Annotated in this window: 40 protein-coding genes, 1 tRNA gene and 4 pseudogenes; 18 read left to right on the top strand and 27 right to left on the bottom strand. The window is 53.6% G+C overall.

Going from position 1 to position 47,687, the window contains the following annotated elements; translation table 11 throughout:
* Window positions 1-79 precede the first annotated feature (79 nt).
* The 4 genes from nrdD to treR form a co-directional block, all read right to left on the bottom strand.
* Window positions 80-2,218: an anaerobic ribonucleoside-triphosphate reductase gene (nrdD, locus tag L6R44_RS12435; RefSeq protein ID WP_032643862.1), complete on the bottom strand. Its 2,139-nt coding sequence runs from the start codon at window positions 2,216-2,218 to the stop codon at window positions 80-82.
* A 375-nt stretch (window positions 2,219-2,593) separates the two neighbouring features.
* Window positions 2,594-4,237 (bottom strand): alpha,alpha-phosphotrehalase, encoded by a 1,644-nt coding sequence (treC, locus tag L6R44_RS12430; RefSeq protein ID WP_237424405.1) that lies wholly within the window; start codon window positions 4,235-4,237, stop codon window positions 2,594-2,596.
* A gap of 52 nt (window positions 4,238-4,289) precedes the next feature.
* Window positions 4,290-5,708: a PTS trehalose transporter subunit IIBC gene (gene treB / locus L6R44_RS12425; protein ID WP_237424406.1), complete on the bottom strand. Its 1,419-nt coding sequence runs from the start codon at window positions 5,706-5,708 to the stop codon at window positions 4,290-4,292.
* A gap of 129 nt (window positions 5,709-5,837) precedes the next feature.
* Window positions 5,838-6,785 carry a trehalose operon repressor TreR gene (treR, locus tag L6R44_RS12420; protein WP_237424404.1) on the bottom strand — a complete coding sequence of 316 codons (948 nt, stop codon included), beginning with the start codon at window positions 6,783-6,785 and terminating at the stop codon, window positions 5,838-5,840.
* 391 nt (window positions 6,786-7,176) lie between these two features.
* On the opposite strand from treR, the gene mgtA reads away from it, so the two are divergent.
* Both mgtA and L6R44_RS12410 read left to right on the top strand, forming a co-directional pair.
* Window positions 7,177-9,885 (top strand): magnesium-translocating P-type ATPase, encoded by a 2,709-nt coding sequence (mgtA, locus tag L6R44_RS12415; protein ID WP_237424403.1) that lies wholly within the window; start codon window positions 7,177-7,179, stop codon window positions 9,883-9,885.
* 167 nt (window positions 9,886-10,052) lie between these two features.
* Window positions 10,053-12,437 (top strand): beta-N-acetylhexosaminidase, encoded by a 2,385-nt coding sequence (locus tag L6R44_RS12410; RefSeq protein ID WP_237424402.1) that lies wholly within the window; start codon window positions 10,053-10,055, stop codon window positions 12,435-12,437.
* Between the two features lie 88 nt (window positions 12,438-12,525).
* Here L6R44_RS12410 and gbpA read toward each other — a convergent pair whose 3' ends face one another.
* The 5 genes from gbpA to L6R44_RS12385 all read right to left on the bottom strand — a co-directional run bounded on the left by gbpA (window position 12,526) and on the right by L6R44_RS12385 (window position 16,116).
* Window positions 12,526-13,977: an N-acetylglucosamine-binding protein GbpA gene (gene gbpA, locus L6R44_RS12405; RefSeq protein WP_237424401.1), complete on the bottom strand. Its 1,452-nt coding sequence runs from the start codon at window positions 13,975-13,977 to the stop codon at window positions 12,526-12,528.
* Window positions 13,978-14,110: 133 nt separating this feature from the next.
* Complete coding sequence (gene ridA, locus L6R44_RS12400) at window positions 14,111-14,497, bottom strand: 2-iminobutanoate/2-iminopropanoate deaminase (RefSeq protein WP_003863373.1); 387 nt, start codon at window positions 14,495-14,497, stop codon at window positions 14,111-14,113.
* 73 nt (window positions 14,498-14,570) lie between these two features.
* Window positions 14,571-15,032: an aspartate carbamoyltransferase regulatory subunit gene (gene pyrI / locus L6R44_RS12395; protein ID WP_032643868.1), complete on the bottom strand. Its 462-nt coding sequence runs from the start codon at window positions 15,030-15,032 to the stop codon at window positions 14,571-14,573.
* Between the two features lie 12 nt (window positions 15,033-15,044).
* Window positions 15,045-15,977 (bottom strand): aspartate carbamoyltransferase, encoded by a 933-nt coding sequence (pyrB, locus tag L6R44_RS12390; protein WP_237424400.1) that lies wholly within the window; start codon window positions 15,975-15,977, stop codon window positions 15,045-15,047.
* Window positions 15,978-16,011: 34 nt separating this feature from the next.
* A complete protein-coding gene (locus tag L6R44_RS12385; protein WP_022646880.1) occupies window positions 16,012-16,116 on the bottom strand; it encodes a pyrBI operon leader peptide in 105 nt (34 codons plus the stop codon).
* On the opposite strand from L6R44_RS12385, the pseudogene L6R44_RS12380 reads away from it, so the two are divergent.
* A pseudogene (locus L6R44_RS12380) lies at window positions 16,096-16,213 on the top strand (hypothetical protein). The gene L6R44_RS12385 and the pseudogene L6R44_RS12380 overlap by 21 nt on opposite strands.
* A gap of 3 nt (window positions 16,214-16,216) precedes the next feature.
* Here the strand turns inward: L6R44_RS12380 and L6R44_RS12375 are convergent.
* The 5 genes from L6R44_RS12375 to arcA all read right to left on the bottom strand — a co-directional run bounded on the left by L6R44_RS12375 (window position 16,217) and on the right by arcA (window position 21,499).
* Complete coding sequence (locus L6R44_RS12375) at window positions 16,217-16,696, bottom strand: arginine repressor (RefSeq protein ID WP_023334317.1); 480 nt, start codon at window positions 16,694-16,696, stop codon at window positions 16,217-16,219.
* A 75-nt stretch (window positions 16,697-16,771) separates the two neighbouring features.
* The gene (locus L6R44_RS12370) at window positions 16,772-18,175 is read right to left on the bottom strand and encodes a YfcC family protein (protein ID WP_237424399.1); all 1,404 of its coding nucleotides are present in this window, start codon (window positions 18,173-18,175) and stop codon (window positions 16,772-16,774) included.
* Window positions 18,176-18,222: 47 nt separating this feature from the next.
* Window positions 18,223-19,227: an ornithine carbamoyltransferase gene (gene argF, locus L6R44_RS12365; protein WP_237424398.1), complete on the bottom strand. Its 1,005-nt coding sequence runs from the start codon at window positions 19,225-19,227 to the stop codon at window positions 18,223-18,225.
* Window positions 19,228-19,356: 129 nt separating this feature from the next.
* Window positions 19,357-20,268 carry a carbamate kinase gene (gene arcC, locus L6R44_RS12360; protein WP_237424397.1) on the bottom strand — a complete coding sequence of 304 codons (912 nt, stop codon included), beginning with the start codon at window positions 20,266-20,268 and terminating at the stop codon, window positions 19,357-19,359.
* 10 nt (window positions 20,269-20,278) lie between these two features.
* Window positions 20,279-21,499: an arginine deiminase gene (arcA, locus tag L6R44_RS12355; protein ID WP_042717403.1), complete on the bottom strand. Its 1,221-nt coding sequence runs from the start codon at window positions 21,497-21,499 to the stop codon at window positions 20,279-20,281.
* 675 nt (window positions 21,500-22,174) lie between these two features.
* On the opposite strand from arcA, the gene L6R44_RS12350 reads away from it, so the two are divergent.
* The gene (locus L6R44_RS12350; protein WP_237424396.1) at window positions 22,175-22,630 is read left to right on the top strand and encodes a YhcH/YjgK/YiaL family protein; all 456 of its coding nucleotides are present in this window, start codon (window positions 22,175-22,177) and stop codon (window positions 22,628-22,630) included.
* Window positions 22,631-22,727: 97 nt separating this feature from the next.
* Here the strand turns inward: L6R44_RS12350 and argF (L6R44_RS12345) are convergent, their stop codons facing one another.
* Both argF (L6R44_RS12345) and argL read right to left on the bottom strand, forming a co-directional pair.
* Window positions 22,728-23,732, bottom strand: a complete 1,005-nt coding sequence (gene argF, locus L6R44_RS12345) for an ornithine carbamoyltransferase (RefSeq protein ID WP_237424395.1) — start codon at window positions 23,730-23,732, stop codon at window positions 22,728-22,730.
* The gene (gene argL, locus L6R44_RS12340) at window positions 23,702-23,797 is read right to left on the bottom strand and encodes a putative translational regulatory protein ArgL (RefSeq protein ID WP_213014347.1); all 96 of its coding nucleotides are present in this window, start codon (window positions 23,795-23,797) and stop codon (window positions 23,702-23,704) included. Before argL ends, argF (L6R44_RS12345) begins: the two co-directional genes overlap by 31 nt.
* Window positions 23,798-23,896: 99 nt before the next feature.
* Between argL and rraB the strand changes: the two genes are divergently transcribed.
* The 5 genes from rraB to L6R44_RS12315 all read left to right on the top strand — a co-directional run bounded on the left by rraB (window position 23,897) and on the right by L6R44_RS12315 (window position 27,520).
* On the top strand, window positions 23,897-24,322 hold the full coding sequence (rraB, locus tag L6R44_RS12335) for a ribonuclease E inhibitor RraB (protein WP_003862940.1): 426 nt from the start codon (window positions 23,897-23,899) through the stop codon (window positions 24,320-24,322).
* A gap of 46 nt (window positions 24,323-24,368) precedes the next feature.
* Complete coding sequence (miaE, locus tag L6R44_RS12330) at window positions 24,369-25,127, top strand: tRNA isopentenyl-2-thiomethyl-A-37 hydroxylase MiaE (protein WP_032625253.1); 759 nt, start codon at window positions 24,369-24,371, stop codon at window positions 25,125-25,127.
* Between the two features lie 30 nt (window positions 25,128-25,157).
* On the top strand, window positions 25,158-25,880 hold the full coding sequence (locus L6R44_RS12325; RefSeq protein WP_237424394.1) for a topoisomerase II: 723 nt from the start codon (window positions 25,158-25,160) through the stop codon (window positions 25,878-25,880).
* A 106-nt stretch (window positions 25,881-25,986) separates the two neighbouring features.
* Window positions 25,987-26,071: transfer RNA gene (locus L6R44_RS12320), tRNA-Leu, on the top strand.
* A gap of 186 nt (window positions 26,072-26,257) precedes the next feature.
* Window positions 26,258-27,520: a tyrosine-type recombinase/integrase gene (locus tag L6R44_RS12315; protein WP_237424393.1), complete on the top strand. Its 1,263-nt coding sequence runs from the start codon at window positions 26,258-26,260 to the stop codon at window positions 27,518-27,520.
* Between the two features lie 482 nt (window positions 27,521-28,002).
* Here L6R44_RS12315 and L6R44_RS12310 read toward each other — a convergent pair whose 3' ends face one another.
* From L6R44_RS12310 to L6R44_RS12285, 7 genes and pseudogenes are all read right to left on the bottom strand, one after another.
* Window positions 28,003-29,157 carry a PIN domain-containing protein gene (locus L6R44_RS12310; RefSeq protein ID WP_237424392.1) on the bottom strand — a complete coding sequence of 385 codons (1,155 nt, stop codon included), beginning with the start codon at window positions 29,155-29,157 and terminating at the stop codon, window positions 28,003-28,005.
* Between the two features lie 14 nt (window positions 29,158-29,171).
* On the bottom strand, window positions 29,172-30,329 hold the full coding sequence (locus L6R44_RS24935) for a restriction endonuclease subunit S (protein WP_237424391.1): 1,158 nt from the start codon (window positions 30,327-30,329) through the stop codon (window positions 29,172-29,174).
* Window positions 30,326-31,960: a type I restriction-modification system subunit M gene (locus L6R44_RS12300; RefSeq protein ID WP_237424390.1), complete on the bottom strand. Its 1,635-nt coding sequence runs from the start codon at window positions 31,958-31,960 to the stop codon at window positions 30,326-30,328. Before L6R44_RS12300 ends, L6R44_RS24935 begins: the two co-directional genes overlap by 4 nt.
* A gap of 63 nt (window positions 31,961-32,023) precedes the next feature.
* On the bottom strand, window positions 32,024-35,437 hold the full coding sequence (locus L6R44_RS12295; protein ID WP_237424389.1) for a DEAD/DEAH box helicase family protein: 3,414 nt from the start codon (window positions 35,435-35,437) through the stop codon (window positions 32,024-32,026).
* Window positions 35,438-35,658: 221 nt separating this feature from the next.
* Window positions 35,659-35,751, bottom strand: a pseudogene (locus L6R44_RS24930) (inovirus Gp2 family protein); the annotation flags it as partial.
* 376 nt (window positions 35,752-36,127) lie between these two features.
* Window positions 36,128-36,748 carry an inovirus Gp2 family protein gene (locus tag L6R44_RS12290; RefSeq protein ID WP_237424388.1) on the bottom strand — a complete coding sequence of 207 codons (621 nt, stop codon included), beginning with the start codon at window positions 36,746-36,748 and terminating at the stop codon, window positions 36,128-36,130.
* A gap of 756 nt (window positions 36,749-37,504) precedes the next feature.
* Window positions 37,505-37,714, bottom strand: a complete 210-nt coding sequence (locus L6R44_RS12285; protein ID WP_237424387.1) for a helix-turn-helix transcriptional regulator — start codon at window positions 37,712-37,714, stop codon at window positions 37,505-37,507.
* A 572-nt stretch (window positions 37,715-38,286) separates the two neighbouring features.
* Between L6R44_RS12285 and L6R44_RS12280 the strand changes: the two genes are divergently transcribed.
* The 8 genes and pseudogenes from L6R44_RS12280 to L6R44_RS12245 all read left to right on the top strand — a co-directional run bounded on the left by L6R44_RS12280 (window position 38,287) and on the right by L6R44_RS12245 (window position 43,876).
* Window positions 38,287-39,108, top strand: coding sequence for a hypothetical protein (locus tag L6R44_RS12280; RefSeq protein ID WP_237424386.1), 822 nt, complete (start codon window positions 38,287-38,289; stop codon window positions 39,106-39,108).
* A 199-nt stretch (window positions 39,109-39,307) separates the two neighbouring features.
* Window positions 39,308-40,063 (top strand): GTPase family protein, encoded by a 756-nt coding sequence (locus L6R44_RS12275; RefSeq protein ID WP_237424385.1) that lies wholly within the window; start codon window positions 39,308-39,310, stop codon window positions 40,061-40,063.
* A gap of 308 nt (window positions 40,064-40,371) precedes the next feature.
* Window positions 40,372-40,923: a hypothetical protein gene (locus L6R44_RS12270; protein WP_237424384.1), complete on the top strand. Its 552-nt coding sequence runs from the start codon at window positions 40,372-40,374 to the stop codon at window positions 40,921-40,923.
* A gap of 5 nt (window positions 40,924-40,928) precedes the next feature.
* Complete coding sequence (locus tag L6R44_RS12265) at window positions 40,929-41,555, top strand: hypothetical protein (RefSeq protein ID WP_237424383.1); 627 nt, start codon at window positions 40,929-40,931, stop codon at window positions 41,553-41,555.
* Between the two features lie 208 nt (window positions 41,556-41,763).
* Window positions 41,764-42,585 carry a DUF932 domain-containing protein gene (locus tag L6R44_RS12260; RefSeq protein WP_237424382.1) on the top strand — a complete coding sequence of 274 codons (822 nt, stop codon included), beginning with the start codon at window positions 41,764-41,766 and terminating at the stop codon, window positions 42,583-42,585.
* 79 nt (window positions 42,586-42,664) lie between these two features.
* Entirely contained in the window at window positions 42,665-43,138 is a 474-nt protein-coding gene (locus tag L6R44_RS12255) for an antirestriction protein (protein WP_237424381.1), read from the top strand.
* A 173-nt stretch (window positions 43,139-43,311) separates the two neighbouring features.
* Window positions 43,312-43,533: a DUF987 domain-containing protein gene (locus L6R44_RS12250; protein ID WP_237424380.1), complete on the top strand. Its 222-nt coding sequence runs from the start codon at window positions 43,312-43,314 to the stop codon at window positions 43,531-43,533.
* Window positions 43,534-43,598: 65 nt separating this feature from the next.
* Window positions 43,599-43,876 (top strand): annotated as a pseudogene (locus L6R44_RS12245) (type IV toxin-antitoxin system YeeU family antitoxin).
* Window positions 43,877-43,905: 29 nt separating this feature from the next.
* On the opposite strand, the gene L6R44_RS12240 reads toward L6R44_RS12245, so the two are convergent.
* Genes L6R44_RS12240 through L6R44_RS12225 form a run of 4 tightly spaced genes read right to left on the bottom strand, consistent with a single transcriptional unit; the run spans window position 43,906 to window position 46,890 of the window.
* Window positions 43,906-44,556, bottom strand: a complete 651-nt coding sequence (locus L6R44_RS12240; RefSeq protein WP_069681757.1) for a hypothetical protein — start codon at window positions 44,554-44,556, stop codon at window positions 43,906-43,908.
* Entirely contained in the window at window positions 44,553-45,176 is a 624-nt protein-coding gene (locus L6R44_RS12235; RefSeq protein ID WP_237424379.1) for a 7-cyano-7-deazaguanine synthase, read from the bottom strand. Before L6R44_RS12235 ends, L6R44_RS12240 begins: the two co-directional genes overlap by 4 nt.
* The gene (locus L6R44_RS12230) at window positions 45,173-46,501 is read right to left on the bottom strand and encodes a nucleoside 2-deoxyribosyltransferase (RefSeq protein WP_237424378.1); all 1,329 of its coding nucleotides are present in this window, start codon (window positions 46,499-46,501) and stop codon (window positions 45,173-45,175) included. The genes L6R44_RS12235 and L6R44_RS12230 overlap by 4 nt, the downstream gene beginning before the upstream one ends.
* 2 nt (window positions 46,502-46,503) lie before the next feature.
* Complete coding sequence (locus tag L6R44_RS12225; protein WP_202632888.1) at window positions 46,504-46,890, bottom strand: hypothetical protein; 387 nt, start codon at window positions 46,888-46,890, stop codon at window positions 46,504-46,506.
* Window positions 46,891-47,290: 400 nt separating this feature from the next.
* On the opposite strand from L6R44_RS12225, the pseudogene L6R44_RS24925 reads away from it, so the two are divergent.
* Window positions 47,291-47,515 (top strand): annotated as a pseudogene (locus L6R44_RS24925) (helix-turn-helix transcriptional regulator); the annotation flags it as partial.
* Between the last annotated feature and the right edge of the window lie 172 nt (window positions 47,516-47,687).

Raw genomic sequence — 47,687 nt, 5'->3', positions numbered from 1 at the left:
GCGCTTACCCGGCCTACAAAAGTGAGCGGTTCGTAGGCCCGGTAAGCGCAGCGCCACCGGGCATGAACGTGGCAGCGGATTACCCGATCTGCCCATTCCCCAGATGCTTCACGCGGCGCTTCACCTCTTCCTGCTTGCCGGCGTTAAACGGACGCGCGTCCGGGCTGCCGAGATAGCCGCACACGCGGCGGGTCACGGAAACGCGGGCCGCGTCGTGGTTGCCGCATTTCGGGCAGGTAAAGCCTTTGCTGGTACACTCGAACTCGCCGGTGAAGCCGCACTCGTAGCACTCGTCGATAGGCGTGTTGGTCCCGTAATACGGCACGTGCTGGTAGCTGTAATCCCACACGTCTTCCAGCGCCTTCAGGTTGTGCTGAATGTTCGGATACTCGCCGTAGCAGATGAAGCCGCCGCTGGCGATCGGCGGATAGGCCGCTTCAAAGTCGATCTTGTCGTACGGGTTCACCTTTTTCTCTACGTCCAGGTGGAAGCTGTTGGTGTAATACCCTTTGTCGGTCACGCCTTCCACAATCCCGAACTCGGCGGTGTCCAGACGGCAGAAGCGGTCGCACAGGTTTTCGCTCGGGGTACTGTACAGGCTAAACCCGTAGCCGGTCTCTTCTTTCCACTGGTCAACGGCGTCGCGCAGGCGCTGCACGATGGCGATGCCTTTCTCACGCAGCATTTCACTGTCGTACATGTGCTGGTCGCCAAACAGCGCGTTGATGGTTTCGTGGATGCCGATATAGCCCAGCGAAATGGACGCGCGGCCGTTTTTGAATATCTCGGACACGTCATCGTCGGCTTTCAGACGCACGCCGCAGGCCCCTTCCATATAGAGGATTGGCGCCACGCGGGCTTTCACCCCTTCAAGCCGGGCGATACGGGTCATCAGCGCCTTACGCGCCAGCTGCAGGCGTTCGTCCAGCAGTGTCCAGAATTCAGCTTCATTACCTTTGGCCTCCAGCGCGATGCGCGGCAGGTTAAGGCTGATCACGCCCAGGTTGTTGCGCCCGTCGTGGATCTGCTCGCCGTTTTCATCCTCGTACACGCCAAGGAAGCTGCGGCAGCCCATCGGCGTTTTAAACGAGCCGGTGACTTTCACCACCTGGTCGTAGTTCAGGATGTCCGGATACATGCGCTTGCTCGCGCACTCCAGCGCCAGCTGCTTGATATCGTAGTTCGGATCGCCAAACTTGTGGTTCAGCCCGTCGCGGATGGCGAACACCAGTTTCGGGAACACCGCCGTTTTGCGGTTTTTGCCGAGGCCGGAAATGCGGTTGCGCAGGATAGACTGCTGGATCAGGCGCGATTCCCAGCTGGTGCCCAGGCCAAACCCGAAGGTGACAAACGGCGTCTGGCCGTTGGCGGTGTGTAGCGTGTTCACCTCATATTCCAGCGACTGGAAGGCGTCGTAGCACTCTTTCTCGGTACGGGAATGGGCGTAGCCGTCCGCGTCCGGGATCTGCCACTCTTCGGCCGTTTTACGGTGCTTGTTAAAGCTTGCCGTCACGAACGGGGCCAGCACTTCGTCAATGCGGTTAATGGTGGTGCCGCCGTATATGTGGCTGGCGACCTGGGCGATAATCTGCGCGGTGACGGCGGTGGCCGTGGAGATGGATTTTGGCGGTTCAATCTCGGCGTTACCCATTTTAAAGCCGTGGGTCAGCATGCCTTTCAGGTCGATCAGCATGCAGTTGAACATCGGGAAGAACGGTGAGTAGTCGAGATCGTGGTAGTGGATCTCACCGCGCTCGTGCGCCGAGACCACGTCGCGCGGCAGCAGGTGCTGGCGGGCGTAGTGTTTGGCGACGATACCGGCCAGCAGGTCGCGCTGGGTCGGGATCACCTTACTGTCTTTGTTGGCGTTTTCATTGAGCAGGGCAGAGTTGGTCTGCTCGACCAGGCCACGGATCTCCTGGTTCAGACGACCGCGTTTCTCGCGCTGCACGTCACGGTCGTGACGGTACTCAATGTAGGCGCGCGCCAGCTGCTTGTAGGGCCCCGCCATCAGCTGGTTTTCAACCGCGGTCTGGATCTCATTGATATCGACCTGGCTGCGTTCGTTCATCTGGCTGCTAACGACGTCTGCGACGGTGGCGCAGTAATCTGCGTCATCGACTCCCGCTGCTTTAGCTGCACGCAGAATGGCTTCCTGGATGCGCTCTGATTTAAACGGCACTTTACAGCCATCACGTTTCATCACATGCGGTGTCATGATCACTCCATTTTTTGAAAACAGGTTATCCACAGAGGTGGAGAAGTATTCACCGGGCGTATTCCCCGCCGGGCCAAAGACTTCCCGCGTTCCCAGCGCGTGTTATCCACAATTCCGGCCAGCGTAAGCGCCGTCTTGTTGTTGGAATAGTAGACGATAAATACAATATGTTGGGTCGGCGTGCATTTTAAGTGCTACATATAGTGATTTGCATCAAACATGTTTGCGATTTATTTGATGCAGGACAAAGTAAAAAGGCGAGAGTACAAACGGCGGGCGCTACAGCGATTGTAAAGGAGGACGAGAAAAATCTGATTAATTATTCAACAAAAACAGTAAAATAAGCCGGGTGCTGGGCTGCACCCGGCGGGACGGTTACTGCTGCAACCACCAGACGGCTTCAAACGGACGGAGCGACGTCGTTTGCGGTGCCGGGTAGTTACTCATCAGCACTTGGGGCTTATCGCTGAGAGCGTCTGTCCGCCATTCCTGAATCGTATTACTGAGGTTCGCCGCAACGATCAGCGTCTGCCCCTGCCACTGACGGCGATAGCACCACAGGGAAGAATGTTCCGGCAGGAGATCCTCATAATCCCCCCACGTCAGCACCGGCAGCGTTTTGCGCAGGCCAATCAGCGACCGGTAGGTGTAAAACACCGAATCCGGATCGTCCAGCGCGGCACGGGCGTTCACCGTCTCGTAGTTGTCGCAGACCCCAATCCACGGTTCGCCCCCGGTAAAGCCCGCGTTGTGCGACGCGTCCCACTGCATTGGCGTGCGGCCATTATCGCGGGATTTGCTCGCCAGAATCGCCAGCAGCTCCTCCGGATCGCGACCGTCTGCCCGCAGTTCGGCGAACATGTTCAGGCTTTCCACGTCGCGGTAATCGGTAATCCGGCTGAAGTGCGGGTTGGTCATCCCCAGCTCTTCACCCTGATAGATATACGGCGTGCCCTGCATCCCGTGCAGCACCATGCCGAGCATTTTTGCAGCGTGAACGCGGTGTTCACCTTCGTCGCCAAAGCGGGACACGATGCGCGGCTGATCGTGGTTACACCAGAACAGCGCGTTCCAGGCTTTGTTGTGCATCCCCTGCTGCCAGTGGCGGAAGAGGGTTTTCAGCGCGATAAAGTCCGGCTTCGCCTTCGTCCACTTCTCGCCGCCGGGATAGTCCACCTTCAGGTGGTGGAAGTTAAAGGTCATCGACAGCTCGCTGCCGTCGAGCGACGCGTACTGCTGGCAGTTTTCCAGCGAAGTCGAGGACATCTCGCCCACCGTCATCAGATTACGCGGGGTAAAGACGTCGCGGCTCATCTCCTGCAGATATTCGTGGACGCGCGGCCCGTCGGTATAGAAGCGGCGACCGTCGCCCGTCTCGTCGTTCGGGAAATCCTGATCTTTAGAAATCAGGTTAATTACGTCGAGACGCAAGCCGTCCACGCCGCGATCGGCCCAGAACTCGCACACCTTTTTCAGCTCGGCGCGCACCGCCGGGTTTTCCCAGTTGAGATCCGCCTGCTCCGGCGCGAAGAGGTGCAGGTAATACTGCTCGCTCTCGGCGTGCCAGCGCCAGGCATTGCCGCCAAACTTGGATCGCCAGTTGTTAGGCAGCTGCTCCGGCGTGCCGTCGCGCCAGATGTAGAACTGGCGGTACGGGCTCTCTTTTTTCAGCGACTCGCGGAACCAGGCGTGCTGCGTGGAGGTGTGGTTGAACACCATGTCCAGCACGATGCGGATGCCGCGCGCGTGGGCTTCGGCAACCAGCTCGTCAAAGTCATCCAGCGTGCCGTACGCCGGGTCGATGGCGGTGTAATTCGCCACGTCATAGCCGTTATCCACCTGCGGGGAGATATAAAACGGCGTCAGCCAGATGGCGTCAATGCCGAGGGTTTTCAGGTAGTCCAGACGCTGCGTCACGCCGCGCAGATCGCCGGTGCCGCTGCCGGTGGTGTCCTGAAAACTCTTTGGGTAAATCTGATAGATGACGCCGTTTTGCCACCAGTGAGGAAGGGTATTCATAATGCGTTCCTGCAAATGCGAAGGGGCGCAACTGCGCCCCGAAAGAGAAGAATTAAACAATCTGCAGCGAGCCCTGACGGAACTTGCGCTGGTAAACCACGGTAGTCAACGCCATTGGGACGATAATCGCGATGGCCATTGCCAGGGCGAACACCTGCCAGTAAGCGGGCTGGATGGAGAGGATGCCCGGCAGGCCGCCGACGCCAATCCCGTTTGCCATTACGCCGTTCAGTCCGCACACCAGGCCCGCCAGACCGGAACCGATCATCGCGCAGAGCATCGGGAAGCGGTATTTCAGGTTGATACCGTACATCGCCGGTTCGGTGACGCCGAGGTAGGCGGAGATAGCCGCCGGAACGGAGATCTCGCGCTCGTTGTGCTTGCGGCTGACGATGATGATGCCGGTCACCGCGGACGCCTGAGCAATGTTAGACAGGGCGATAATCGGCCAGACCGGCGTGCCGCCGAGGCTCTGGATCATCTGCATATCAATGGCCAGCGTGGTCTGATGCACGCCGGTGATCACCAGCGGGGCGTAAAGGAAGCCAAATAGCGCGGCACCAATCGGCGCGAAGCTGCCGGTCATCAGGTGACGCACCGCGAAGGCCACGCCGTCGCCGATCATGCGGCCAAACGGACCGATAAAGGCGTGCGCCAGGAACACTGCCAGAATCAGCGAGCAGACCGGCACCACCACCAGGTAGAGGTAATCCGGCACGATGCGCTTCAGGCGCGTTTCGATAAAGCCCAGCGTCAGCCCCGCCAGCAGGGCCGGGATAACCTGCGCCTGATAGCCCACTTTGGCGATGGTAAACAGGCCGAAGTTCCACACATCAGGCACCTGCTGACCAAGTAAATAAGCGTTCATTAACTGCGGAGAGACCAGCGTAACGCCCAGCACGATACCGAGGATCGGCGTACCGCCCATTTTGCGCACCGCGGACCAGCAGATCCCGACCGGCAGATAGAAGAAGATCGCCTCGCCAATCAGCCACAGGAAGTCATACACGGTTTTCAGCGCCGGATACATCTGCGCCAGGGTTTTGCCGTCGCTCATCGGCACGTCGCCGATGACGTTACGGAAGCCTAAAATTAAGCCCCCGCTGATCAGCGCGGGCAGGAGCGGGAAGAAAATTTCCGCGAAGTGGGAGATCAGCTGCTCGTGCCACTTCATATTCTGGCGCGCGGCCTTCTTGGCCTGCTCTTTATCGGCGGAGGAGTGCCCGGTTGTCGCCAGCAGAGCCTGATAGTAATCGCCCACTTCGGTACCAATGACCACCTGGAACTGCCCGGCGTTGGTGAAGCAGCCTTTTACCATGGAAAGTTCTTCAATGGCCTTCGGGTCCGCTTTGGCCGGATCGTTCAGCACGAAGCGCAGGCGGGTAATGCAATGGCTGACGGTGGCGATGTTTTCGCGGCCGCCGACCAGGACGATCAGCCGATCGATATCTGCTTGTTTGACTTTACTCATCATGAAACCTCATGACAGATGGTGAGAGGGTGTAATGACCTGAGCGCAAGCCTACTCCTTCAGCGTGACGGCGAAAATGGGAACGTTCCCGAAATCGGGCGAAGATCACAATAATCCGTTGAGCGGGGATTAAGAAAGGTGGGCAGGAATGACGATTCGGCGCGGTTCGCTCCGCCCGTTGATCTGCTCGATCAGCTGCGCGGCGGCCTGCCTGCCGGACTCGGCGTAGCCGGGATCGACGGTAATAATTTCCGGGTGCAAAAACTTCATCAGCGGCGTGCTGCCGACGCTCGCCACCTGCAGGCCGTCGATGCGCTGCTCCTGCAGATATTTACTCGCCCCCAGCGCCAGGGTGTCCGTGGCGCACACCAGCGCGGTGGTCTGCGGGGTCAGGACGCTGGCGACCTGCTCGTACCCCTGCTTCATGCCCAGCCCCGGCAGGGAGGCGACGGCGGAGAGATGGTGCTTTTTGCAAAAGGCCAGATAGGCCTCATGGCGACGCTTGCCGGTGGTGACGTCCGCGTGCGGCACCCCGAGGAAGCTGATGTGGCGATGGCCTTCGTCAAACAGGCGCTGCATCAGGGTGATAATCGCCCCCTCGTCGTCGTAGCAGACGGAGGCAAAGCCCTGGGCGTCGCGCGCCATCATCACCAGCGAAGGCTGCCAGGGTTTCAGCATCTCGTCCTTAATGCCGGTAAACCCGAACAGCACCACGCCGTCAATGTTGCGCCGCTGGAGCATGCCCAGATGCTCTTCCACCAGCTGCGGCGAGAACTGGCTCTCCATCATGATCGGGTCATAGCCCTGCTCATAGAAGGCGGGCAGCATGGTCTGCACGGCGAGGTTTTCGGACAGAGAATCCAGACGCGAGACAATAATGGCGACGACTTTGTCACTCTGCCCGCGCATGGCGCGCGCGGAGCGGGAAGGGGAAAAGCCGTGCTGATTCATCACCGCCTCAACGCGCTCGCGGGTGCGTTCGCTGACGCCGCTTTCGTTGTTCAGCACGCGTGAGACGGTCGATTTCCCCACGCCGCTTAAACGCGCGATGTCTTTAATCGTAAGGCGGTTCTGCATGCTGTATTCCCTGTAACAACGACAAAGTGGTCAATTGAGCCTAATGCTATAGCGCGATTTCGCTATGGGCAAAGTCTGGTTTACGTTCGGTTTATTTGCAGGGGGGTATAATACCGCCCGAATCGTCACAAAGGGTACGCCTAAATCCTTATACTGCGCGGCGACACCTTACTTTTTACTTACCGGAGGCTTCATGGATCCCGATCCCACACCTCTCCTGAGCGAGAGCACGCGTTCTTTCCGGTAAGCCAGCCCGTTGCTGACTCACCGGTGATGTGAGGCAGCAACGTCCCAAACGTTCCTGCTTGAAAAATTGAGTGCCTCTCAGGTACGGCCTTGCCACGCCTGAAGGGAATGCTGCGTCCGCCGTTGCGGATGCGGAGGAATGACTATGTTTAAAAATATCACCCGGCAGCTGCAGGCCCTGCTGAGCCGCCATCTGCCGCACCGCCTTGTTCAGCGCGACCCGCTGCCCAATGCCAAAAACATGGCGGGCACCGCGATCCCCGCGTCCCTGACCGAACGCTGCCTGAACGTGGCGGCGATGGATGAAAACGAAGTCTGGCGCGCCTTTGGCGGGCACCCGGAAGGGCTGAACGCGTCCGAAGTGGAAAAAATCCGCGCCGTGCATGGCGATAACCAGATCCCGGCGCAAAAGCCCTCTCCGTGGTGGGTACACCTGTGGCTCTGCTACCGCAACCCGTTCAACCTGCTGCTGACGGTGCTCGGCATTATCTCCTACGCGACGGAAGATCTGTTTGCCGCAGGGGTGATTGCCCTGATGGTGGGGATTTCCACGCTGCTGAACTTCATTCAGGAAGCCCGCTCTACAAAAGCGGCGGACGCCCTGAAGGCGATGGTCAGCAACACCGCGACCGTCTCGCGCGTGATCAACGATCTCGGCGAAAACGCCTGGGTGGAGCTGCCTATCGACCAGCTGGTGCCGGGCGATCTGGTGAAGCTGGCTGCGGGAGACATGATCCCGGCGGATTTACGCATCGTCCAGGCGCGCGATCTGTTCGTGGCCCAGGCCTCGCTGACCGGGGAATCCCTGCCCGTTGAAAAGGTGGCGCGCAGCCGCGACCCGCAGCAGATGAACCCGCTCGAGTGCGATACCCTGTGCTTTATGGGCACCACGGTGGTCAGCGGCACCGCGCAGGCGATTGTCACCGCCACCGGGGGCAACACCTGGTTTGGCCAGCTTGCCGGACGCGTCAGCGAGCAGGAGAGCGAGCCGAACGCCTTCCAGAAAGGGATTGGCCGCGTCAGCATGCTGCTGATCCGCTTTATGATGGTGATGACGCCCATCGTGCTGCTGATCAACGGCTACACCAAAGGCGACTGGTGGGAAGCGGCGCTGTTTGCGCTCTCCGTGGCCGTCGGCTTAACGCCGGAAATGCTGCCGATGATTGTCACCTCCACGCTGGCGCGCGGCGCGGTGAAGCTCTCTAAACAGAAGGTGATCGTCAAACACCTCGACGCCATTCAAAACTTTGGCGCGATGGACATTCTCTGCACCGATAAAACCGGCACCCTGACCCAGGACAAAATCGTGCTGGAGAACCACACCGATATCTCCGGCAAAACCAGCGAGCGCGTGCTGCACAGCGCGTGGCTGAACAGCCACTACCAGACCGGGCTGAAAAACCTGCTCGATGTCGCGGTGCTGGAAGGGGTAGATGAGGAGTCCGCCCGCACGCTCTCCGGGCGCTGGCAGAAGGTGGACGAAATCCCGTTCGACTTCGAGCGCCGCCGGATGTCGGTGGTGGTGAGCGAGCGGACGGACGTGCATCAGCTGATCTGCAAAGGCGCGCTGCAGGAGATCCTCAACGTGTCGACGCAGGTGCGCTATAACGGCGACATCGTGCCGCTGGACGACACCATGCTGCGCCGCATCAAGCGCGTCACCGACAACCTGAACCGTCAGGGGCTGCGCGTGGTGGCGGTGGCGAGCAAGTTCCTGCCGGCGCGCGAGGGGGATTACCAGCGTATCGACGAATCCGATCTGATCCTCGAGGGTTATATCGCCTTCCTCGATCCGCCGAAAGAGACCACCGCACCGGCGCTGAAGGCGCTGAAGGCGAGCGGTATCACCGTTAAAATCCTCACCGGCGACAGCGAGCTGGTGGCCGCGAAGGTGTGCCACGAAGTGGGGCTGGACGCGGGCGACGTGGTGGTGGGCAGCGACATTGAGCACCTGTCCGACGACGAGCTGGCGAAACTGGCGCAGCACACCACGCTGTTTGCCCGCCTGACGCCGATGCACAAAGAGCGCATCGTCACCCTGCTCAAGCGCGAAGGGCACGTGGTGGGCTTTATGGGCGACGGCATCAACGACGCGCCCGCGCTGCGTGCGGCGGACATCGGTATCTCCGTCGATGGCGCGGTGGATATCGCCCGCGAGGCGGCGGATATCATCCTGCTGGAAAAGAGCCTGATGGTGCTGGAGGAGGGCGTGATCGAAGGGCGCCGCACCTTCGCCAACATGCTCAAGTACATCAAAATGACCGCCAGCTCCAACTTCGGCAACGTCTTCAGCGTGCTGGTGGCGAGCGCGTTCCTGCCGTTCCTGCCGATGCTGCCGCTGCACCTGCTGATCCAGAACCTGATGTACGACGTGTCTCAGGTGGCGATCCCGTTTGATAACGTGGACGACGAGCAGATCCAGAAGCCGCAGCACTGGAACCCGGCGGATCTCGGGCGCTTTATGCTGTTCTTTGGCCCGATCAGCTCCATCTTCGACATCCTGACCTTCTGCCTGATGTGGTTTGTGTTCCACGCCAACACCCCGGAACATCAGACGCTGTTCCAGTCCGGCTGGTTCGTGGTGGGGCTGCTGTCGCAAACGCTGATTGTGCATATGATCCGCACGCGCCGCATTCCGTTCATCCAGAGCCGCGCGGCGTGGCCATTGATTGTGATGACGGGAATTGTGATGGCGCTCGGCATCGCGCTGCCGTTCTCGCCGCTGGCGAGCTACCTGCAGCTGCAGGCGCTGCCGCTGAGCTACTTCCCGTGGCTGGTGGCGATCCTCGCGGGCTACATGGTGCTGACGCAGATGGTGAAAGGATTTTATGCGCGTCGGTATGGGTGGCAGTGATTTTTTTTACCCTCGCCCCTTTGGGGAGAGGGCCGGGGTGAGGGGACTGGCTTTCCTCCCAAATTCAACAACCTGTGATCGCCGTCGGCGCATTCGCTTGACGACAATTTGTACGCATGTTAACAGAATGTTTTGCCTTTATTTGGCCCGTCAGATAAGGAACATTCATGTTACGGTACAGTCTCTTAACCGCCGGGCTGATGCTCGGCGCTTCTGCCCTTGCCGCCCCGGCAGGGGATCTCCCTTTAATGCCCTGGCCTGCGAAGGTCGAACGCCCGACCACGCAGGGCGCGCTGGTGCTCGGCAACGACGTATCCATTAGCGTCATCGGGGACGATCTCGGCGACGCCATCAGCCGCCTGCGCCAGCGCATGGCCCTGCAAACCGGCTGGACGCTGCAGCCGCAGGCTGAAAAGCCAGACAAACCGACGATCCGCATCGCCATCGCGAAAAAGGTAAAACCGCAGCCGCTGCCGGACAGCGATGAAAGCTACAGGCTTACGGTGGACGCCAGCGGTGTGAACATCTCCGCCAACACCCGCTTCGGCGCACTGCGCGCCATGGAAACCCTGCTCCAGCTGGTGCAGAACGGCGCGGAAAACACCTCGCTGCCGTGGGTGACCATCGAAGATTCCCCGCGCTTCCCGTGGCGCGGGCTGCTGCTCGACTCGGCGCGCCACTTTATCCCGCTGCCGGATATCAAGCGCCAGATCGACGGTATGGCCGCCGCCAAGCTCAACGTCCTGCACTGGCACTTAACCGACGATCAGGGCTGGCGCTTCGGCTCGACGCGCTACCCTAAGCTGACCCAGCTTGCCAGCGACGGCCTGTTCTACACGCCTGAACAGATGCGTGAGGTTGTGCGCTACGCCGCCGAGCGCGGCATCCGCGTGGTGCCGGAGATCGACATGCCGGGCCACGCCTCGGCGATTGCCGTGGCTTACCCGGAGCTGATGAGCGCGCCGGGGCCGTACGCCATGGAGCGCCACTGGGGCGTGCTGAAGCCGGTTCTGGATCCAACCAAAGAGGCAACTTACGCCTTTGCCGACGCGATGGTCAGCGAACTGGCGGCGATCTTCCCCGATCCGTATCTGCACATCGGCGGCGACGAGGTGGACGACAGCCAGTGGAAAGCGAACCCGGCCATCCAGCAGTTCATGCGCGACAACAGGCTGGCGGACAGCCACGCGCTGCAGGCGTACTTCAACCGCAAGCTGGAGTCCATTCTTGAGAAGCATCATCGGCAGATGGTCGGCTGGGACGAAATTTATCATCCCGATCTGCCAAAAAGCATTCTGATCCAGTCCTGGCAAGGGCAAGACGCGCTGGGGCAGGTGGCGCAGAACGGCTACAAAGGCATTCTCTCGACGGGCTTCTATCTCGACCAGCCCCAGTCCACCGCCTATCACTACCGCAACGAGATCGTCCCGCAGGGGCTGAACGGCGTGGACGTCATAGCCGACACCGACAGCGCCCAGAGCTGGGCCTTTTCCATGCCGCGCCTGAAGGGCAAGCCGGTGGAGGGGAGCTTTACCCTGGTGAAAGGGGATGCGGGCTGGCGCGGGTTCATTGATTTTGCCGGGAAATCCCGCCGCGCGGTGCAGAACATCGAATGGCGCGACGACAGCCAGGTGACGTTTACCGTTGATACCTGGATGGGCGAAACGCGCCCGGTCGTCTCCGTCGATAACGACAAGCTCACCGGTTACTTCCTGGTGGGCAATACTCGCTATCCGATTAGCGGTACCCGTCTGGACGAGGTGCCGAGAGGCACGCCGCCCGTCGTGCCGGACGCGGCGAATCAGGCCAACCTGCTTGGCGGGGAAGCGGCGCTGTGGGCAGAAAACGTGGTCGCGCCGGTGCTGGATATCCGCCTGTGGCCGCGCGCCTTTGCGGTGGCGGAGCGGCTGTGGTCCGCCCAGGACGTCAACGATGTCGACAACATGTACACCCGCCTGCAGGCGATGGACAGCTGGTCGACGGTGTCGGTCGGGCTGCAGCAGCATACCCAGCAGCAGGTGCAGTTTACGCGCCTTGCGAATAATGCCGACACGCTGCCGCTGCAGATCCTCGCTCAGGCGATTGAGCCCGCGCAGTACTACACCCGTCAGCACCTCAAGTTCCAGGCCGGAAACTATCATCAGTTCGAGCCGCTCAACCGCTTCGCCGATGCGCTGAACGCTGAAAGCGCCACCGTGCGCCAGATGCACCGGTGGGCGGACCGGCTGGTGAGCGACGCAGAAGATACGGAAAGCGCCGACGCGCTGCGCCACGTCTTTAACCGTTGGCAGAGCAACACCAGCGACGCGCTGGCGCTAAGCGAAAACAGCTATCAGCTGAAGGCGATAAAGCCGGTGATTCAGGAGGTCGACAAGCTTTCGTCGATTGGCCTGCGGCTCACCGACCTGGTGGCGCGTCAGGGTACGCTGGACGATAAGGAGATTGCGTCGATTCAGCGCGAGCTGGATAACGCGGCAAAGGTGCAGGACGAAGTGGTGATTGCGGCGGTCTATCCGCTGGAGACGCTGCTGCGCGCGACGCGGAATCAGTAGAAAAAATACCCCTCACCCCAAAGGGGCGAGGGGCTCGATCGGTTCCCTCTCCCTTTGGGAGAGGGTTAGGGTGAGGGAATCAGGCAACTCAGTTCTTCAACACCCACGCCTCTTTCCAGTGTGAACCCACGCCGGGTTCAAACTGGGTGGCGGTCGCGCTGTACTGCTTGCAGTACCCGCTGTACGGGAACGGCTTGCACTCATACGTCTTACCGTCTTTAGGCTGCAACACCACGGTGCCCGCCTTATAAGAGGCAACGTTATCCGGGAAGATAAAATCAGACTTACCGGTATTGCCGGAGGCGGCTTCACCTTCGAGCATCATATCCAGCACGTCCTGCGCGAACAGGGTGCCGGCTTTATTGGTGGCGTAGTATTTCAGCATGTGGTGCCCTGGCGTGACGTTTGTCAGGTTCATGGTCACGTCCTGGTTGCTGTTATTCATATCCTGCTTCAGGTAGCCTTTTTCCGCCCCGGGATGGTTTAACACGTGCGCTTCAACGTTCACGTCACCCTGGGTATTGACGTGGAATGTCACCGTCGCGGCACCGTTAATCACTTTGCTGTAATGCAGGTCAGTCACGGCGATGGACTCATTCACCACTGCTTTTTGCTCTTCATAAGAAATTGCCACCGACTTCAGCGTGCTGCCCTCTTTTACGAAAACGCTGTTTGCGCCGTGAACCGGGTTAACGTCTCCGCTTTCATCCTTCACGCCGACGCGCACGTCGCTGTGGGCGCTGTTAATTTTTTGCGCCAGATCGTAAGCCCACTGGTTGGCATCGCCCTGTTGAGGCGAGACGATGGTCAGCTCGGTCGCCATGGAGGCGATTTCGCCATTGGCATCGAAGAAGCGGGCAATCACCTTATCGCCCACGTTGAGGTTGTTACCCGCGACCTGGCCGCTTAGCGTTTTGCGCCAGACGGAGGCGGCGGCCGGGGTTTCGTCCGGCGTGACGTTACCGCCGTTGCCGAAATCAACGTCAATGGCCTGATAGAAACTGTTCGCGGTATCCGCAATTTCCCACACGCCGTAAATAACCTGATAGCCGGTACGTTCTGGCACGTTACAGTTCATCGACTGGGTCATTGCGGGCGCCTGGCCGTTGCCGTTCACTGTGCAAAACGGCGTTAAGTCGAACTGATCGCGGGTCAGCGGCTTGTTCGGATTCCAGTTTTGTTTGGTGATGTAATAACGCCAGTTGGTGGTTTTGTGCGGCGCGGTGTGGTGCCAGACAAACTGATGCACCCCGGCGGTCATCGGCGTTTTGGTCCAGGCATTCTGGCTTTGCTTATCAAGCTGGGAGTAGTTGGCAATTCCGGCGCTGGCGAGTTCGCCATCCGGCGGCAGGTTCCCTGACGGGAAACCGGAGGCCCGTTCTACGCTCTGGGGTTCATATTCCACCAGACCGCAGTCAATATTTTGTCCCTGTTTGCACATATAAGCGCGGCTGGCGGGAGATTCGATATAGCCGTGCGCCAGCGCAGAAGAGGCTACCGTGAAGGTTGCTACAGCCAACGCAATGCTGGAGATTTTCATTTTTAGTCCGAAGCGGGAATTGATAAAGGTGTGCGAGTGTATTTATTCCCGGACCGCGCCGTCATCGTCTTGCGAAGGTAAAAATAGCCAATAAAAAAGGCAGCCGAAGCCGCCCTGTATAAACTGAAATAAATTAGCGACGTACGGCAATCGCTTCGATTTCAATTTTCACGTCTTTTGGCAGACGCGCCACTTCCACGCAGGAGCGCGCCGGGAAGGTGGCGTTGTGCTCGGTGAAGAAGGCTTCGTAAGTGGCGTTAACGGTCGCGAAGTCGTTCAGATCTTTCACGAAAACGGTGGTTTTGACGATGTCGCCCACTTTCAGTCCGGCAGATTCAACGATAGCCTGCACGTTTTCCAGCGACTGGCGTGCCTGCGCCGCGACGTCGGCTGGCACTTCACCGGTTTTTGGGTTCACCGGGATCTGACCTGAGGTAATGATCATGCTGCCCAGATCAACGCCCTGAACGTAAGGGCCGATAGCGGCTGGTGCATTTTCCGTCGCGAGTACTTTGCTCATGTTTTCTCCAGAATGACAGCGTTAAGAATGTTCCCGGCCATTATAACAGCCGGGATTTCATTACCAACCTCAATTAGTTGGCCAGCACCACATAATGAGAAAACTCTTTTTCGCAGTATTTGCATTTGAGCGCGATGTCATCGGCGCGTTTTTTCACTGCAAAGCTGGAGGAAACCGGCTCAGCATGGCTGATGCAGTTGCTGTTCGGGCAGACCAGCACGCGCTCGATGCGATCCGGCAGGCTCGGGCGGGATTTGCCGACCACTTCATACTCGTCGATGCGGTTGACGGTGGCGTCCGGCGCGTACAGCGACAGCTGGTTAACCTGCTCGTCGGTCAGGAAGGTGTTCTCGATTTTAATCAGGTCCTTGCGGCCCATCTCGCCCGACGGCAGGTTCAGGCCGATGGTGATGCGCTGGTCGGTTTCGGTCAGCTTGAACAGCGTCAGCAGCTTAAAGCCCACCCGGGCAGGGATATGGTCAATCACGGTGCCACGCTTGATGGCTTCAACCTGGAGTTTGTTATCGTGCGTCATGGTCGTCTCCCCTTACAGAGCTAAGTCGCGATTCAGAACCAGTGCCAGTAACGCCTGGCGGGCGAAGATGCCGTTCCCGGCCTGCTGGAAGTACCAGGCGTGCGGCGTTTTATCCACGTCTGTGGCGATCTCATCGATGCGCGGCAGCGGGTGCAGCACCTTCATGTTGTTGCGCGCGCCCTCGAGGTCGCTGGCGCGCAGCACGAACTGCGCCTTCACGTTGGCGTACTCGGACGGGTCCAGACGCTCTTTCTGCACGCGGGTCATGTAGAGGATATCCACGTGGCTCATCACCTCTTCGATGCTGGCGTGCAGGCTCCACTGGATGCCTTTCTCGTCCAGCATGTCGAGAATGTACTGCGGCATCGCCAGCGCGTCCGGGGCGATGAAGAAGAAGCGGTTGCCGTTAAATTTCGCCAGCGCCTGGGTCAGGGAGTGGACGGTGCGGCCATATTTCAGGTCGCCGACCATGGCGATGTTCAGGTTCTCGAGCGTGCCCTGCGTCTCCTGAATGGTGAACAGATCCAGCAGGGTCTGCGTCGGGTGCTGGTTAGCACCGTCACCGGCGTTCAGCACCGGAATGCCGCCGGAGAATTCGGTCGCCAGACGCGCCGCGCCCTCCTGCGGATGACGCATCACAATCGCGTCGACGTAGGTGCTAATCACTGAAATGGTATCCGCCAGAGTCTCGCCTTTTTTACCCAGCGACGTGTTGCTGCTGTCCGAGAAGCCCACCACGCTCGCGCCCAGGCGGTGCATGGAGGTTTCGAAGGAGAGGCGGGTGCGGGTCGAGGCTTCAAAGAAGCAGCTCGCAATGACCTTGTGCTTCAGCAGCTCCGGTTGCGGATTGGCCTTCAGTTTTGCCGCGGTTTCCAGAACCAGTTCCAGCTCTTCGCGGCTGAGGTCGTTTATGGAAATGATGTGTTTTTGATAAAGCGGATTCATGTTTATCTCCTGACGCCGGGCAAAAAAAAGCCCCTCAAATGAGGGGCTCTGGGAATAGGTTTAGCAACGGGAAGAAAAACGGCAGGCCAGCGTCTGATTTCAGACGCGGTAAGACGTTATGTCGTACACGCTTGACCATGCTTCCTCCCGGCAAATTGTCGGGCATTATACGCAGCTCGCTTTGGGGATCAAGCGATTTAATGCACGCTTTACTCAATGCAAACGGTTCTTTGTGAATATTAATGCGTTCTGAGTAAATAATTAATTTGCTTATGTACCAGCGCGGTGCGCTTCACCACCCGGGGGGCGACCCAGACGATACTGCTGCCCGCCACCACGCCTAAAATTTCCGGAAGCTGGTGATAATCCAGAATACGCGCCACCGCGCGGCCATATCCGGCGACGGTATGAACAAGGATAAACTCGCTATTGTGCTCGACGCTGACCACCATTTCGGACACGGTACGCGCGGCGTCGGGAGCCGGGCGCAGCTGGGGATTCAGCGAATAAATCTTTAGCCCTTTGGCATTTCGAATTTTTATGACGCCGAGCAATTTAAGCAGACGTGAAACGGTGGACTGGCTGATGGTTTCAAAACCACGCTCCTGCAAATCCCGGCGGATCTCCTCCTGAGAGAGATAACTCTTTTCTGCGATCAGGCGCTGGCAGACCGTCAGCTGAAGCTGTTCTTTTGGAGAGTAATCACCATATTCCGTCATAACTATTTCCCATGTAAGTGGCTGAAACAAAACGCCCGGTGGCGCTACGCTTACCGGGCCTACAACTTCAAAACATCACAACAACGCCCCCAGGCTTAACGCCACCATGATCACCACCGTCAGGATCCCCAGCAGAGGCGCCACCCATTTCAGATAGCGCACGTAGGGCACGCGGGCGATAGCCAGCCCGCCCATGACCACCGCCGAGGTCGGCGTGACCAGGTTAACGATGCCGGAGGCGGACTGGTAAGCGGTTACCACCAGGTCGCGGTTGACGTTAGCGAAATCGGCAAGCGGTGCCATGATCGGCATCGTCAGAACGGCCAGGCCGGATGAAGAAGGCACAAGAAACGACAGCACGACCTCCAGCCAGTACATCACGTTGATAAACGCCACCGTGGACAACCCGCTGACCAGACCTTCCGCGCTGTGCAAAATGGTGTGGGTAATCATGCCCTTATCCATAATGACTACGATACCGCGCGCGATGCCGATAATCAGCGCGACGCCCAGCAAATCTCGCGCGCCGTTGATAAACGTAGACGTCAGCTCCTCTTCGCTCATCCGCGCAATCAGCCCGACGATAATTGCGCTGGCGAGAAACACCGCCGAGATCTCCGCCATCCACCACCCGAGCACCGCCACGCCGTAGATCATGACCGCGAAGGCGAGGGCGAAAATCACCAGGATGAGTTTGCGCACCGGGGTGAATTCCAGCGACTGTTCGCCCTTGTTGCCGAGGAAGTAGGCGCGGTTCTCTTCCTGCTTATCCGCCACGATCGACAGCGATGGATCCTGGCGCACCCTGCGGGCGTAACGCATCACCCACGCCACGCAGATGATCCAGCCGATGACCAGCAGCGCCACGCGCAGGGCGATGCCGTTAGTGAAGGGGATCCCGGCGGCGTTGGCGGCGATCACCGTGGCGAACGGGTTAATGGTGGAACCGAGCGTGCCGATCCCCGCGCCGAGCAGCACGGTGGAGGCGGCGACCACCGGATCAAAGCGGGCGGCCAGCATTACCGGCACCAGCAGGGTATAGAACGGCAGCGACTCTTCGGCCATGCCGTAAATCGTGCCGCCTGCGGCGAACAGCGCCATCAGGATCGGGATCATCCACTCCTCGCGCCCGCGCAGCCGGGTGGTAACGCGCTCGATCCCTGCGTCAATCGCGCCGGTTTTGGTGACGATCCCGAGAAATCCCCCGATGATCAGAATAAACAGCGCCACGTCGATCGCCCCGGCCTGGCCGGAGACCGGATCGTACAGCCCGGCAATGGGCGCCATCAGGACGGAAACCAGCCCCTGCGGATGTGACGCCACGTGCGCGTAGGTGCCGGCAATCGGGACTTCTTTACCGAGGGTCTCGTTCATCGCCATCTGGTACTGACCGGCGGGGACGACCCAGCTCAGCGCCGCCACAACGGCAATCAGAAAAAAGAGAATGGTGTAAGCGGAGGGAAACTTAAACTTGCCCATGATGTTCTCCTTAAACCCGGCGCACCCCGCGGCGCGCCGGGCGATGATTAGTCGCCGAGTGTCGCCACCATGACCGCTTTGATGGTGTGCATGCGGTTCTCGGCCTCGTCAAAGACGATGGAGTTTGGCGATTCGAAGACCTCTTCCGTCACCTCCAGCCCCTTCAGCCCGTACGCCATCTCGATCTCGCGGCCCACCTTAGTGTGCTCGTTGTGGAACGCGGGCAGGCAGTGCATGAACTTGACGTTCGGGTTGCCGGTGGCCTTCATCACGTCCGCATTGATCTGATACGGCTTCATCAGGCTGACGCGCTCGGCCCAGGCCTCCTTCGGCTCGCCCATAGAGACCCACACGTCGGTGTAGAGGAAATCGGTCCCGCGAACGCCTTCTTCCACGTCGTCGGTGAGGGTGATGCGCGCGCCCGTCTCTTTGGCGATGGCGCGGCACTGCTCAACCAGCCCGGCTTCCGGCCAGAAGGATTTCGGTGCCACGAGGCGAATATCCATCCCCATCTTGGCCGCGCCGACCATCAGCGAGTTGCCCATGTTGTTGCGTGCGTCGCCCAGATAGGCAAAGCTCAGCTCCGGCAGGATTTTGCCCGGCGCGTGCTCCAGCATGGTCATCAGATCGGCGAGGATCTGCGTCGGATGGAATTCGTCGGTCAGGCCGTTCCACACCGGGACGCCCGCGTACTCGCCCAGCTCTTCAACAATCGCCTGGCCGTAGCCGCGGTATTCGATGCCGTCGTACATGCGGCCCAGCACGCGGGCGGTGTCCTTCATCGACTCTTTATGGCCGATCTGCGATCCGCTTGGGCCGAGGTAGGTCACCTGCGCGCCCTGGTCGAACGCGCCCACTTCGAAGGCGCAGCGGGTGCGGGTGGAGGTTTTTTCAAAGATCAGGGCGATGTTTTTCCCGACCAGGGTTTGCTTTTCGCGCCCGGCTTTTTTGGCCGCCTTCAGCTCGATAGCGAGGTCGATCAGGTACTGGATCTCCGCCGGGGTGTAGTCCAGCAGTTTCAGGAAGTTGCGGTTTTTCAGGTTGATGGTCATGTGGGAAATCCTTTTTAAATGAATGTCTAAGACCTTCCCCCTCACCCCAGCCCTCTCCCCAAAGGGGAGAGGGTGTTTGAAGTCCCCTCTCCCCTTTGGGGAGAGGGTTAGGGTGAGGGGAGAGGGAGTTTAGTTACGAATCAACGTGCCTTTCTCGCCCGCCAGGATCTCCGCGCCGTCGGCCAGCGCGCCGATCCCGGCAATGCCGTTGCAGGCTTCAACAAACTCGCGGCAGGCGGCCACTTTCGGCCCCATCGATCCGGCGTCAAACTGCATGCCTCTGAGCAGCTCCGTCGTCACCTGCGCCAGCGGGCGCTGGGTTGGCTTGCCCCAGTCGAGATACACCGCGTCGGCATCGGTGAGGATCAGCAGGGCGTCGGCCTCAATCTGGCGGGCCAGCAGGGCGGCGGAGAGGTCTTTGTCGATCACCGCCTCAATCCCGCGATAGCCGTTGGCGTTTTCCACCACCGGCACGCCGCCGCCGCCGTTGCAGATCACCAGGTGGTCGCGCTGGATCAGCGCCGTGATGGCGTCGCTCTCGACGATGCGTTTCGGCTGCGGTGACGGCACCACGCGGCGGACGTAGCTGCCGTCGGCCTTAAACACCCAGCCTTTTTCCGCGGCCAGCGTTTTTGCCTGGGCTTCGCTGTACACCGGGCCGATGTATTTGGTCGGGTTGCTGAACGCCGGGTCGGCGGCGTCCACTTCCACCTGCGTGAGCAGGACGCTCACCTCACGCTGCGGCAGGCTGTTTTTCAGCGCCTGCTGGAGCATGTAGCCGATCATTCCCTGACTTTCGGCGCCGAGAACGTCCAGCGGGTAAGGGGTCACTTTGTCGTAGGCGCTGTTCTGCAGCGCCAGCAGCCCGACCTGCGGCCCGTTGCCGTGCACCAGCACCACGCGCCACTGCGCCGTCAGCCCGGCGATGGTGCGGGCGGCCTGCTCAATGTTCTGGCGCTGGATCTCTGCTTCCAGCGGCTCGCCGCGCTTGAGCAGCGCGTTGCCGCCCAGGGCCACAACCAGAGTGGGTTTTCGTTCCATGATGGCTCCTTTAAATTCCGTCGCGTTCCAGCGGGCAGCTCATGCAGCGCGCGCCGCCGCGGCCGCGTCCCAGCTCGTCGCCCGGGATGGGCAGCACGGTGATGCCCGCTTTGTCGTACTTCTCGTTAGTCCAGACGTTGCGCTCGTAGCCGATCACCACGCCCGGGCGGATGGTCAGCACGTTGTTGGCGTCGTTCCACTGCTCGCGTTCGGCCTCAAAGGCGTCGCCGCCGGTGGTGATCAGGCGCACCTGGCTAATGCCGAGCGCCTTCTCGATGGCGTGCAGCAGGTCGGTTTCCTGCGTGCGCAGCAGGCCGCCGCGTCCGTCCGGGGTGAGCGTCCAGCACTGGGCGTCTTTGCGCACCACTTCCGGGTAGACGGAGAAGGTATCCACGTCGATGTGGGTCATCACGGTGTCGAGGTGCATGCAGGAGCGGTGTTTTGGCAACTCAACGGCGATCACGCGCTCGGCCTGGCGGTGTTTGAACAGGCTGTTGGCGAGGAACTCCACGCCCTGCGGCGTCGTGCGTTCGGACATGCCGATCAATACCGCCCCGCGGCCAATGACTAATACGTCGCCGCCTTCCAGAGTGGCGTGGTCGTAATTAATATTCTCGTCGCCGAAATACTTAATAAAATCGCCGTCGGCAAACGCCGGGTGCCAGCGATATATTGCCCGAAGGTTATTGGTTTCGCGCTGACGGGCCGGTTTGGCCATTGGGTTAATGGAAACGCCGTTATAAATCCAGCAGGAGGTGTCGCGAGTAAATAAATGGTTCGGCAGCGGCTTCATAATAAAATCATTCGCCGTGTGGGTATCCACCACCATATTTTTAATGGCCGCCGGAATTTCGCCGTAGGTTAATCCGCCGCTTAATCTGCGCGCCAGCTCTCGGTGCGGCATATCCGCCAGCCAGCCGCGCACGTCGCCGGCAAAGGTGGGGCCGAGGCGGTAGTCAGAGATTTGAGTATCCAGCAGCCAGGCTTTCGCCTCTGCAATATCAAGGGTTTGTGTCAGAAGGTCGGTCAACAGCAGGACTTCCACACCCTGCTCGCGCAGCGTGTTTGCGAAGATGTCATGCTCCTCACCCGCCCGTTCAACCGAGAGCACGTCATCAAAAAGCAGCTCCTGACAATTCGATGGCGTTAAGCGTTTCAGGCTTAAATTTGGGCGGTGCAGCATAACGCTACGCAATTGACCAATTTCAGAACCGACGTAATGCTTTTCCATAATTATTCCTTTAACTGTTTTTCAGAATAAAAAGGGCATGCGCCATGTGATGTATTTAATTGCATGGCGGCTAAGCTCAATTGATTTCGAGGTTCATACTAGGCGGTTAAATAATGATTATTGTGATGCAGTTCACGCGAAAATGGATATTAAGGAGTTTGTTTTCATTTGCATGATTCGCATCAGATAATGATTAATTTCATATTATTGAGGGGTGAATAGCTAAGCAGGATCCGGTGGCATTATTCGAGGTTGTTATTATTTTGTAGATTTTAATATCTTGAAATATGTTTCTATGTTGCTGATTTCAAATCATAAAAATAATGTATAAGAATGGCTATGCAATTAAGGTAATTAACTATTTTTGACTTAAGAAAAATCAATAAATAATTATGGTTTTTTAGAGCAAATTATCAAAATAACAAAGTGTGAGACGACAAGGGTTTTTGTTAATTAAAGCGCATTATCAAGGGCTTAGAGCGGTCTCGCGACACGCGTTTATTAAGGTTATGCATAACCTCTGCATAATTGCCCGGGCAGGATTAACAGAAAATTAACATCTTTCTCGATAAACATGCGCTCGCGCAAACCTCTTCCAAAAACGGCTGGTATGGCAGCCTGGATTCTCGTATAAGAGATGAAAATGAAACGTTGTTTTATATCGAGGGTTTTCGCATGATCATTGGCAACATCCACCATCTCCAGCCCTGGCTGCCCGACGCGCTGCGCCAGGCGATTGAGCACATCAAAAGCCACGTCACCGACGCAACGCCGACAGGCAAGCATGATATCGACGGCAACAGTCTGTTTTATCTGGTCTCTGAAGACATGACTCAGCCGTTTGCCGAGCGCCGCGCCGAGTACCACGCGCGCTATCTGGATATCCAGATCGTGATGAAGGGCCAGGAGGGGATGACCTTCAGCACCCTGCCGCACGGCACGCCGGACACCGACTGGCTGGCGGACAAAGACATCGCGTTCCTGCCGGAAGGCCAGCAGGAGAAAACCGTGGTGCTGAGCGAAGGGGATTTCGTGGTGTTCTGGCCGGGCGAAGTGCACAAGCCGCTGTGCGCGGTGGGGACGCCTGCTAAGGTGCGAAAAGTCGTGGTGAAAATGCTGGTGGCAAGGTAAAAGCAAAAACGACAACCCTGTTGTCGTTTTCTAGTGTTTGCTCCCTCTCCCCGTGGGAGAGGGCCGGGGTGAGGGGACCAGTGCGCAGAGGACCCAATCACTCCCCAAGCGTCGCCACCATCACCGCCTTGATCGTATGCATCCGGTTTTCCGCCTGGTCGAACACGATGCTCGCCGCTGACTCAAACACCTCGTCCGTCACCTCCATCCCGCCGTGCAGGTCGAACTCCTTCGCCATCTGCTTGCCGAGCGTGGTCTGGTCGTCATGGAACGCCGGCAGACAGTGCAGGAACTTCACGTCCGGATTGCCGGTCAGCGCCATCATCTGCGCGTTCACCTGATACCCGCGCAGCAGCGCAATCCGCTCCGCCCACTTCTCTTTGGCTTCGCCCATCGACACCCAGACGTCGGTATAGATAAAGTCCGCGCCCTTCACGCCCGCCGCCACGTCTTCCGTCAGGGTGATTTTGCCGCCGTGCTTCTCCGCCAGCGCGCTGCACTCCGCCACCAGGCTCTCTTCCGGCCAGCAGGCCTTCGGGGCCACCAGGCGCAGATCCAGCCCGGTCAGCGCCGCCGCTTCCAGCATCGAGTTGCCCATGTTGTTGCGCGCGTCGCCCGCGTAGACCAGCGTCATCTCGCTAAACGCCTTGCCCGGCAGGTGCTCCTGCATGGTCAGCAGGTCCGCCAGCAGCTGCGTCGGGTGGAACTCGTTGGTCAGCCCGTTCCACACCGGCACGCCCGCATATTGTGCCAGCGTTTCGACGACTTTCTGGCCGTGGCCGCGATACTGAATGCCGTCGTACATCCGCCCGAGCACCCGCGCGGTATCCTTAATTGACTCTTTATGCCCAATCTGGCTGCCGCTCGGCCCTAAGTACGTGACGCGTGCGCCCTGGTCAAATGCGGCAACTTCGAAAGAGCAACGTGTACGGGTCGAGTCTTTTTCGAAGATGAGCGCGATGTTTTTACCGGTAAGCTTTTGTACTTCCTTGCCCTTTTTCTTATCGGCTTTGAGCTGTGCGGCAAGGGTCAGCAGAGAAGTGAACTGTGCAGGGGTAAAGTCGAGCAATTTCAGAAAGTGTTTCTTGTACAGATCAGACATTTTATCCTCACATGGCGAACGCCACTTATTGAATTAAAATTCACTTTATATGTGTAATTATTCATTTGCAACCCCGTTTCACAAATCTTTCCAACAAAGGTGGAGGCAAACCCGTCCGTGTGTGAAAATAGAAGTATCTGCCGCACTTTAAAGAGGATTGAGCCATGGCAAACCCGGAATTACTGGAAGAGCAACGCGAAGAGACGCGTCTGATTATTGAAGAGCTGCTGGAAGACGGTAGCGATCCGGACGCGCTGTACACCATCGAGCATCATTTCTCTGCGGATGATTTCGACGCGCTGGAAAAAATGGCCGTGGAAGCCTTTAAGCTGGGTTACGAAGTGACCGAGCCGGAAGAGCTGGAAGTGGAAGAGGGCGACACCGTCATCTGCTGCGACATCCTGAGCGAAGGCGCGCTGAAGGCGGAGCTGATCGACGCGCAGGTAGAACAGCTGATGAACCTGGCCGAGAAGTTTGAGGTGGAGTACGACGGCTGGGGAACCTACTTCGAAGATCCGAACGGTGAAGACGGCGAAGAAGGCGACGACGAAGATTACGTCGACGAAGACGACGACGGCGTGCGTCACTAAGCGTTTCAGGCGGTGGCGCTCGCCACCGCTTTTTCAAGGCAGAACCATGGATTACCCGCAGATACTCGCCCCCGTACTCAACTTCCTCCAGTGCCCGACCCCGCAAGCATGGATTGATAAAGCCCGCGACCCGGCGAACCTGCCGCTGCTGCTCACCGACCACATGGTGTGCGAGCTTAAGGCCGCCCAGACCGCGCTATTACTCGTGCGTAAATACGTCGCCGACGAAAGCGGGGCCGACGCGCTGCTCGACTGGCTCAAACCCTACGAACAGTTCACCTTCCGCGACGGCCCGGAGCCGGACTTCATCGCCCTGCACAGGCAGATTGGCAAAAGCGTGATGCCCAAAACCGACGACCCGTGGGGACAGGCGCTCATCGACAGCATGGTGCTGCTGATTAAAGAGGAACTCCACCACTTCTGGCAGGTACGCGAGGCGATGCTGGCGCGCGACATTCCGTACGTCAAAATCACCGCCAGCCGCTACGCCAAAGGAATGCTGAAGGACGTGCGCACCCACGAACCGCTGACGCTGATCGACAAGCTCATCTGTGGCGCCTACATCGAAGCCCGCTCCTGCGAACGCTTCGCCGCGCTGGCCCCGTTCCTCGACGACGACCTGCAGAAGTTCTATCTCTCGCTGCTGCGCTCGGAAGCGCGCCATTATCAGGACTACCTGACGCTGGCTCAGCAGGTGAGCGACGACGATATCTCACCGCGCATACAGCTTTTTGGCGAAATTGAAGCCACACTTATCTCGACACCGGACCACGAGTTTCGCTTCCACAGCGGCGTGCCGGTGTAAACCGGCATAATTCAAGGATAAGGATGCGAGATGAATAAAACGTGGACCCGTAGCGTAATCGTTGTTGTGGTGGCCGCCGCCGTGGCGTTCTGGGTGTTCTTCGACAGGCAGCGCGCGCCGGAACAGCAGATGGATGCTGCCCTCAACGCGATGCCCGCCTGGCAGGTGATTAAGGAGCAGGAGCCCGCGCTGCACCAGCGCATCCTCGACCAGATGGCCGCCCTGCAAAAAGCGGGCGAGCCGGAGCAGCAGATTATCGACACCATCCAGCCGCAGATCCTGCATCTGCAGATGTCGCGCCTGCAAAACGCCCCGGACGCCAACGTGGTGAACTACATGACCATTAACATGGAGCAGACCGCCGCCATCCAGAAGGTGAGCGACGACGCCTGCTTCCGCTTCCTCTACCCGGCGGTGAAGGGCGGCGTGAACCCGATGCGCATGCTGGATAAAGACCTGATGGCGCGGCGCATGCAGGCCGACGCCGACATGATGCGCGCGGCCTACGGCAAAAACCGCCACACCGTGACGCAGGCCGAGCGCGAGGCGGCCGTCGAGGACGTGCGACCGATTATGAAGGCGCTTGCCGATAAGTACGGCGAGGACATCCAGCTATTGCAGATGCCGGAGAAGGCGGCGGGCAAAGAGAAGCTCTCCTGCGATATGGTGCAGGAGATGTGGGCCAAGGTGCTGGCGCTGCCGGAGCAAAAGGCGGCGAGGGTGATTCGGCTGGCGGTGTCTGAGCTGGACTGACGAAGGGCGCTGGTTTTTTGGGCACTTAGCGCGGGTTTAGCGCGTCGTCGCTTGCATGGCGGCGCGCGACAGGTATAATCCACAACGTTTCCGCATCCCCTTCAGTGCCGAAGTGGCGAAATCGGTAGACGCAGTTGATTCAAAATCAACCGTAGAAATACGTGCCGGTTCGAGTCCGGCCTTCGGCACCAAAAGCATGTAAATGGACCTCAACTGAGGTCTTTTTTTATGTCTAAAATCCAGCATTTATCTACCTTTCCCGCTATATTAACTCTCTCAAGGTCAACCGACATCAATGTACATCTACCAACACATGTTGGTACAGATGATGGTATTTCCGGTTCGATAATGCTTGTACCAACAGGGAGGGGATAAGCATGGCGTTAACAGATATCAAGGTCAGAACAGCCAAGCCAACGGATAAGCAATACAAACTGACCGATGGCAGCGGTATGCACCTTCTTGTCCATCCAAATGGTTCTAAGTACTGGCGTTTGCAGTACCGTTATGACGGCAAGCAAAAGATGCTGGCACTTGGGGTTTACCCTGAAATCACACTGGCGGATGCCAGAGCACGTCGTGACGAAGCGCGTAAGCTACTAGCGAATGGCGTCGATCCGGGAGACAAAAAGAAAAATGATAAGGTTGAACAGAGTAAAGCACGAACCTTTAAAGAGGTAGCGATCGAGTGGCATGGCAGCAATAAAAAGTGGTCTGAAGATCACGCCCATCGTGTGCTAAAAAGTCTGGAAGATAATCTCTTTGCAGCGCTTGGTGAACGTAATATCACTGAGTTAAAAACGCGCGATTTATTAGCGCCCATTAAAGCCGTAGAGATGTCTGGACGTCTTGAGGTTGCTGCTCGTCTTCAACAGCGCACTACGGCCATCATGCGTTATGCAGTGCAAAGTGGGTTAATTGATTATAACCCGGCACAAGAGATGGCTGGGGCGGTTGCTTCCGGTAATCGACAACATCGTCCGGCGCTGGAATTAAAGCGCATCCCTGAGTTGCTTGAGAAAATAGATAGCTATACCGGCAGGCCGCTAACCCGCTGGGCGACAGAACTCACTCTGCTTATCTTTATTCGGTCCAGTGAGCTGCGTTTTGCTCGCTGGTCAGAAATCGATTTTGAAACGTCAATATGGACCATCCCGCCTGAGCGAGAGCCTATTCCTGATGTGAAACATTCTCAGAGAGGCTCAAAGATGCGTACACCGCATCTGGTGCCACTTTCAAAGCAGGCGCTGGCGATCCTGAAGCAGATAAAACAGTTCTGTGGTGAACATGAGCTGATTTTTATTGGCGATCATGATCCGCGTAAGCCAATGAGTGAAAACACGGTAAACAGTGCGCTACGGGTGATGGGATATGATACTAAGGTTGAGGTTTGCGGCCACGGCTTCCGTACAATGGCCTGTAGTTCGTTAATTGAGTCAGGGCTATGGTCGAAGGATGCGGTAGAACGTCAGATGAGCCATATGGAACGTAACTCAGTGCGGGCAGCGTATATCCATAAAGCGGAACATCTGGATGAGCGCAAGCTGATGTTGCAGTGGTGGGCTGATTTTCTGGATGCGAATCGGGAGAAAGGGATTACGCCGTTTGACTATGCGAAGGTAAATCGGGGCAATGTCTAGCATATGTGTTTAATAAAATAAAACTAATCAGCCATCCTCCCTTAGGAGGATGGCTGATGGTCTTTACTGGAAGTAGTGTTTCTGTGACCACCGTAACGATTATCCCTCATCAGCAATAATAACTACGCAAACTTGTTAGTAACTAGAGTATTAATCAGGTTATTCCACTAGCGGGGCGTATAGAATGGCTAACAGGGTATAACGACCAGCCCTCAATGAACACGAGTCCACGTAAACATAGCTTCAAATTGCTGAGGATTGATACGTAGTGTGCGTATGCTAATAAGAACGTGATTCACGGAATCTTTAGTCACTTTCTATATCTACATGGCCCCAAGAAAATTGTGTGGTAGTATACGGATGAGATTAATGAGTTTGTCAACGGCGAGATTGCAGTAGGGGCAGTGCATAAATAAAAACCATCAAGATATATTCAAGATTTGATGGCTTTATCACTTAATAACAAAATAATATCGGCTATATCAATCGTAATAATCGGGATCGTTCATCCAATCTGGTCCAACCTCACCAAGGTCGATAGTTATACTTGAGCTAATAACTTCAATACTATCGATTTCAATATCATTACCATCTCTGTTAAAATTAATTATAATATCGATATCTATATCCTCTGAATTATTGAAGATTCCTCCCCCCATACCAATAAATTCTTTATCAATACCATCCCAGGTATTGAAGTCAAGAGTAGTCTCAATATCAACGTTACAGTTCACTGTATATTGTACCGAAAAAGATTCTTCTTCAGTATCAATAATGCTTAGGGTTGAGAGGAATTTTTCGAAATCATTTATAGGTTGTTGTTGATCATCTACCATTGTTAACTCTGAAGATTCAACGTCGTAGTAGAACGATGAGCTTGCTTCTACATCAACTGTTAAGTTATAAAGTTGATGTGGTATTGATTCTATTATTTCTTTATTTAGCTCATCAATATTGATAGTTTTCAGAGCATTAATGATATTGACTGAAGCATTCGAGTGTAATGCAGTTAATGCATTAGAGAGTTCATCAATAAAATATAATAAAGGTGAAGTCTCACAAAATTCTTTCCAGTCATTGTCTTTTGAAACGGCTAAAATTTTGGTATTGTTAGATTCAGCCCAAACTTCAAGGGCTGAAAGAGCTAAAGCATCAGGGAACTCATTTTTTTTATCTTTTTTGATAGCAAATGGTGCTATTTTATTAAAGTATAAATCTATGACTTTACTTAAGCTTGATAGCTCTGCACATTTTATTTCTCTGGCGCCAGCCTTCTTTTTGAAGTCATCAAATCGAGCTTTAGATATTTCATCTTCATTACTCGTAAATAGCTCATCCATTAACTCTTGTCTGCGTTGAGGTGTAACTCCCCACGAGTTACCTATAACTTTAAGGCTATTTTTCGTCTCAGCTTTGTTCTTTTTTGCCTCTTCAATAAGGTGTGATAATGTTTCATGCTGAATCATATCAACAACAATGAATTTTATTTCAGTATTTTTGAATTGTGAGAGTTTTGATAATATTCCGACTTCAAATCCATAGTGATGATGGATATAAATAGAGGTGTCCAGGGTTATTGCCCCTATTTCTCTATTTGAAATTAATCGTTTCAAGTCGTCAATGCTAATATTAGGCATTTTGATTACCTTATTTATTGGTCTTTTGAAAATAGTTTGTCTGTTAACCTGTTTAATAGGTCATTATTACTCTGTATACGCATTATTGATTTTGTGTTGTTAATTTTTTGCACTATTGCTCTATAATTTTCTTGCAGGGAAAATGGCGGTAGCGATATTTCAAAGTTCAATAGCTCTTTCCTGTTTAATTTAGGGATGTTTGCCCTGTCTGGTAAGGTTTCGGTATATTTTGTGAAAAAATCAGATAGTAAGAGCTGCCATAAAAATTCACGATTAGTTTTGTTTGCTATAGGTTTTACAGGATACATATCGGCCGAACATAATCCACTGAAATCAGGAATTGCACATTTTTTCAAGTAAGGTCGTATCTTTGAATACAACACGTAACTTTCATCAAAAAGGAATTTTTTACTGATTAAATTTTCTTCTCGTGCAGTTAGCGCAGATAAAAGTAATCCAGTATTTTTTTCAATTCTATCAGGACCGATATGTATTAAGTCGATAAACTTGTCTTCTCTTGGATCCACCATTGGGGCATCCAGAGTCACAATATCACCTAATTTTACTCTATTTCCACAATCATCTAATTGGGGGAACATCTCCAAAAACGTAGCACGCAAAAAATCATCAGCCAGTTTGATAGCTTGCTCGCGTTTTTGGCGTATACTATCGGCTTTATCAAGAATAGCAGCGATACGTTTTTGTTCGCTTAACGGTGGTAATGGTATTTGAATATTTTCAAGCATTGACTTACGTAATGCTGGGATGGTAGTTGCACCAGAAAATTGATAAAGATCTAGTGACCGCATAAAGTAAAATAGATAATTAGTATCAACTAGATTATTATCAGGAACTAGCCCCATTACATTGTTATCTATTACCATTTCTACAGTAGTAACAGCACGGAAATTTTGCTTAATCGCTTCTCCAATTTTTGCAAAAACAATGGTTCCTTTGGGTATGGTTTTTGCTTTTAAATTCCTAAGTATATCTTTATCAATATAATTTCCAGCATGAAAAATATTTTTATGACCGCTTCTTACTACAGCTGATATATCACCAACCTTAGCGAAAGGGTAATCCCCTTCTTTTTTTCCTTGGTACTCTATAGGGAATCCAAAACCTGCTTTGAACTCCCCAATGCTACCTAACTTCACTATTGGCCAACTCACAGCATCCCCTCCAGCTCATCCAGATCCGCCAGAATCTCTTTTTCCAGATCCTTCAACCGCTTCAGTATCACTTTCGGATCTTCATACACCTCCGCCTGGTACACCACTTCTTTATAACGGTTAATGGAGAGGTCGTATTTCTGCGCTGCAATATCCCCTTTCGGCACCACAAACGCCGCCTGAGTGCGATCTTTAAAATCAACACCAGCATCAATCCCTTCCGGGTGCTGCTGTTTCAGCTGCGAGGCTAACTTCTCACCCATAAAGTTATCAACCGGTAGCCCACGTAAAGTACGGTAATGCTTCCAGCTTGCCAGCAGATGCGGCAGGTCGTTGTCTTTTATCGGGTTACGCTTGTCATCCAGGCTGTAGCCGTCATTTTGTAGATCGTAGAACCAGACTTCATCCGTCTGACCGCCTTTGGTAAAGATCAGGATCGCCGTTGCCACGCCAGCGTAAGGCTTAAATACACCGGAAGGCAGATTGATCACCGCTTCCAGTTGGTTATCTTCCACCAGCGTTTTACGTAGAGACTGATGCGCCTTGCTGGAGCCAAACAGTACGCCCTGCGGCACGATAGTGGCACTGCGTCCGCCTACTTTCAGCATTTGCAGAATGCGCGCCAGGAACAGCAGCTCAGTTTTCTTGGTTTTCACCATCGCCGACAGCGTGGCGTCGATATCTTCCTCATCCAGTGAACCGGTAAACGGTGGGTTCGCCAATATCAGGTTGAAAGCATTTTTGCTAGCCTGCGGGAAGTTGGTGCTGAAACTCTGGCTCATGGTGTCCTGATAGTGGATATCCGGCTCTTCCACGCCGTGCATAATCAGGTTCATAGCGGCGATACGCAGCATAGTAGTGTCAAAGTCGTAGCCGTGGAACATGTTGTTATCCACATGGACACGCCACGGCGTCAGCAGATCACCGGTATAGATTTTTTGCTCTTCCAGCTCACCGCGTTCGTTGCTGCCAATCTCGGTATGGATGGACTCCAGCGAGCTGTATTTCTCCAGCAGGTACTCATAGCTGGTCGCCAGAAAACCACCAGTGCCACAGGCTGGATCGCAAATCGTCTCACCACGCGCCGGGTTCGGCTCCATCATTTCAACCATTGTGCGGATAATGTGGCGCGGCGTGCGGAACTGACCGTTGATCCCGGCGGTGGTCAGCTTGCTTAATAGGTATTCGTAGAGATCGCCTTTGGTGTCGCCACGATCCAGCGGCAGGTTTTTGATCACTTCCACGGCTTTGGTCAGCAGAGAAGGTTTGACGATCTCCAGACGAGCATCTTTCATAAAGTTGCCCAGCAGTGTCACCTTCGACGCATCGGCCTGGCCGAGCTGGCGGAAATGCTGGAATACGCCGTCGCGCACTACTTCCATCATTTCATCTGAACCGAGGTTACTGTAGTGACTAAAACGGAACTCCTGCTGCTCAGGCGCAAAGCGCGGTTTAAAATCAATACCCGCGATTTGTTTACGTTTCTCGTCCCGCTGTTCCTGGGTATCCAGCATTCGGGAGTACATCAGGTAGGTGATTTGTTCGATTACGGTCAGCGGGTTAGTGATACCGCCCACCCAAAAATCTTCCCATAGTCCGTCGATTTTACTTTTTAAGTCACCGGTGATCATTGTTAACGTCTATACCCTGTTATAAATATAAAAGCCCCGCTGCCGGGGCTTGTCATGTGCGTATTATACCGTTGCTGCGTCGGTCACAACACCCAGCTCTTCGACTATCTTTTGCAACCGGGCGATCTGCTCTATGTCGGGGAACACGCCGGTAACGCCTTCGTTGTGGATATGTGTAAACGGCTGCTCAAAGAGCTGCCGCATCTCAATGGTGCCATAATCACGAATATGGTTTTTCAGCAATGACAGGAAGCGCAGTTGTTGGCTGGTCAGGCTGTTGTCAGCTGCGAACTGGGCAAAGCGTACTTCAACCGCGTCGCTATCCATCCCGATGATAGTACGTAAAAGTTTATCCAGGCTGGCGGTCGCCTGCGGATAGAACTCTTTCAGCGCCCGAATATCAACGTTGGGGTTCTGGATCAGTACCAGCTTTGCCAGCTCCTCCAGCTCGCTTTGCGTCACCGGCTCGCCGTTGCGGATTTTCTTCAGCACTGGGTTTTGCTGGAACAGCGGCTCCAGCGCTCCCTGAACCTGCTGGCGATAGAGTTTGAAATCAATCGAGCGGATATTGGTTTTACGGGTTTCCGTCTGGATCAGGTTCGCATCTTCGGTAATATCCACCTGTATCGAGCGAAATTTCGGCGTCGCATCTTTCTCCATCAGGTGCATGATGCCGCGCAGGTGAATGCGGATATCTTCCAGTTCTTCCAGACTGGCCTGCTTCCACCAGCCCAAATCACGAAGCTGATTAATCCGCTGCCCCTGCTGTTGCACCTGCGCCAGATGCGGCGGCAGACGTTCCACTTTCTCGATGATGATCGGCCAGAGCACATCCAGCTCTTCCGGGTTGGTATAACGGGCAGTTTGCGCCGCCAGAATATACATATCAAAGCGCATGGCGTCGCTTTGCCCGCGCACGTCCAGCCACTGCATCAACGGGGCCAGAATTGACAGCAGATCCTGCTGTGTTTTCGGGGAAAGCTGGCGCAGCACCTTTTCATCGCTGTACTGCGCTTTTTGCTGCCACTTTTCCTGCACGGCAATCGACTTTTCATCCAGCGCGTTGATCTGCTCACGGAGCTGGTGAGCGACTAAATCTACCGCCTGTTTGTCGAACTTACGTTGCGCGGCAGCCCCCAGCATAACCCACGCTTCGAAGCGTTTTTGCGCCAGCGATTTTGTCGTTGTCACTTCGGCTTCTTCGGTATGCAGCTCGTGATACTCAAAATTGCCCCAGTGATCGAAGATGCGGAATTTCTGTTTATCCAGCGGTTTGCCGTTGTCATCGTAGCCGTACAGCCCCGCACAGAGGCGCGTACCACGGCCAATCATCTGCCAGAACTTCACTTTTGATTTGACCGGCTTGGCAAAGACCAGATTCACAATTTCCGGAACATCAATACCGGTATCAAGCATGTCAACAGAGATAGCGATGGTCAGCTCTTTGTTGGTGCTTTCATCCAGCCCTTTAAAATCGTCAATCAGTTGCTCGGCGCGGGGATCGTAGTTGTCGATGACCTGGCAGAAGCGTCCGGCAAACTGCGGGTACATGTCGTCGAACAATTCATTCAACAGCAGCGCGTGTTTGTGGTTACGGGCGAAAATGATGGTTTTACCTGGCAGTTGGCCGTCCCGATCTTTCAGGCCATTTTCCATCAGGTTACGCAGGATATAGCGGTTGGTGTCTTTGTTATAAATTGCCTCATCCAGCGCCTTGCCATCAAATTCCAGCGTATTGGGATCGATACCCTGTTCTTCCAGCTCACGGATTTGTGCGTCGCTTAATTTCTCCCGTTTGATGCCTTCGCGCAGGAATTCAGTGGTGTGCGTGACAACCTCATAGGGAACCAGATTGTTATCGGCGATGGCATCTTCTAGGCTGTAGTTGGCGGTAGGGATACGTCCTTCACAACCAAACAGGCCGAAAGTGGTTTTACTCACCATGTCGATCGGCGTGGCCGTCAGGCCAATCTGGAGGGCATCAAAATACTTAAACAGATCGCCGTAAACGTTATAGATCGAACGATGGGATTCATCGGCGATGATCAGATCGAAATAACCGACATCAAAATGGTCCATGATTTTCATCATGCCGGGATAAGTGGCAATGTAGATCCTGGCGTTCTGCCTGTCTGCTTTTTTCGACTTCCCGACCACATACAGCGGCTCATTGGTGAATTGATTGAAGGCATTCGCCGCCTGTTTGCGCAGCTCTTTACGGTCGCAAAGGAACAGAACGCGTTTTACCCAGCGGGCATCAATCATTAGTTTGCTCAGTGCAATCGCTACACGGGTTTTACCGGTGCCGGTGGCCTGAACGATTAACGATTGCCGGTACTTGTTGGTAAACCGTTCGCTGACGCGGGCAATAGTTTCAAGTTGATATAGACGTCCGGCAACGGCCTTACCTTCGTTATCTTTAACGTGCGGGACACTATTCAGCGGCAGACGGGTTTCACGCTGCTGAATAAGATATTGCAGGCTTTCCTTGCTGTAGAAGCCAAATACCCGGCGCGGAGGATAGCCGTGAGTTTTATGGTCGTCCCACAGCCAGATATCGTAGCCGTTGGTGTAGAAAATAACCGGACGCTGACCATATTCTTTTTCCAGCCAGTCTGCATATAGCCGAGCCTGAATTCGTCCTTGCTCGGCATTGACGCTGGTTTTTTTTGCTTCCACTACCGCCAGCGGTTTGTGTGCCTCATCCCACAAGACATAGTCCGCATAACCATCACCGGTCGCGGTAGGCTGTTCTTTAACGGGGTGTTCCTGCGTAACCTGATCGGTATTGTTAAGCTCTTTCCCTACATTCCAGTCAGCAGCAAGCAGGCGGGAGTCAATCAGGCGGCGGCGGGTTTCCGTTTCATCAATAGAGAGGATGTCGGCAACATGCTGGTTGCGAGCTCTGGCTTCATTCAGGCGCTGGGTGAGGTGTTCGGCCTTTTCCTGCTCTTGCTGTAGTGCGCGTTGTAACGCCAGTTCTCGCTCACGGCTTTCATCTTGAGCCCTGATTGCATCTTCCAGACGTTTATCATCTGCACGACCTGAAGATTGCGTTAATGGAGGAAGAGTAAATTTGGGGCAGTTATCAACATTACCGTGGGCGTAGCGGACATATAGCCAAATTCCCAACAAATACGCTTCTTTGAGCAGCCAGTAGGTATCTTTAGCTTTGATACGACCACCGTGCGCGGCACGGTTGCCGTGGATACGTAGCGCATCCATTTTCATGATAATGGCTTCCGGCATCATGCTGGTAAACACATCTGCGTTCATTAAATCATACAGATTTGCTTTGATGCCTTCGGGCAGTCGTTCCTGACGGTATAACCAACGTACCATCAATTCGGTGTAGTTGCGCAGCTTGACCAGACAGCTTTCCGGATCGGAGTGAACATAGCGTTCCGCCATACACGCGAGTTCCGCCAGTTCCGGCCACTGGCTACGCAACATTTCAAAATTGAGAGACTGCTCCATCAATCATCGCCTTATGTCGTGGATACAACAGGAATTCTGGAAAGAATATCACACTATTTTGGCTGACGAAGTGAGCCGGATGGCATACGGTGGCTAAGCGGCCTGCGCAAGCGCCTGCTGAAGCTCTGTGGTATTACCGCGCGTCAGCCAGGACACCTACTCTTCGGGAAGCGGGTCAGAACGGCTTGCTCCTGTGCATCCACCTTCATGGCGCGGTATCACGCCTGTTTAATCATACCTGCAAGCGAATCCGGGTCTTTGTAATCCCCCGGTCTGCACCACTTATCGCGGTTCAGCAACTGCACCGCGTGGTAAATCTACCCCTAAAGTGTTTGCAGAAGCCTTTTCGTTGGCTCAGAGCTTTGACGATATGATGAAAGATAACCCTGCCAAGGCACGTCTGGCAGAACGGGCGTTCCCATTGATGACTGCCGCCCGTATACACGAACGCGATCCTGAGGGAGAGGTTGTCGGATGTATGCGGAGGATACGTGACATGCTTTAGTGATGCCGAGACACCCAGATAGCGCTTTCTGTTCTACGATTGACTACCAATAATAACCCAGATAGCACACTGCACCACCCTGATCCTTCCCCGGGATAAACGGTGTGCCTCCCAACATGGAGAATGATTAACTGGTAACGTCTTCATCCATATGATTAGATGACTCCATTAAGTGTGGAACTGGTTCACCTGACACTTCCCCCAAATGAGCGTTCTTCCTTTGTGTAAACCTTGGTACGCTCTTTGGCAAAGTATTCCAGGTGGCTCCGTAAACTCAGGATCTGTTGACCATAACGATCCACCCGAAGACGCTCCAGATAATGTGGCTTGTTGTTTAAGGCAACCAGCGTCCTGTACTCCGGAAACTCGAGCAGGCCTAATGCACTTAGCCAGGCCTCGCAGATGTAACTCCCCAGATTATGGTCTTCTTTCGAATAATTTCCTAATCCATTGAACGTATCTTTGTTGACGAATATCGCCATGTGGTAATGGGATTTGCCGCATTCTCCCACCTCACGTACCCAGACGTGTCTCAGGTCAGTTGGACACACCTGAAGGCCTTCCCGCTTACGTCGTTTCTGATGGGCTGCGATACGTGCTCTCAGCGCCCCAGCTACTCGTTCCATCAATCCTGAACTCAGGTCAGGGACACAGGCAATGCTGTCGCCTGTATCACGATGCTCAGGCAGTCTGAGTACGAAGGTGAATACGGATGTCCTGGCGTGGGCTGTTGTCGCGAAGTTGATGATATCCGTAATACGATTCATATAACCCGGATTGATTTCCCCAAATTTAGTGTTAGTCACAAGTATTACTTCCTTTGAGTTTATTTCAGGCGAGCGAAGCCCCTGCCAGAGTGAATGGCAGTAATGAATTCGTTGGTCGCCTGATATTTATGCATTGCCTGGATGCAGGGAGAGGTTTGTTATCTTAGGATATTATTCTCTGATGGCTATTATTGAGAGATGAACAGTACGATTGCCTTTTGTGAGATAAGGATCTTCTTGCCTTTGATATTTAATACATCACTTTCCGAATGTGCATTAAGGTATCTTAATTAAAATGGTGCATGCAACCAACATTAACAAAAATCCTACATGTATTCTGTTTCCCTATATTTAACCAGCCAGGGTTACGTGTTCCACACTAAAAACACACAATCACTGAAATACATTTTAAATGACTTTGCATATCCTCCGCCATATCTACCCGCATATGCCATTAACTTATTTATGCATGATTACATATAAACACCACGGGATATAACCCCCTTTGTATATAGTGATAACCTTACATGTTAATTACCTTGTATATATTAGCTTGTATATAATATATATACTGTGCAATGGAATATAACTGATATATGCCAAAACCTTTCCACATGCGGGGTTTTATATTTTTGGCGTTCAGAATTTACTCTAGGGTTAGCAATTCAGAATATAAATAAAAATGAGATAATCAGGAAATTCGGAAGTGCTCACGGACAACATTTGTTTTCTCCATTTTTGCTCCTGCCAGGCCACCAGGAGTTATGCCTTGCTTCCACTCTTTTACAGCCATGCTCATTTACCCCGGGAGTCTGCTATGCGCTGCTGCACCCAGGCTTCCACTTCACTCTTTAGCCAGCGCGAGCTGCGACCCAGTTTGATTGGCTTAGGGAAGAGTCCTTCACTGATGAGTTTGTAGAACCATTTGTCCGTCATTTCGGTATAGGTGGTGATGAATGCCATATCGACAAGCTGGTCGTTCAGAAGAGCAGGTGATGTATTCATGGGGATATCTCCTTTACGTTGAATGTGAAAAGGAGGAATGACTGGTTTTCAGTGTGATGTTGCAGCCTTCCTCAGGGTATGGAAGGCCGTGTAAAAAATTAATGAAGCAGGCTGATATCCACTTTCCTCCGTCGCGTAAGAGATGCATAAAACGTCACATCTTTGACCCGGAGCTGATGTCATGCCATAGCGGTCTATTGGGTATGGTTGGCAGCATCTGAGAAGATTGTTGTCTTAGTAATTTTTAAATAACTTCCGGTTCCGTGAGATCCTCAAGGTAAAAAGTACCTTCTGAGTAGAGGGTACCTGGTAGATTACTGAAACGACCGCATTTTATTTAATGTAATGAATTTACACACTAAAATTAAAAGTAGCCTACTTTTATAGGTCACTTTTTCATTTCGATATATGTAATAAATACCCTTAATTTATTGAATACAGGGTACTTTTCATTTTTTAATTATTATCAAAATAGGGTAAATTGGTTGTGCGGTAGTGATGAATGGACTTCCGGAGCAGGAAGGTAAACCAGCAGGTAAATGCAGAGAAATCAGGAACAGCCAGGGGGATGTATGGCGTATAAATACAAAGCAACTATGTACTATTCTGATGAGGAGACTGAAGCGTTTCTTCATGACAAAGCGGTGAAGTCGAATGGAAAAAAAAGTGTGTCTCATTATCTTTACTCTCTGGTCACAAAAGAGAGAGAAAATCTGATGGCTAATAATGACATCAAAGATAAACCCGTTCCGGTTCAGATTTTTCCCGAATATGTTAATTCAAAAGAATTTAGTGTGAATGGTTCGGTTGAGTTTTTCGGGCTGTCTGAGGTATTTCACCCTCATAAAGGAGAAAGTTCTCTGATACGGAAAAACCATAAAGCTTTGATGGAAACAATTGACGATAAAATTCTTGAACACGTTGCTAATCATTTTAGCAACCATGGTCACGAAGTTAACGATAAGTCGTTTCGGATTGTGCTGAAGACATATGTAGCGTGTTATTACTGTAATATCAACACTGTACCAGGATTGTACTCCGGAACGTTTACTGCTACGTGCAGGATGATCACTGTCAGCAGGAATGAATGGGACAAATATGGCGGGGTGCTGGATTTTGAAAACGTACGCTATATAAAATACGAAGCTGTAGCTAAAGCAGAACGAAGAATACCCAGAGGCCTCTGTAAGATCGCTGAATCACTCAGGACGGATACAACCGGGGCTTTTTTTATACCGGTGCTAACTTTACAAAAAAACTTTCCTGAGGAGAAGTTAGCTGAACCTGTGATGATCAAAGGTGTTGATCTTTCTTTTGGTAAAGAACGTCTGAAGTTTAAAACCATGAATGAAAGTCAGAAGAAAAGGCATCTGATGAAACCTCAATACAATTGATTGAGTTGTAAATTATTTCAGGCCTATATTACTCCTGTGATATTGAAAAAAATTCTTTTATCACAGGTGAAATATGAACAATGAATCCTCTAAAATAATGCCACTACAGCAACTCCTTTCGCAGTTGCCTGCTGATGCGACAGAAAAGATATGCCGTCAACTCAGCCGTATCATAAGTTATGAACCCTGTATCGGACTGATGGGAAAAAGTGGCGCAGGGAAATCCAGCCTCTGCAATACACTGTTCAGTCCACCTCCCGCCAGGGTTGATGCCATCAGCAGCTGCACCCGCACCGTTCAGCGCTATAGGGTCACTCACGGCACACATACGCTGACCCTGGTAGATTTTCCTGGTATTGGCGAAACTCCTGAGCTGGACAGTCTTTACCGTCGCCTGTATCAGGCGTGGTCCGGCAGGCTGGACCTCCTTGTCTGGGTACTCAAAGCCGATGAGCGGGCCTGGAACGAGGATATACGCTGTTACCGCGAGTTACTCCGCAGCGGAGCAGTACCGGAGCGCTTTATGTTTGTGCTCAGTCAGGCGGACAAAATGGAGCCCTGCCGGGAATGGGATGGGTTGAATCACCGGCCTTCACCGCAGCAGCAACAGAACCTGCAGGCCAAAACACGACTGGCTGAAACCCTTTTTGCCACCGCCCACCCTGTCATTGCCGTCTCTGCTGCAGAGCGCTACAACCTGCACCACTGGGTGGAGGCCCTGATACTGGCGTTACCGGTACTCAGCGGCAGCGCTGTTTCCCGACATCTGCACCCCGAACTTCAGACCGACACGGTCAGGGAGACCGCGCGTGAGGGATTTGTCCGCGCGACCGGGGAGATATTTGATGAAGCTGTGAACGCCCTGAAGACTTCCGGGACCCTGGTTCGCTATCTTTACCAGCTCCGCCACCGGTTGCTGACTGTTGCCCGCGCCGTCTGGCATCTCCTGTTCTGATTTTATCGTGTCTTTTCTCTGCACCTTTTCGATCTGTTTCGACGATCGAAATAGTGAAATTAAATAGTATTTAACTATCAATTTAGTTTTATTGATCGTCATAATTGATAGGTATTAACGATCGGTTTGCGCGTATCGATCTGAATTAACCATTATCCCACCTTCTGATTAGCCAGTACGATCTGTGCGGAATGTTACGTTATCCACTGTTATTCATCACATTTAATCCACTGTTTATAAAGGAATATTCTTATGTGTATCTCTATGTTCGTCTCTTCTGGCATTCATATCAATCAGGAGAGTCAGCGATGAAATCATACCCATTATTACGTCAGGACCTGTTCGCCTGGTGCCTAGCGGCTGTGCTCCCGGCACTCTGGATTGTCATGGTCCTGAATTTTCCGCAGACTATCGCACTTGTCCTTTATATGGTCGTTGCCCTGGTCTGGGTGCTACTGGACCGGATAAACCTGATGAAGCAGGGCATCACCCCACCTTCATGGCTGTGGTTTCCTCTGAATTTTGTCTACCTTCGCCAGCGCGACCAGATGCAGGGCAAACCGTGGCGGCTTCTGCAGGTCTGGTTGCTTTGTACAGTGCTGTCATTCGTGGCGATATATCAGTTTAAGAAAACCTCGGGTGATGAAAATCTGGCGCAGGATGCCTGTGCCGTCGTGACAAAAATCCTGCATAAAGAGGGGAGTGATGAGCGCTGTATCCGCGTGACGGACATGCATGAAGAGGTCAGCGGTCGTTTCTGGCAGGCGCAGGCATTGCTGAATACCGGCGTAAAGGAGCCCGTGACCATTGAGGTCAGGGGCCGGGATATTTATGTCGTTTTACCCGAAGCGGGAGAGTGAAAAAGATGAAAACGGTGAACGTTATCGTCCGGCTGCTGATTGTCGTCGCAGTGTTATGGACTCAGGTGAGCCGCGCTGCTGCATATGACATTAAACCCGTTCTCGTCACAGGCGAGATGGCAGGAAATGTGCAGGTCACGCATGACCGCATCATGGATGGCGTGGATGATTTTATCATTAGCGCCACAAAAGGTAAGGAAACGCAGAAGTTTATTCTTACCTGCAACGGCCCGGAAAAGCGCCTGAACATTCTCTACTGGCTGAAAGATATCACCGGTGACAAGGCATCAGGCGCAACGGGTATGACCATCCAGTATTACCCGGAGGGAGAGCATCAGATGAAGGCTCATGCTGAACAGCCTGTGACGCTGTTCGACAGCCAGCTCTCACCGGATCTGACACGCGCAGCGTCACGCATGCTGGATTATAAAAAGGGAAGCTTTGTTTTCCATTTCTATGAAAATGACGGCGTATCCGATCACGGTCCACTGGCATGGAGTTGGCAATATCCGGCTCCGAAACTGGCCCCGGCGCTCGCTGGCGCTCTGGTATCCGCTAGGGCTAATAACTGCAGCCTGGCGCAGGGTGAAACCCGTATTGCCTCCCTCGCGCGTCTGGCCGACCATCAGTAAGGATACTGTCATGATAGCAGGCGTTATCTATCTGATATCCTGCATTGTAGATGTCCTGGTCCTTGTTCTGGGTTACAGTCTGCTCGTCTGACATCCTTGGTACTGACCGTATTCTCCCAGGCATTAACCCCGTTATTTTTGTTCACTAAAGGCCGTACTTCCTTCCGGAGGTATGGCCTTTTCATTTATGTAATCAAAGGAGTTACCCATGCGTTTAGCTAGCCGCTTTGGCCGGATTAACCAGATACGCCGTGACCGTCCGTTAACCCGTGAAGAACTGATGCAGCATGTTCCCAGCGTTTTCAGCGAAGACAAGCACGCGTCACGCTCTGAGCGTTACAGCTATATACCGACGATTACCCTGCTGGAGAATCTGCAGCGCGAAGGGTTTCAGCCGTTCTTTGCCTGCCAGACCCGCGTACGCGACCTGAATAAACGCGACCACACAAAGCACATGCTGCGTCTCAGGCGTGAGGGGGAAATCACCAGCAAACAGGTCCCCGAAATAATCCTGCTTAATAGTCACGACGGCTCCAGCTCATACCAGATGCTGCCGGGCCTGTTTCGTTTTGTCTGTCAGAACGGGCTTGTCTGTGGCGAAACCTTTGGTGAGGTGCGCGTGCCACATAAGGGCAATGTGGTGGGGAAAGTTATTGAAGGGGCTTACGAGGTACTGGGCATATTTGACCAGGTAGAAGAGAAGCGGGATGCGATGCAGTCGCTGTTACTCCCGCCGCCGACACAGCAGGCTTTTGCAAAAGCCGCGCTGACGTACCGCTATGGAGAAGACCACCAGCCGGTGACGGCATCGCAGATACTGGTGCCGCGCCGCTATGAAGACCGCCAGAACGACCTGTGGACAACATACCAGCGTCTGCAGGAAAACCTGCTCAAAGGCGGTCTGCCCGGACGTACCGCGAAGGGCAAACGCAGCCATACTCGCGCCGTTAGCGGTATCGACGGTGACGTGAAGCTCAACCGTGCTTTATGGGTGATGGCGGAAAACATGCTGACCATCCTCAGCAAATAACCGCCAGCCGTTCCCTCACTGACATCCCGTTTTAGTCACCCCACAGATTTACCCCATTAATAAACAAGGAAAAATCAACATGAACGACAATACACTGCCACTGTTCACACCTGCAGAATCTGTTCCTGTTGCGTCTCAACAAAAGATTACTGCAACACAGGTATCCGATGAGAACCGCATCAGCTTCTGGCCTCTGCACTTCGGCGGTATCCCGCAGTGGATGCTGCTGGAGACCCGCATCTTTGGCAGGATGGACAGGCTCTGCGACAACTACCGGGGCGGTCTCTGGCACTTCCATACCCTCAGCAACGGTGGCGCGATCATGATACCGGAGGCAGAGAACAATGATGAAGCTTGGACACTGTTTAATGACATGAACGGCAACGGTGCTGAAATGAGTGCGGAGGCTGCCGGTATTGCTGCCTGCCTTATTGAATACAGCCACCATGCCTGCCGCACGGAATGCGACGCAATGACTGCGCATTACTACCGACTGCGTGATTACGCCCTGAATCATGCGGAATGTAGCGCCATCATGCACATTATCGACTGAGGTAAGCCGCTATGGAATATCAGCGTCCGCTGTTTGTCCGGACATTCCCCCGGCAGAGCAACAGACCATCCGGGAAGCGTTAGCACTGCTGGAACGCCAGTTACGTGAATCCGGCGTGTCATTTACCCTCCCGTTATGCCGTGCGTGACTGGCTTTAAAAGAGGTAACGGCTTTTGAAAATTATAAGTAAACGCCAGGCCATGACGATATATCGGCAACATCCACAATCTAGGTTGTTTCGCTTCTGTACCGGCAGATACCAGTGGTCAGGCAGTATCTGTCACTATGCCGGCCGGGAGGTACAGGATATCGCCTGCGTGCTGGCCGTATTCGCTGAGCGTCGCCAGGACCACAATGGCCCGTATGTCATATTGAGTTGTGTGACCCTGAATTAACGTTGTTTAAGGAGCACGACAATGGAGAATAAAACACGCCCAGTAAGCCACCATATCACTGAGCCCTGGCGGGGATTGAAACGCAATATCCCCCATGTTTTGGCGCACTCCTGGTGCAGGAAGGTCACCGCCTGCACTATCTTGCTGACCGTGCCGGTATCTCGGGAGCTTTCAGTGACTCGAATTATGCCATCTCGACCAGGCATTTCCGCTGCTGATGAAGCAACTTGAACTAATGCTGACCAGTGGTGAACTAACTCCCCGTAATCAGCACTGTGTTAGCCGGTGCACATTTGCCCATCGACCTCTATCTGCAACAATATTTCAACATGCTTATTACTGATTTTCATTGGCTCATAAAATAGTCATAGCCTAGATTGCGAGAGACATCTGTACTTGAGTTGGCATTGCAGCTCGACGCCAGAGCCAAGCGTCAAATTCTCGACGCGAGAGAGAGAGAAGGTCTGCGGCGAAGCAAAAAGACTCACGCAAGAAGTGATAGTCATCATTTTTGACACCAATTGCTTTCGCGAATGTGCGAACGTGACGATCAACCGCGATGGAGTCAATGCCGACAAGACATCCCATATAATCGACCGTCTTCGGGCCGATACCATTTATGGTTTGAATTGCATCGCAGAATTCATTGGATGCTAGGCTCAAACGTAAATCCTGTACGTCCTCAATTCCAGCTCTTTGCAAGAAAGCTACTAGTGCCTCGAAACGGCTAACCTTCTCATGATGGCGCCAGTTCAAAAATGTACTTGTTTCTCCGCTCTTAATAAGCGAGACCAATGAGGAAATTGTGACGTGATTCGGATGCATCCGCAGGATAGTCTGCACCCGAGGACGCACAACCGTCATATAATTAAGTCCAGCCTGGAGCACTGAGTCCGCGAGAACGGCTCCGATGTGATCACAGATATCACGTGGGGACCTTACCTCAAAGAGTGCGCCTTGATTTTTCGCATGATTAGCGATGCTACGCGCTACTTGCAAAATCTCGATGGCGGAATTACTCATACTAACTTTGCCTCTTTTAATGCACTCAAGCGCTCTACACAGTTCGGGCAAGCACCGCAAGGAAACTGTGCGGACGCCTGGCATGAATAAGTTCGTCCGATAGGAACACCAAGCTCAGCAGCAACCCTAGCAACATCAGCTTTGGACGAATAGCGGAATGGCGAATGAAAGCGAACGGGACCGATAGTTGATGTAAGTTCGTCGAGATTGTTCATAAATGCAGCTGTACAGTCAATTTCTTTGGCGTGGTTGCTATTGATGAATCCGGTATAGACATTCAAGATGCCGACAATCTGTGCGCGTGCCGCAGCAGCAGCGAAAAAAAGCATTGTCCGATATGGGATGTACAAATCGTCGTCCTTGATATCCTCAGTCCAAAGATCTGCTTCGCAAATTAGCCGCGATTGTGAGCCGCGGAAGATATCAGAAATATCAAAGCGCTCAGGTCGTTGCATTTCGGAAGGCAGGACTTCATTTACCCTAGTCCACTCAGTTTCTACACAATGTTGCCCATAGTTGAAAAAAATCGGTACAACTTCGATACCTTCTGCTGCAAGCTGGTATGCAACAGTTGTTGAGTCTAGGCCACCAGAAGCTAAAAGGAGCACCTTATTTATCACGATTTGGCCCTCAATTCAGCAATGACACTAAACAAACCGTTGAGGCAGGTATCAAGGTCAGAAGAATATACCGAACTTCCGACAACTACCATCGTATTCTCATTCTCATGCCGCGGATCATAAGTTATAACCGGCTTACCCATCGCGATTGCCATACCGATTTCCACAAGCGTGCCAGGGTCTCGGTCGAGAGGGACAGCGAAGATTGCGTCACATTCCTTTAGTAGATGGTAATCCATGTGATATGTAAAGCGCAGCTCACCATTACTTGCGGGTCGCTTCAACTCTCCATTTTCAAGAATGGGACGACGCACCTTGAAATTGTGATACACCAGACTTTCAACAGCATGGTCGAGTTCCTGTTTTTCAACGTATGAGAAATCTGGACCAGCAAGGTAAATTGAGTAACTCTGTCGGTCATGCCATGGGAGCACTGTCCCTCGGAGTGCTTGCAGTACTTCCAGCGAAAGCCGGAACCCGCGTTGCAAATCTCGTTTGATGTCGTCAGGAAACGTCGACTGTGAGTATGCCGTCGCAGCTTGGCATCCACGCCATGCAGCTTCAATCCACCCCTTTTGAGAGAGGCCAACCATAACGCTCGAATAAACATCTCCAACGCCGACTGAGTTTACAGTATTGCCCAACGTTGCTGGTATTTCTTCGACACCGTTATTACGTAAATCAAAAAGCCGACTACCGCCACGATTTTCTTTAAGCAGAAATACGTCTGGCGAAAGTGCTCTCACTACATTTAGAAGTCCACCGATATCGTCTTTTCCAAGTTTCATAAACAATGGGGACGATGTCGAGATAATGACAGCTTGCACACGCCCGTAGAACTCTTTAAGTGAAGATAGATCCTCAAGGTCATAAGCTATATCGAACGAAAATCGTGCGTCTTCAGTAAATGCGTTAGCGAGTACATTGATATCGAATCGACCAGGGAAGACTACGATTTTCTTATAAGCTTCGAGACATGGCAACGGGTCATTAACTTTCACTTCTTTAGTATCGCTCATTAGGTCTTCGTAGCCTTGATGCGAAACTTCCGTCACATCGCCAATAAGGATAACATTCGGTGCACCTATGACATCACCAAGCCAGATGAATTCTTCACAGCCAAACTCATCCAGATAGTGACTGGCTTCATCAACTAAGTATTGAGGACAGAAAGCCGCCACTGAATATTTTAGCCCTGCCGCCCACATCCCCCTTGCCGCATGAGCAATTCCTCCCAAGCGAAGCTTGCACATTACACCACGCTGAGCAAGCGTATAGTCGATAACAAGCTCCCCAACAATTAAAACTGTATCTTTGCAATTCATGATTATCTCGGCACAAAGTCAGCATTTACGGTAGGAACGGGCGAAGCTGCGGAGAAACTCACCAAGCCCACGTAAGTTACACCATCTTCGAGGCATGCTACGAGATAATTGAATGAAGTAGGAAGTGCCCCTACCTTTACACCCTGCACATCCACCGCGAAAACGCGTTTCTTATCAAAAACAATACCAAGTTGATCGCCAACAGCGGGCACATTTCTGAACCGTGAATAAAAATCACTGTTTCCAACGTCTTCCAATACAGTGTGAAATGCCTGTTTACATCTATCGACCCCGCTTGCTCCGCCCTCTATGCCAGTCCCATCTCCTACAACTCTCTTAGCTTTTGTACCTGGATAATCTGAAAAACGCCCCGATCCTGAGCTCCCCATCGCATTGCTCCTACATGGTTAATAAAGCCTTTTCTTATTAAGGATTCGCACAGACCGCTCTCCTAACATACAGGTCAGCGCTACCATCAGATCAATAGCAGTTATTATATAATTTTTGTGGGATTTTGTTATCCGGACTTCTTCTTGCTTGCCTGAATTCCCAAGCAATAGCTATGAACGTTTCCGATTTATGCGAGTTAAGCATCACCGCATCAACGGCTTCGCCGTAAGTTTGCTCTGCTGGGCAGCGTAACGTTCAGGATCTAACCGGACAGGTGAACGTCAGCTTGACACCTGTGGTATCGGGCTGCTGCCCCAGTCGCAGCTTGCGTGTCGAACTCATCGAATGCCTACACTTTGATAGAGCAACGACTGAGACGGCTGTAACACCAGATCCCGGTTAATTGAGCTTTGTTGTGAGCCAGATGAGTCTGAGGACGAAAGTGATGACGATATCGGTCAGTTAAATGTTTTTTTTGACATTCTGGAATCAGAGCCGGAATCAACAGAGCGATATCAGTTTACCGATATAGATGGAGAAGATGCTTTTATCCGCATTGGTTCTATCGCGATGGTGCGAGTACCACTTGATGTGCTGGAGCCTGTCGAGGAAGATGACGAGTAACAGAATTCGGCATCTCAACCAAGCCATACTCGTCCTGGTTCGATGCCGAAAATCAATGGATTTTCGTGTTGGTATCTGTGTTGGTATAAAATGAAGACCCTGTACACCATTCTGTGTAAATGCCTTTTCTCAGTAGTGACCGTCCAGGCGGTCACCGAACTCGATAATAAAG

Source organism: Enterobacter cloacae complex sp. ECC445, assembly GCF_021892025.1.
GTDB classification, from domain to species: domain Bacteria; phylum Pseudomonadota; class Gammaproteobacteria; order Enterobacterales; family Enterobacteriaceae; genus Enterobacter; species Enterobacter chengduensis.
Note: the sequence above shows the minus strand (reverse complement) of the source record. Positions and strands in the feature narration are given on the sequence as shown.

Excerpts from the sequence above, each read along its gene's own strand:
- L6R44_RS12280 (WP_237424386.1), top strand. The coding sequence starts at position 38,287 with ATGGCGTATAAATACAAAGCAACTATGTACTATTCTGATGAGGAGACT.
- L6R44_RS12255 (WP_237424381.1), top strand. The coding sequence starts at position 42,665 with ATGAACGACAATACACTGCCACTGTTCACACCTGCAGAATCTGTTCCT.
- L6R44_RS12410 (WP_237424402.1), top strand. The coding sequence starts at position 10,053 with ATGTTACGGTACAGTCTCTTAACCGCCGGGCTGATGCTCGGCGCTTCT.
- L6R44_RS12285 (WP_237424387.1), bottom strand. The coding sequence starts at position 37,714 with ATGAATACATCACCTGCTCTTCTGAACGACCAGCTTGTCGATATGGCA.
- L6R44_RS12260 (WP_237424382.1), top strand. The coding sequence starts at position 41,764 with ATGCGTTTAGCTAGCCGCTTTGGCCGGATTAACCAGATACGCCGTGAC.
- L6R44_RS12325 (WP_237424394.1), top strand. The coding sequence starts at position 25,158 with ATGAATAAAACGTGGACCCGTAGCGTAATCGTTGTTGTGGTGGCCGCC.
- L6R44_RS12350 (WP_237424396.1), top strand. The coding sequence starts at position 22,175 with ATGATCATTGGCAACATCCACCATCTCCAGCCCTGGCTGCCCGACGCG.
- L6R44_RS12370 (WP_237424399.1), bottom strand. The coding sequence starts at position 18,175 with ATGGGCAAGTTTAAGTTTCCCTCCGCTTACACCATTCTCTTTTTTCTG.
- L6R44_RS12230 (WP_237424378.1), bottom strand. The coding sequence starts at position 46,501 with ATGAATTGCAAAGATACAGTTTTAATTGTTGGGGAGCTTGTTATCGAC.
- L6R44_RS12270 (WP_237424384.1), top strand. The coding sequence starts at position 40,372 with ATGAAATCATACCCATTATTACGTCAGGACCTGTTCGCCTGGTGCCTA.
- L6R44_RS12375 (WP_023334317.1), bottom strand. The coding sequence starts at position 16,696 with ATGACGGAATATGGTGATTACTCTCCAAAAGAACAGCTTCAGCTGACG.
- L6R44_RS12300 (WP_237424390.1), bottom strand. The coding sequence starts at position 31,960 with ATGATCACCGGTGACTTAAAAAGTAAAATCGACGGACTATGGGAAGAT.
- L6R44_RS12310 (WP_237424392.1), bottom strand. The coding sequence starts at position 29,157 with ATGCCTAATATTAGCATTGACGACTTGAAACGATTAATTTCAAATAGA.
- ridA (WP_003863373.1), bottom strand. The coding sequence starts at position 14,497 with ATGAGCAAAGTACTCGCGACGGAAAATGCACCAGCCGCTATCGGCCCT.
- miaE (WP_032625253.1), top strand. The coding sequence starts at position 24,369 with ATGGATTACCCGCAGATACTCGCCCCCGTACTCAACTTCCTCCAGTGC.
- rraB (WP_003862940.1), top strand. The coding sequence starts at position 23,897 with ATGGCAAACCCGGAATTACTGGAAGAGCAACGCGAAGAGACGCGTCTG.
- treR (WP_237424404.1), bottom strand. The coding sequence starts at position 6,785 with ATGCAGAACCGCCTTACGATTAAAGACATCGCGCGTTTAAGCGGCGTG.
- nrdD (WP_032643862.1), bottom strand. The coding sequence starts at position 2,218 with ATGACACCGCATGTGATGAAACGTGATGGCTGTAAAGTGCCGTTTAAA.
- L6R44_RS12295 (WP_237424389.1), bottom strand. The coding sequence starts at position 35,437 with ATGGAGCAGTCTCTCAATTTTGAAATGTTGCGTAGCCAGTGGCCGGAA.
- L6R44_RS12385 (WP_022646880.1), bottom strand. The coding sequence starts at position 16,116 with ATGGTCAAGCGTGTACGACATAACGTCTTACCGCGTCTGAAATCAGAC.
- treC (WP_237424405.1), bottom strand. The coding sequence starts at position 4,237 with ATGAATACCCTTCCTCACTGGTGGCAAAACGGCGTCATCTATCAGATT.
- pyrB (WP_237424400.1), bottom strand. The coding sequence starts at position 15,977 with ATGAATCCGCTTTATCAAAAACACATCATTTCCATAAACGACCTCAGC.
- L6R44_RS12315 (WP_237424393.1), top strand. The coding sequence starts at position 26,258 with ATGGCGTTAACAGATATCAAGGTCAGAACAGCCAAGCCAACGGATAAG.
- arcA (WP_042717403.1), bottom strand. The coding sequence starts at position 21,499 with ATGGAAAAGCATTACGTCGGTTCTGAAATTGGTCAATTGCGTAGCGTT.
- arcC (WP_237424397.1), bottom strand. The coding sequence starts at position 20,268 with ATGGAACGAAAACCCACTCTGGTTGTGGCCCTGGGCGGCAACGCGCTG.
- L6R44_RS12240 (WP_069681757.1), bottom strand. The coding sequence starts at position 44,556 with ATGAGTAATTCCGCCATCGAGATTTTGCAAGTAGCGCGTAGCATCGCT.
- mgtA (WP_237424403.1), top strand. The coding sequence starts at position 7,177 with ATGTTTAAAAATATCACCCGGCAGCTGCAGGCCCTGCTGAGCCGCCAT.
- treB (WP_237424406.1), bottom strand. The coding sequence starts at position 5,708 with ATGAGTAAAGTCAAACAAGCAGATATCGATCGGCTGATCGTCCTGGTC.
- argF (WP_237424398.1), bottom strand. The coding sequence starts at position 19,227 with ATGACCATCAACCTGAAAAACCGCAACTTCCTGAAACTGCTGGACTAC.
- argF (WP_237424395.1), bottom strand. The coding sequence starts at position 23,732 with ATGTCTGATCTGTACAAGAAACACTTTCTGAAATTGCTCGACTTTACC.
- L6R44_RS12225 (WP_202632888.1), bottom strand. The coding sequence starts at position 46,890 with ATGGGGAGCTCAGGATCGGGGCGTTTTTCAGATTATCCAGGTACAAAA.
- L6R44_RS12275 (WP_237424385.1), top strand. The coding sequence starts at position 39,308 with ATGGGAAAAAGTGGCGCAGGGAAATCCAGCCTCTGCAATACACTGTTC.
- L6R44_RS12265 (WP_237424383.1), top strand. The coding sequence starts at position 40,929 with ATGAAAACGGTGAACGTTATCGTCCGGCTGCTGATTGTCGTCGCAGTG.
- pyrI (WP_032643868.1), bottom strand. The coding sequence starts at position 15,032 with ATGACGCACGATAACAAACTCCAGGTTGAAGCCATCAAGCGTGGCACC.
- gbpA (WP_237424401.1), bottom strand. The coding sequence starts at position 13,977 with ATGAAAATCTCCAGCATTGCGTTGGCTGTAGCAACCTTCACGGTAGCC.
- argL (WP_213014347.1), bottom strand. The coding sequence starts at position 23,797 with ATGAATAATTACACATATAAAGTGAATTTTAATTCAATAAGTGGCGTT.